This is a genomic window from Yersinia sp. Marseille-Q3913, from assembly GCF_963892745.1.
In the GTDB taxonomy this organism is placed as follows: Bacteria; Pseudomonadota; Gammaproteobacteria; order Enterobacterales; family Enterobacteriaceae; genus Yersinia; species Yersinia bercovieri.
In genome coordinates, this window is the sequence record NZ_CAWQAF010000013.1 from 1 (window position 1) to 57,671 (window position 57,671).

The window sequence follows — 57,671 nt, forward strand, 5'->3', positions numbered from 1 at the left end:
CATAAAAAACTGCACCTTACTTTGTTGAGTGTCCAACATTTGGGGTGCAGTTCACGATGGGGTCTGGCTTTTTTAATGGGTGCTACCCGGCATTACGCTATTTTATATTTATTGTGGATATTATTTGATCTGCATTCTGGAAATCTCCTGCCCGCCATCCCATTATGAATCATCAATTTTGGCAGATAATTGGATAGAGCCTTATGGAACAGCTGAAAGCTGAATTGAGTGTCGTGCTTGGGGAGTCAGTTACCCGCCTTGAACGCATCAGCGATCAGCCCTATGCCCATCTGTATGCAATGTATAATCAGCAGGGGCAGGCTATCCCATTATTGGCGAAAAGCTATGTTTGTCAGGGGATTGCCCAGCAAGAGGCCTATAAGTTGTCAATGTTGGCCCGGGAGGGGGATATCCGTTTGCCGACGGTGTACGGCTTAGTCATGACCCATCAATCGCCCTATAAAGAAATTCTGCTGATGGAACGTCTACGTGGCGTTTCGGTAGAAGCACCGACGCGGACCGGCGACCGCTGGAGTGCCTTGATGGATCAAATCGTTGAAGGTGTGTTGGCGTGGCATCGGATTGATAGCCATGGCTGTGTCGGCAATGTAGATAGCACGCAGGAAAATGATTGGTTCAGTTGGTATCAGCAGCGAGTTGAAGTGCTGTGGGCCAGTTTGTCGAATATGAACTCGCCGCTAATGAGTTTAGAGGACCGCGCGATACTTTATCGTGCCAGAGCCTCACTGAGGTCACTTTTTGCCGATTTTGACGACAGCTCGGTGCTGGTTCACGGCAATCTTACTCTGCGCAGTATGCTCAAAGATGCGCGCAGTGACCAGTTGCTGGCGATGCTCAACCCCGGCCCGATGTTGTGGGCGCCACGTGAGTATGACTTATTCCGCCTTAGCGAAGAGGGGATGCCGAGCCAACTGCTCTACCGCTACCTCAGTAAAGCCCCCGTATCTGAATCCTTCGTTGCCCGCCGTTGGCTCTATACGCTTTGGGAACTCGTCTCGCGCTTTATTCATACCGGCAGCTTAGATCGCGCTCTGTTTGATAACGCAGCGCGACAACTTTTACCTTGGCTAAATTAGCGGTCTTGAGCACTGCTGCTATTTTCATCACCCTTATCGCCACTTAATTTTTGCCACATTAGTCCCATCGTCTCATACCAGGCGCGCTCGGTATGACCCAAATAGAGTGCCGCCGGAATGGTGCGTTCCCAGCTATGCAATGGCGTGGTAATGGCCAACTGATTAGCTGGAGCTGGGATAGGGTGCAACCCAATGGCGGTAAAAAACTTAATTGCACGTGGTAGATGGCTGGCGGAGGTCACCAGTAAAAACGGTTTATCCCCCACCAAGGTAGCCACCGCCGCCGCCTCTTCGACAGTATCTTTCGGTTGCTCTAACGTCACAATATCTGTCGCCGGGACACCTAAACTTTCTGCCACCTGTGCTGCAGTTTTCGCGCTGCTTTGATTGTTGGGCGCACTGCCGCCAGTAAACACCATTTTCGCATGAGGATGGGCGCGATAAAGCCTGACTCCCTCAGTGACTCTTGGCAAACTATTCGCAAATAAATTGGCACTGGGTGGCCAATTCGGATTAAACGTGTAGCCGCCACCAAGGACAACAATGTAATCTACCGGGTCGTTTCCCTGATAAGTGGCGTACTGTTTTTCCAGTGGCAATAGCAGGCGATCCGCGACAGGTTGTAGGCTAATAAGCAATAATAGCAGCCAACTCAATGTAAAAAGTGTTTTGCCACTTTTCTGCCAGCGAGTGAACCACAATAAGATTAATGCCAGTCCCATAATCAGAAGTAGAAAAGGCAGTGGCATTAATAAGCCGCCAACAAATTTTTTTAAGGTAAAAAGCATAAAAATAGGGACCTTTTGACTGAAAAAACGACATTTGATGAGGATTACTGGTCAAGAAGATTTATTCTAAGTCAGGCTGTGCCAAAATAGCAGGTTGGAAGGCACTCTTTTTACTGTGACTATCGATTTACTCGTCTCTATCAACGCTGTAAATCAATAGTTATAGATATACCTAAAGTCATTGGCGGAGCAGTTGTCCATGCAGGATCGTAATTTCGATGATATTGCTGAAAAATTCTCCCGCAATATCTACGGTACGACGAAGGGAATGATTCGTCAGGCGGTGGTTTGGCAAGATATTACCGAGTTGTTAGCGCAGTTGCCGCAATGGCCGCTACGGATTTTAGATGCCGGAGGCGGCGAAGGGCATATGGCTTGCCAACTGGCGGCATTAGGTCATCAGGTTCTATTATGTGACCTCTCGGCTGAGATGATCCAGCGCGCCAAAGCCGCAGCTCAGGAAAAAGGTGTGAGCCACAACATGCAATTTGTACAAAGTGCGGCTCAAGATATCACCCAACATTTAGAACAGCCGGTTGATCTGATATTGTTCCATGCGGTTTTAGAATGGATTGCAGAGCCACAAGAAGTTCTGCAAATACTTTCTAATGCGTTAAAGCCAGGTGGCGCGCTCTCATTGATGTTTTTCAATGCCAATGGGTTGGTAATGCGCAATGCAGTATTAGGTAATTTTCAGTTGGCGATCCCGGGTCTAAAAAGGCGTCGGCAGCGCTCGCTGTCACCGCAATACCCTTTAGATCCGCCGACGGTATATGGTTGGCTTGAGCAAATGGGTTTATCCATTAGCGGCAAGACGGGAGTCCGGGTGTTTCACGATTACATGAAAAATAAACAGCAACAAGTCGATGAGTTTGCTGAATTATTGGCGTTGGAACAGCGCTATTGCCGGCAGGAGCCCTTTATCAGCTTGGGGCGCTACGTGCATGTTATGGCGTTTAAGCCGAATCTGAAGGACCCATTATGAGTGAATTTTCCCAGACAGTACCCGAACTGGTCGCCTGGGCGCGAAAAAATGATTTTTCGATTACTCTGCCAACGGAGCGTCTGGCCTTTCTTATGGCTATCGCCACTTTAAATGGTGAGCGGCTGGACGGTGAAATGAGCGAAGGGGAGTTGATCGATGCATTTCGTCACGTCAGCAAAGGTTTTGAACAGACCTCCGAAACTGTGGCGGTGCGGGCCAATAATGCCATCAATGACATGGTGCGCCAGCGGTTACTGAACCGATTTACCAGTGAAATGGCTGACGGCAATGCTATTTACCGTCTGACGCCATTGGGCATTGGTATCACCGATTATTATATTCGTCAGCGCGAATTCTCTACTCTGCGGCTGTCAATGCAGCTGTCCATCGTGGCGCAAGAGCTACTGCGGGCGGCAGAAGCGGCAGAAGAGGGCGGTGATGAATTCCACTGGCACCGCAATGTCTTTGCGCCGTTAAAATATTCAGTGGCTGAAATTTTCGACAGTATTGATATGACGCAGCGCTTGATGGACGAACAGCAACATAGCGTAAAGGAAGATATCGCCGCGCTGTTGAATCAGGATTGGCGCGCGGCAATTGCCAGTTGCGAAATGTTGCTGTCAGAAACCTCAGGTACACTCCGTGAGTTGCAAGATACGCTGGAAGCGGCAGGTGATAAGCTTCAGGCAAATTTATTGCGTATTCAGGAAGCCACCATCGGCAATGCCGGGTTGGATTTGGTCGATAAGTTAGTCTTTGATCTGCAAAGTAAACTTGACCGTATTATCAGTTGGGGTCAACAGGCGATTGACCTGTGGATCGGTTATGACCGCCACGTGCACAAGTTTATCCGTACTGCGATTGATATGGATAAAAATCGGGTATTCGCCCAACGACTGCGCCAATCGGTACAGAACTATTTTGATAGCCCTTGGGCCCTCACCTACGCCAACGCGGATCGCTTGCTGGATATGCGTGATGAAGAGCTGACGTTACGCAGCGAAGAGGTTACAGGGGAGCTGCCGCCGGATCTGGAGTTTGAAGAGTTCAATGAGATCCGTGAGCAGTTAGCCGCCATGATTGAGCAGGCGTTGCTGGTGTATCAGCAGCAAAAAATGCCGCTCAATTTGGGGGAAGTGATGCGCGACTACCTCGCGCAATATCCGCGTGCTCGTCATTTCGACGTGGCTCGTATCCTGGTCGACCAGGCAGTTCGCCTTGGTGTGGCCGAAGCCGATTTCTCAGGGTTACCTGCCGAATGGCTGGCAATCAATGATTACGGAGCCAAGGTGCAGGCACATGTCATCAACAAATATTGAAGTAGTAATGCCAGTTAAGCTGGCTCAGGCATTAGCCAACTCACTGTTCCCCGCGCTGGATAGCCAGTTGCGTGCGGGTCGTCATATTGGCATTGATGAGCTGGATAACCATGCTTTTCTGATGGATTTTCAGGAGCAACTGGAAGAGTTCTATACCCGCTATAACGTGGAGTTAATCCGCGCACCAGAAGGTTTCTTCTATCTGCGTCCCCGCTCTACCACCCTTATTCCGCGCTCGGTGCTATCTGAGCTGGATATGATGGTGGGTAAGATCCTGTGTTATCTCTATCTCAGCCCAGAACGTCTGGCCCATGAGGGGATCTTTGCGCAGCAAGAGTTGTACGAAGAGCTATTGAGTCTGGCCGATGAGAGCAAATTGCTGAAGTTTGTTAACCAGCGCTCGACCGGCTCGGATCTGGATAAGCAGAAATTGCAGGAAAAAGTACGAACGTCCCTTAACCGACTGCGTCGGCTGGGCATGATCTACTTTATGGGCAATGACAGCAGCAAGTTTCGTATCACTGAGGCGGTGTTCCGCTTTGGTGCTGATGTGCGCAGCGGCGATGACCCACGTGAAGCCCAGTTACGCATGATCCGTGATGGCGAGGCCATGGCGGTGGAAAACAGTCTGTCACTCCATGATGAAAGCGATGAAACTGATATCACCATGGGCAATACAACGGACAGTGCAGAGGATGAACAGGAATGATTGAACGCGGTAAATTTCGCTCACTGACCTTGGTTAACTGGAACGGTTTCTTTGCCCGAACATTCGATCTTGATGAATTAGTCACCACGTTATCTGGCGGTAATGGGGCCGGTAAATCGACCGCCATGGCCGCTTTTGTCACCGCATTGATTCCTGACCTGACGCTGCTGCACTTTCGTAACACCACCGAAGCCGGTGCCACCAGTGGTTCCCGCGATAAAGGCTTACACGGTAAGTTGCGCGCCGGGGTCTGTTATTCAACCCTGGATGTCGTCAACTCTCGCCATCAGCGGATAGTGGTTGGTGTGCGCTTACAACAAGTCGCAGGGCGTGACCGTAAAGTTGATATCAAGCCCTTCACCATTCAGGGGCTGCCGACCGCTATCCAGCCAACGCAGATCCTGACCGAAGTGGTGGGCGAGCGTCAGGCACGTGTACTCTCATTACCAGAGCTAAAAGAGCGCGTCGAAGAGATGGAAGGGGTGCAGTTTAAGCAATTTAACTCCATCACTGATTACCACTCCCTGATGTTCGATTTGGGGGTGATCCCCAAGCGCTTGCGCTCTTCTGCTGACCGCAGCAAATTCTATCGTTTGATTGAAGCCTCCTTGTACGGCGGTATCTCCAGCGCCATCACCCGCTCACTGCGCGATTACTTATTGCCAGAAAACAGCGGGGTGCGTAAAGCCTTCCAAGACATGGAAGCCGCGCTGCGTGAGAACCGGATGACGCTGGAAGCTATTCGCGTGACTCAGTCTGACCGCGACCTGTTTAAGCATCTGATCTCAGAGGCAACCTCCTACGTTGCCGCCGACTATATGCGCCATGCCAATGAGCGGCGCATTCACCTCGATGGGGCGCTGGTCTTGCGCCGTGACCTACTCGCCAGCCGCAAACAACTGGTGACTGAGCAGTATCGCCATGTGGAGATGTCCCGCGAGTTAGCCGAGCAAAGTGGTGCAGAATCGGATCTCGAGACTGACTATCAGGCGGCCAGTGATCACCTGAGTTTGGTGCAAACCGCGATGCGCCAGCAGGAAAAAATCGAACGTTATCAGGGCGATTTGGAAGAGCTGACCTATCGGTTGGAAGAACAAAGTGAGGTCGTCGGCGAGGCTGGCGAGCAGCAGGCCGATAACGAAGCCCGCGCCGAAGCCGCCGAGCTGGAAGTGGATGAGCTGAAAAGTCAGTTGGCCGATTACCAGCAAGCACTGGACGTTCAGCAGACCCGTGCCATCCAATACCAGCAAGCGCTGCAAGCACTGGAACGCGCGCGCGTGCTGTGCCAACTCCCTGAGTTAACAGCGGATAATGCCGAAGAGTGGCTGGAAACCTTCCAGGCCAAAGAGCAGGAAGCGACCGAATCCTTGCTGCAACTTGAGCAAAAACTGAGCGTTGCTGATGCCGCTCACAGCCAATTTGAGCAGGCGTATCAACTGGTGGTGAACATTGCCGGTCAGGTCAGCCGCAGTGAAGCCTGGCAAACCGCCCGTGAACTACTCCGCGACTGGCCATCTCAGCAACATTTGGCTGAAAGGGTGCAGCCATTGCGTATGCGCTTGTCCGAATTGGAGCAGCGCTTACGCGCCCAGCAGGACGCCGAGCGCTTGTTGCAGGAGTTCTGCAAACGTCAAGGGCAGGTTTATCAGCCAGAAGAGCTGGAAGAGTTGCAGCGCGAGCTGGAGTCGCAGGTTGAAGAGCTCTCCCTGAGTGTCAGTGATGCCGGTGAACGGCGCATGGAGATGCGTCAGGAACTGGAGCAACTGAAGCTAAAAATTCAGGAGTTGACCGCACGCGCCCCGGTTTGGCTGGCAGCACAAGATGCCCTGAGCCAACTCAGCGAGCAGAGCGGCGAGGCACTGGAAGATAGCCGTCAAGTCACTGAACACATGCAACAGTTACTGGAGCGTGAGCGCGAGACCACGGTTGAGCGTGATGAAGTGGCGGCAAGTAAGCGGGCGATTGATGCGCAAATCGAGCGGTTGAGCCAGCCGAGTGGCGCTGAAGATGCGCGTATGATTGCGCTGGCCGAGCGTTTTGGTGGTGTGCTGTTATCCGAGATTTATGACGACGTCACTCTCGACGACGCCCCTTACTTCTCCGCGCTTTATGGCCCATCACGCCACGGTATCGTGGTACCGGATTTATCATTGGTGCGCGATCAACTGATCGGTCTGGAAGAGTGCCCGGAAGATCTCTATCTCATCGAAGGGGACCCGCAGTCATTTGATGACAGCGTATTTGCTGTCGAAGAGCATGACAAAGCGGTGGTGGTGAAAATCGCTGATCGCCAGTGGCGCTACTCTCGTTACCCAGAAGTGCCGCTATTTGGTCGCGCCGCCCGTGAAAATCGGTTGGAAGCGCTGTATCAAGAGCGCGACAGTTTGGCTGAGCGCTACGCCACCTTGTCATTTGATGTGCAAAAAACGCAGCGTTTACATCAGGCATTCAGCCGCTTTATTGGTTCCCATCTGGCGGTGGCGTTTGATGCCGATCCGGAAGCTGAAATTCGTTTGCTGAATACCCGTCGCGGTGAAATCGAACGCGCACTGAATGCACATGAAGATCAAAACCAGCAGCAGCGCCAGCAGTTTGCACAAGCCAAAGAGGGGATCTCGGCCCTTAACCGATTGATTCCACTGGTTTCACTGCTACTGGATGATACCTTGACCGATAGGGTTGAAGAGATAGCCGAAGAGTTGGCAGAAGCACAGGAAGCGGCCCGTCATATCCAAAAACATGGCGCGGCTCTGACCAAACTTGAACCGCTGTTGGCGGTGTTGCAAAGTGACCCGCAGCAGCACGAGCAGTTGCAGGAAAACTATGCTTTGGCCCAGAACAGCCAGCGCCAGGCGAAGCAGCAAGCTTTCGCCCTGACCGAGGTGGTTCAACGGCGTACGCACTTTAGCTATACCGACTCTGCGGGCATGTTGACGGAAAACTCGGATCTTAACGATAAGTTGCGTCAGCGCTTAGAACAGGCTGAAGCGGAACGTACCCGTGCTCGTGAGCAGTTACGCCAATATCAGGCGCAGTTTACCCAGTACAACCAAGTTTTGGCTTCGCTAAAAAGTTCTTACGACGCCAAGCGTGAGATGCTGAAAGAGCTGAGTCAGGAGCTGGTGGATATTGGTGTTCAGGCCGATGCGGATGCAGAAGCTCGCGCCCGCACCCGCCGAGATGAGTTGCATGCCGCACTGAGCACTAACCGCTCGCGACGTAATCAGTTGGAGAAACAGATCACCTTCTGTGAAGCCGAGATGGACAGCTTGCAGAAGAAACTGCGCAAGCTGGAGCGCGATTATTATCAGATTCGCGAGCAAGTGGTCAATGCCAAAGCGGGTTGGTGTGCGGTGATGCGGATGGTGAAAGATAATGGCGTTGAGCGCCGCTTGCATCGCCGTGAACTCGCCTATATGGATGGTGACGAGCTGCGGTCAATGTCGGATAAGGCGCTGGGGGCATTGCGTCTGGCGGTTGCCGATAACGAACATCTACGTGACGTGCTGCGTTTGTCAGAAGATCCAAAACGGCCTGAACGTAAAATCCAGTTCTATATCGCGGTGTATCAACATCTGCGTGAGCGCATTCGTCAGGATATTATCCGTACTGATGATCCCGTCGAAGCCATTGAGCAAATGGAGATTGAGCTGGGCCGCTTGACGGAAGAGCTGACGGCGCGTGAGCAGAAATTAGCCATCAGTTCTAAAAGTGTGGCAAATATCATCCGTAAAACCATTCAGCGCGAACAGAACCGTATTCGTATGCTGAACCAGGGTTTACAAGCGGTCTCATTTGGTCAGGTGAAGAGTGTGCGGCTGAATGTTAATGTGCGTGAAGCTCACTCTACCTTGCTCGATGTCCTGTCCGAGCAGCAAGAGCAGCATCAGGATCTGTTCAACAGCAACCGTCTGACCTTCTCGGAAGCGCTGGCAAAACTGTATCAGCGCCTGAACCCACAGATGGATATGGGGCAGCGGCTGCCACAGACCATTGGTGAGGAGTTGCTGGATTACCGTAACTATCTGGAGCTGGAGGTCGAAGTTTACCGTGGTGCGGATGGTTGGTTACGTGCAGAGAGTGGTGCATTATCAACCGGTGAAGCTATCGGGACCGGTATGTCTATTCTGGTGATGGTGGTGCAGAGCTGGGAAGAAGAATCACGCCGTTTACGTGGTAAAGATATTTCTCCTTGTCGTTTGCTGTTCCTTGATGAAGCGGCGCGTCTGGATGCGAAATCTATCGCGACATTATTTGAGTTGTGTGAGCGATTGGAAATGCAATTAATTATTGCGGCACCAGAAAATATCAGCCCAGAAAAAGGGACAACCTATAAGCTGGTTCGAAAAGTCTTCCAAAATCATGAGCATGTACATGTGGTTGGTTTACGTGGCTTTGCGAATGAAATACCGACATTGCCTGTTGAGCCACTGCATGGCGGTTAATTATTACTCACATAAAACGCAACAATAATTAATCCTATTAAATAGCCGCGTAAAAACGGCTATTTTTATTTCTGCCACATCTTCGGGTGATATTTTATAAGTGCAGAAAATCTGTTAGCGTAATGTAATGGTTAAAATTATAGCGTTGGCTACTCACAAGGGCATTTCAGTTTGTATAATCATATTAATGCCCAAAATTTTGAGAGAGCGACGAATACCGTAGTGACGTCAGTAATTCGGGTGAGAGAGTGCAGCTAACACCACTGCAATGCCAAGGAAGAAGGGTAACGACAAACTATGACGTATTTAGCTAAGCAGCATACCGGGGGCATAGAATGTCGATAGGGAAACGAAGTCCACAACGTGCATTAACGCTATATTGCGCTTTAATTTGTAGCCTGATGCCACTATTGACCACAGCGGCACCGATCACCGCAATAGACTCATCTTCAGTGTTGTCGACGAGCAGTCAGGCTATCCCGGCGACATCAAATATGTCGGTGGCACAAAGCCGTTCACAGTTATTAGCAATATTGCCTAAAACGATCACGCCTTTTTATGCGTCTGATCTGGCACTTTTATATGCTGGAAATGCGATGCAACCTATGTGGCAGGATAAAGTTGCCACCCAGCGCTTTCAGCAACAATTGGCTGAAGTGGCGCTCTCCGGTATTCAACCGCAATTTATGCAGTGGGTAAAATGGCTGAGTGATCCTGACATTACCGGCATGGCCCGTGATGTTATTTTATCTGATGCCATGTTGGGGTATTTGCACTTTATCTCAGGTGTGAGTGCCAACGGCAGCGTTTGGTTGTATAGCAATGTGCCCTACAAGATGGCGATGCCACCCGCCACCGCGCTAAATCGCTGGAAGCAGGCAGTACAAGAGGGGAACACCGCGACTTATCTGGCGTCATTGACCCCTCAGCATCCTCAATACGACAAAATGCACAAAGCGCTGAAACAGATGTTGGCTGACCGGCGCCCTTGGCCACAGCTCTCTAATGGCCCGAGCTTACGACCGGGGCAGCTCAGTGATGATATTCCGGTGCTGCGTCAAATTCTCGATCGAACCGGCATGTTGCACCCTGTGGCCGCGACGCCGGTAAAAGCCCCAGAGGTTATCCCTGTTGATAATCCTACGATTGCCGCAGTCAATGATGATCTCTCTGTTGATGAAGAGAAGAACCGCGCTCAGGCGCACAGTCTGGTAGTCAGCCCATCAGCGGCACCTGTCGCTGATGTTCCGGTCACCGGAGGCGCTCTCACGCCGCCATCCGCACCGCTAACGACTACCGCTACACTTACCGACAATGTCTACACGCCTGAGTTAGTGGAGGCCGTCAAACGTTTTCAGCTGTGGCATGGATTGAGTGATGATGGGGTGATTGGCGCGCGTACCCGCGAGTGGTTAAATGTTTCACCACAAACGCGGGCTACCTTATTGGCATTAAATATTCAGCGCTTACGTATTTTGCCGGGGCGGGTTGATAACGGCATCATGGTTAACATTCCAAACTATTCACTGAATTATTATAAGAATGGTGCAGAAGTGCTCTCATCCCGAGTGATTGTTGGCCGTCCAAGCCGCAAAACACCGCTAATGAGCAGCGCGTTAAATAATGTGGTCGTCAATCCACCGTGGAACGTACCGACCTCTCTGGTACGCCAGGATATCGTGCCAAAAGCACGCTATGACGCGGGTTATTTCCAACGTCACGGTTATACCGTGCTGTCTGGGTGGAGTAATGAAGCTGAAGTCGTTGACCCATCAATGATCGATTGGAGCATGATTTCACCTAATAACTTCCCTTATCGTTTGCGTCAGGCCCCTGGTGCCAGTAATTCATTAGGGCGATTCAAATTCAATATGCCAAGCTCTGATGCTATTTATTTGCATGATACGCCGAACCATGGACTGTTCCAGAAGGATATCCGTGCGTTAAGTTCTGGCTGTGTGAGGGTGAATAAAGCCTCTGATTTAGCCAATATGCTATTGCAGGATGCGGGTTGGAATGATACGCGGGTTTCATCGACCCTGAAGCAGGGCGATACCACCTATGTCAACATCCGCCAACGTGTTCCGGTGCAATTGTATTACCTAACGGCATGGGTTGCTGATGACGGTAAGCCACAATTTAGAACAGATATTTACAATTATGATAAAACGGTGAGATCCGGTGCACAAATCTCACCGCAAGCTGAACTTTTGCTGCAATAAATGCAGTAAAACTCAATAACTAATGGTCTTAATATCGGGTTATCGTCGGGGGGCCTAAACCAAGGCTCCCTTTAACCGGACATCAACGCACAGTGAATGCGGGCCGAATGCGGGTTGACTGGTTTTCCATAGACGGTTATGGTTCGGAGCGGCACATTTAGTGCTTTCTTTTGACATTATTGCCGGGTATTAACAGAGATCATGGATAAAATTGATAATTATCGCCGCAAGTGGCTAACATTAGGCGGGGTGGCGCTGGGTATGTCGCTACTACCGGTGCAAGCATTCGCTACGCTTTCAACTCCTCGCCCACGTATCTTGACCCTGAATAATTTGAATACAGGCGAGTCCATAAAAGCAGAGTTTTTTGATGGTCGGAGCTATAACAAAGACGAACTCTCCCGCTTAAATCATCTATTCCGCGATTATCGGGCCAATAAAGTAAAAACCATCGACCCACGCCTGTTTGATCAGCTATATCGCCTACAAGGTCTTCTCGGTACAACTAAACCGGTGCAGCTTATTTCCGGTTACCGCTCCCTTGATACCAATAATGAACTGCGTGAACGCAGCCGAGGTGTGGCTAAGCACAGCTTCCACACCCAAGGAAAAGCGATGGATTTTCATATTGAAGGCATTCAACTGAGCAATATCCGCAAAGCGGCATTAAAAATGCGCGCAGGTGGTGTAGGATATTACCCTCGCAGTAACTTTGTGCATATTGATACTGGGCCGACCAGAACCTGGTAACGCGAATTTTTATGCCAATGCATTGAACGTTGCATTGGGGGTGGAGCTTATGAAATATCAAATTATTCCAGTGACGGCCTTTAGCCAGAACTGCACCTTAATCTGGTGCGAAGCAACGGGGCAGGCTGCATTGGTCGATCCCGGCGGTGATGCAGACAAAATCATTGCTGAAGTGGCACGCCAAGGGGTCAACGTGAACCAGATTTTGCTGACTCACGGCCATCTGGACCATGTAGGAGCAGCTGCTGAGTTAGCTGCACATTTTGATATCCCTATCTATGGCCCTGAGAAAGAAGATATTTTTTGGTTGGAAGGGTTACCCGCCCAGAGCCGAATGTTTGGGCTAGATGAGTGTGAAACTTTTACCCCAACTCGTTGGCTGGAAGAGGGTGATAAAGTCACCGTCGGCGAAATAGAGTTGTCAGTCCTGCATTGCCCTGGTCATACGCCGGGGCATATTGTCTTCATTGATCAGCAAGGTCTCTTGGCGCTAGTGGGTGATGTTATCTTTAATGGCGGGGTTGGGCGCAGTGATTTTCCGCGTGGTGATCACCAGCAACTGATCAACTCCATTCGGACTAAATTGCTGCCATTGGGCGATGATATGACCTTTATCCCCGGCCATGGCCCAATGTCTACACTAGGACATGAGCGGCAGACCAATCCATTTATACGTGAAGAACCTGCTATTTGGTGATGACAATCATTTAGTCGCGTTATAAAAGTACGCAACCACAAGGAAGGCACCATTAGGTGCTTTTTTGCATTATATTTAATAAGCAAACAATGTGCTTTGTGAGCCAATCATCGGCTATTTATTTGTGCTGTTATCATAATAATGATATCCATTAGATGAGCACCATCTTTACGATATTAACGGGGCATAATGTCCAGATAGCAGCCACTAACTAGCAATAATTGATATTGACGCGGCACGATCATACTGCCGTTTTAAGTTCGTCATAATACGGGCGTCTTCCAATGGGATCCACTATGCCATTTCGTCGTTTCAGACTGAATAAGTTCCTGTCCCGGCTTGGTTTTTCTTGCATGGTATTTTTACTGTTTCTATTGCTGGGTGCCGTTGTGATTTATGGCCAAACCAAAGCAAATATGCATCAGGATGCAGAAACCAAACTATTACAAGGTAGGGTGCGCTTCGATCAGATATTTAATAACTTGCAACATGCCGCTATCCAGGTCGAAACCGGACTGGGAAAACCTTGCTTGCAAGTTGTACAGAACTTACGGGATCAAGTCGTCATGGTGCCAGATGTTCGCTCTGTCTCTTTTGCTAAGGGTTCGACCATTTATTGCTCCTCAATATACGGCCCGCTTTCGACCCCCTTTGATTTAAGTGTATTTGTTAATGGGCAACTCGAGTTAATGTCGGGTAATGATGTTACACCTGACCGCGCTTTAATGGTGTACCGGCAGGAGCGAGGTGATTACAGTATTTTGGTTGCCGTCGATGGCTATTACCTGCGTAGTATCCTTAATCTGCTGAGTGGTGATATTCAGGTGCAACTGAGAGTTGGTGATCAGTGGATGGACGCGGCAGGTGCAGTATATGCTGGTTACCCTCAGGACTCGGGTGAATTACTCTATTTGGCGTCAGATAAGTTTGCTTATTCGTTAAGCACGACACTTTCTAATCAGCAATATTTGGCCTACGTTTGGCAATATACTCAAGGCAGCCTGATATTTTTCATCTTAATGAGTATTGGGTCAGCTGTACTTGTTTTCTGGTTATCGGGCAGAGCTGCATCACCCACACAGGTATTAAAACAGGCACTAGAAAATCGCGAGTTTATTCCTTATATGCAGCCCATTGTTTCAGGTAAAGAGAAATATTGGATTGGTTGTGAAGTATTAATGCGCTGGCGGCACCCTAGGCAGGGGATGATTCAACCAAATCAATTTATTCCGATGGCCGAGGACAGCGAACTGATTGTGCCAATGACTCGTTCTATTATGCAGCAGGTGAGTGCAAGATTTGCCCCTTATGTAAATCAATTACCGGAAGGTTTCCATTTTGGCTTTAATATTAGCGCCAACCATTGCCGTGATTTGAGCCTATTAGATGACTGCCGTAATTTCATTCAGGCTTTTGGCGGCAATAAAATTAATATTACGCTGGAATTAACCGAGCGCAAATTGATTGTTGCAGATGAGATGACTGACCGATTATTCGCAGAACTCCATGCTCTTGGTGTCTTTATTGCTATCGACGACTTTGGCACTGGGCATTCAAGTCTGAGTTATTTACAGCAGTTTAAAGTTGATTTCTTGAAGATAGACCAAAGTTTTGTCGGCATGATTGGTTCAGATGCGCTCTCGAGCCACATTGTGGAGAACGTTATTGATTTGGCGACTAGACTAGGGTTACAGACGATTGCCGAGGGGGTCGAAAACGACACACAGATGCGCTATTTGCAGGCCCACAATGTTGATTACCTGCAAGGCTATATGTTTGGGCGGCCTATGCCAATGAGCGAATTTGCTAAATATATGTTCCATTAAGAGCGGTTTGATCAGACATATTGAGCAAAATAAAAGGGTACCTGCAAAGGCACCCTTTCTACGGTCAGTCATAGAGCACTAATTAGAGCACAGCGACGATAGCTTCACACAGCGGAGCCATGTTGTCCGGTGTCATACCGGCCACGTTGACTCGACCAGAGTTAACTGCGTAAACAGCAAACTCATTGCGCAGGCGTAGAACTTGTTCTTTGGTCAGGCCACTGAACGAGAACATGCCATTCTGGTTAATGATAAAGCTGAAATCTTGTTTCGCGCCTTTTTCCTGCAACGTATTCACAAACAACTGACGCATACGGTGGATACGCTGGCGCATATCGGTCAGTTCTTGTTCCCAAATCGCGCGCAGTGCTGGGGTGCCCAAAATTGTGGCAACCACAGAGGCACCATGCGCTGGTGGGTTAGAGTAGTTAGCACGGATAACCGCTTTAACCTGACTGAACGCAATATCAGCTACATCGCTGCTTGCTGCAACGACAGTGCAAGCCCCAACACGCTCGTTGTACAGGCCAAAGTTTTTTGAATAAGAGCTGCAAACAATCAACTCTTGATGTGTCGCGGCGAAAATTCGCAGGCCCTGGGCATCTTCTTCCAGCCCTTTGGCAAAGCCCTGATAGGCGAAGTCAAATAGTGGCAACCAACCTTTAGCTACTGACAATTCAGCCAGTTGGCTCCACTGGGCTTCAGTTGGATCGATACCGGTTGGGTTATGGCAGCAGCCATGGAACAGCACGACGTCACCAGCCTGAGCTTCTGATAGGCTATTTAATAGCCCATCGAAGTCCAGCGCATGGTTCGCTGCGTCATAATAAGCATATTCAACCACTTCCAACCCGGCAGCAGCGAAGATATTTTTATGGTTCGGCCAGCTTGGATTACTGACCCAGACACGTTTGGCGCTGGTTTGGTGGGCGATAAAATCAGCAGCGATACGTAACCCGCCAGTTCCACCAGGGGTTTGAGCGGTACGCGCACGCTTATCGGCGATAATGGCGCTCTGGCTACCGAATAACAGTTCCTGAGTGCAACTGGCGAAAGCGGGTAGGCCGCCAATATCCAGATAGTTTTTGGTAACTTCATTTTCCAGCAAATACTGCTCAGCTTTCTTCACGCTAGTGAGCACTGGCGTTTTACCGGTTTCGTCTTTGTAGACGCCGATCCCCAGGTTGATTTTATTAGGGCGGTCATCCGCGCGGAAAATATCGGTCAGACCCAGAATAGGGTCCGCAGGTGCAGCAGTGATTTTTTCAAACATGTCAGAGGCTTCCATGGCTTAGCGTTAAGCAAACAGAACCATCAGGGTAACGCCAGTTGCAACCTTTGCCAACCGTTTGCGATAAAAAGAAATGAATGTTGTGAGGCGGGGGGATTCAGGGTGAAAAATCGGCACAATAGAGCCATTGACAGCGGAATATCCCTATGTTGTCTAAGGATAGAAACAAAAAGGCAGAGCCGAAGCCCTGCCTTTTTTCAACTTATGTCAGCAGATAAACTGCCTGGTTAAGTTTGACTTAGAACTGGTAAACCAAGCCAACACCAACAACGTCGTCTGTCATCAAACCGTTAGCATCGGTGAAGTTGTCTTTATCCAGCAAGTTGATTTTGTAATCAACATAGGTGGTCATGTTTTTGTTGAATGCGTAGTAAGTACCAACAGAAACATATTTCAACAGATCATGGTTGTCATCTGTGTTGTTGTTCAGGTCCTTACCTTTGGACTGAACATAACCCAGTGATGGACGCAGACCGAAGTCGAACTGGTATTGTGCGGTGATTTCAATGTCACGAGTCTTGTTAGCAATAGAATCATTACCAAATGGAGTCATGTTTTGAGTTTCAGCATACATTACAGCCAAGTATACGTTGTTAGCGTCGTATTTAGCACCAACGTTCCATGCCTGAGCTTTATCGCCTTCAGCAACTGTTGCACTAGTCAGGTGGGCACTTTTCTGATCAGCTGTACGGTTTGCAGAAGAGAAACCAGCACCGAAGTTCACGCCGTAACCGATATCATAAGTAGAAGAGATACCGAAACCGTCACCGTTCTGAGTAGTCAGGAAGCCATCACGACCAGTTTCGTTTTTGCCTTGATATTGCAGAGCAAAGTTCAGACCATCAACCAGACCGAAGAAGTTGGTGTTACGGTAAGTTGCCAGACCAGTAGAACGGCCAGTCATATAGTTGTCAGAGTTGGAGATTGAATCACCACCAAACACTGGCAGCATGTCGGTCCATGCGTTAACGTCATAGATTACGCCGTAGTTACGGCCGTAGTCGAATGAACCGAACTCAGCAAATTTCAGACCAGCAAAGCCCAGACGGGTTTTGTTGCCTTTGCCTTCTTGAGCTTCAGCGTTGTTAGCCTGAATGTTATATTCCCACTGGCCGTAACCGGTCAGTTGGCTAGTAATTTGGGTTTCACCTTTGAAGCCGAAACGAACATAAGTTTTGTCACCGTCTTCGCCTTTGGCATCAGAGAACTGGTGACGCGCGTCAACTTTACCGTACAGGTCAAGTTTGTTGCCGTCTTTGTTGTAGATTTCTGCTGCATTAGCTGCGCCAGCTGCTAACAATGCTGGGATTACTACTGCAAGAATATTGCGCTTCATCATTATTATTACCCTCATTGGTTTTATTCGGACACCTGCCACTGCCGCCAATAATTTTTTTGGAACTATTGTTGAGAGTTTGGTGTCGTCTGTGTCTGAACGCAGTGTTCCATTCACAGGCCTTATAATCCAGACCGAAAATGCTACCAATTACCTGAATATGTTTCAGTGGGATACAATGTGTTACTAAATGTATATTTAAGGGAACTTTGTGACTTAGATCTAACTTTAAAAAATGACAAAAGCCAGCTGAGCTGGCTTTTATTTATACAAATAAACATTTTTTTTCGAAATAACGAACTTAGAAGCTGGCATTTCTCGGTGTACGTGGGAATGGAATGACATCCCGAACGTTCTGGACCCCAGTTACATAGGAGATCAAACGCTCAAATCCAAGGCCAAATCCTGAATGCGGTACAGTGCCGTAGCGACGCAGATCACGATACCACCAATAATCTTCTTTATTGAGGCCCATCTCTTCCAGACGCGCGTCCAACACATCTAAGCGCTCTTCACGTTGTGAACCCCCGATGATTTCACCAATTCCCGGCGCCAATACATCCATCGCCGCAACAGTTTTGCCATCTTCGTTCATGCGCATATAGAAAGCTTTAATGTCTTTCGGATAGTTTTTGACCACTACCGGCGCTTTAAAGTGCTTCTCAGCCAAATAGCGCTCATGTTCAGAAGACAAATCAATGCCCCAAGAGACGTCATTCTCAAACTTCTGACCTGATGCTTTTAGGATTTCGATAGCATCGGTGTAGTTAACCTGAGCAAAATCAGAGGTAACAAAGCGTTGCAAGCGATCTAAAGCATCTTTATCTACCCGCTCAGCGAAGAACTTCATATCATCAGCACGTTCGTTCAGTACCGCCTGGAAAACGTATTTCAACATTTTCTCGGCCAAACCGGCGACATCATCCAGTGAGGCAAAGGCAACCTCTGGCTCTACCATCCAGAATTCAGCCAAATGACGACTGGTATTGGAGTTTTCAGCACGGAAAGTTGGGCCGAAAGTGTAAACTTTAGATAACGCACTGGCGTAGGTTTCACCATTTAGCTGACCAGATACAGTCAGGAAGGCCTCTTTACCGAAGAAATCCTCGCTGAAATCAACCGCACCGGTATCAGTGCGCGGCAGATTTTCCAGATCTAAGGTGGAGACACGGAACATTTCACCGGCACCTTCGGTATCTGAAGCGGTGATCAGTGGGGTAGAAACCCAGAAATAGCCATTTTCATCAAAGAAACGGTGGATCGCCTGCGCCAGGGTATGGCGAACACGTGCCACAGCACCAATCAGGTTAGTGCGCGGTCGCAAGTGAGCGACTTCACGCAAATATTCGATACTGTGACGTTTTGCGGCCATCGGGTAGGTATCGGGGTCATCAACCCAACCCACTACTTTGATTGCCGTGGCTTGAATTTCAAAACTCTGGCCTTCACCTGGTGAGGCAACCACTGTCCCGGTGACTTCAACTGAACAACCGGTAGTCAGATGCAGCACTTCATCCTGATAATTAGGCAAAGTATTATTCACGACGGCCTGTAACGGGTCAAAGCAGGAACCGTCATAAACGGCAACGAAGGAGATACCCGCTTTAGAATCTCTCCGGGTACGCACCCAACCGCGTACGGTGACTTCACTGTCAACCGCAGCACGGCCTTGCAGTACGTCGACTACAGGCACTACGCTCATAGATTTCTCTCTTTAATAGTTTTGATATAGAAATAGTTAACAACCCAAGAAAATGGGGATGTTGCTATGTTACTTGCGACAGTGCAGGACACAAGTAGAAATCACCAGTTTAGTGCAACATTTCTGTGCTTATTTTTGAATAGAGGCGGCACAATTCAGGGCTGACTTTAATTAATGGGAACAGGATGGCGGGAAAGCGCGCAAGTCAGGCAAATAGCTGGGCGGTATTCGCGACCCAGCTATATATCAATAAATGCAAAAATCGTTGGTATAGACTAACTGGCTTTCTTGACTAAAGGCAGGGCAAAGGCCTCACGTAACTCATCAACAAAAGCAGGGTCATGACAAATGGTTTTACCAGGACTATCAGAAAGCTTAGCCACTGGTTTGTCGTTGCACTCAATTAGCTTGATAACAATATTGAGTGGCTTAACTCCGGGGATATCGCAAGTTAAACGCGTACCAATACCGAATACCAATTGGATCCGTTGATAGAAGTGGCGGTAGAGTGATAACGCTTTTTCCAGGTCCAGATTATCTGAAAACACCAATGTTTTGCTCATTGGGTCAATACCCAGCTTCTCATAATGGGCGATCGCTTTTTCTCCCCATTCGACCGGATCACCCGAGTCATGGCGTAATCCCTGATAGCGATCGGCGAACGTTTTATCGAAATCGCGTAAGAAAGCGTCCATGGTAATACAGTCGGTCAATGCAACTCCGAGTTGTTCGGGATATTCATCCAACCAGACTTGTAGTGCCACGCGCTGGCTGTTGGCTAGAACTGGGCTTATCTGTTGATGTGCCTGGAACCATTCATGGGCCTGAGTGCCCACCGGCGTTAATGCCAACTTGCGCGCTAAATCATAGTTGCTGGTCCCGACCAGATAAGGGAACTCATCTTTTAAGCTGCTGACGATGGCATGTTGTATTTCGCGCGAAAAACGGCGGCGAGTGCCAAAATCCATTAACTTAAAGTGAGTAATATCAATATCAGCACTTAGCGACTTAAATTGTTGCAGTTTGCTGCGCAGTTGTTGGAGCGCCTGAGTGGTCGAGACATGCACAGAGCGGCGGCGATGGACAATTTCACTGATCACTGCCAGCAGCGGCACTTCCCATAAAATCGTTTCACACCATAAACCGGCAATACGAATCTCTAGCTTACCGCTGTTATCCGATACAGTGACCTGCTCGGGATTAAAGCGAAAAGTGCGCAGCCAATTCAGATAGTCAGCTTGAAAGAAGGGTAAGCCAGAGAGGTAGAGATACTCATCATCGTTCAGCGCTAATTGGCTCATTAATGCTATCTGGTGGCGGATTTCGTCGGCATATTCGCCCAACAGCTCATCACCACGGCAGCGAAATTCAGCGGCAACGGTAATATAGCGATAGCGATGGAACACGGCTTGCTGCATGTGAAGCTTATATGCATCGGTATCAAGCAATGAAGTCAAAATCGGTGAGGCGTCTTGAGTCATGGCGCTATACAGCATCCTCGTAGCAGCATTTCCGTAGTCGGCATAAACGATAAAGTCACGGGAGTATACCGAGATTATCCTGTTATTGAAGCTTCATCACACCATAAATGCTAATCCGAGGTCTAGGTTTAAACGTGCCATTAGCTCTGAATTAGAAATAGCAGAAGGTTATATCCTTTGGCACTCCCACTCACTGATATCACCAAAGGCTGCAACATCGGTATCTCATGCAGGGAAAAACCTCATGAACTGTGGACAATAAAGCCATAGCTGCTCACCAATTGTAAACCTATCATTGACTTGCGAACTGGCTCGAAAAATCCACAATCAATGCCAGATTTTCCCTAATAGCACGGGTTCTCAACTAGGTTTTTCTAACAATTGTGATACATTGAAATGCTATCTGGGTCTGGGGCGAAGTCAATGGCAGCCATGTTCTTCAGCCCAATCAACGATAAATACAGACCTGATAATCATATTCACAGATGACGTCAAAAGGGTTTCTATGACACAACAGCCGCAAGCTAAATACCGTCACGATTATCGTGCGCCGGATTACACCATCACCGATATCGATCTGGACTTCGCACTGGATGCGCAAAAAACGACGGTAACGGCGGTCAGTAAAGTAAAACGTCAGGCAACCGAAGTGACACCGTTGATCTTAAATGGTGAAGATCTCACGTTAATTAGTGTCAGCATTGATGGGCAACTATGGACTCATTATCATCTACAGGATAATTCGCTGGTTATTGAGCAATTACCCGCACATTTCACACTGACAATCGTCAATGATATCCACCCGGCGACAAACAGCGCGCTTGAGGGGCTATATCTTTCTGGTGAAGCGTTATGTACCCAGTGTGAGGCCGAAGGCTTCCGCCATATTACCTATTACTTAGACCGCCCTGATGTGCTGGCCCGTTTTACAACCCGTATTGTTGCTGACAAGTCTCGCTATCCTTATCTGCTTTCTAATGGCAATCGGGTAGGGCAAGGCGAACTGGAAGATGGCCGCCATTGGGTAAAGTGGGAAGACCCATTCCCGAAACCTTGTTATCTGTTTGCGCTGGTTGCCGGTGATTTTGATGTCTTGCGCGATAAGTTCATTACCCGTTCTGGCCGTGAAGTGGCGCTGGAACTTTTTGTTGATCGGGGTAATTTAGATCGAGCAGACTGGGCAATGACCTCACTGAAGAACTCCATGAAATGGGATGAGACCCGCTTTGGTCTGGAATATGACCTCGATATCTATATGATCGTTGCGGTTGATTTCTTCAACATGGGTGCCATGGAGAATAAAGGGTTGAATGTATTCAACTCAAAATATGTTCTGGCAAAAACAGAAACCGCGACAGATAAAGATTATCTTAATATTGAAGCGGTTATTGGTCATGAATATTTCCATAACTGGACCGGCAACCGAGTTACTTGCCGTGATTGGTTCCAGTTAAGTTTGAAAGAGGGGTTAACAGTATTCCGTGATCAAGAGTTTAGCTCTGATTTAGGCTCACGTTCTGTTAATCGCATTGAAAATGTACGCGTCATGCGCGCAGCACAGTTCGCGGAAGACGCCAGCCCAATGGCCCATGCGATTCGCCCAGATAAAGTCATCGAGATGAACAACTTCTATACCCTAACGGTATATGAAAAAGGCTCAGAAGTGATCCGCATGATGCATACCTTGCTAGGTGAACAGCAATTCCAGGCGGGTATGCAGCTCTATTTTGAGCGCCATGATGGCAGTGCGGCGACCTGTGATGATTTCGTCCAGGCAATGGAAGATGCATCTAATGTTGATCTCTCCTTATTCCGCCGCTGGTATAGTCAATCTGGCACCCCAATACTGACGGTACGTGATGATTTTGATGTCGAGAAGCAGCAGTATCATTTGCACGTTAGTCAAAAAACCTTACCAACCGCTGATCAGCCTGAAAAACTGCCATTACATATCCCACTGGATATTGAGCTATATGACAGTAAAGGCAATGTGATCGCGTTGCAAAGAGATGGCTTGCCAGTTCATCATGTGTTGAATGTGACTGAAGCTGAACAGACCTTTACCTTTGATAATGTTGAACATACTCCAATCCCATCCTTGCTGCGTGAATTCTCCGCGCCAGTTAAATTGGACTATAGCTATAGCGATCAGCAGCTCACTTTCCTGATGCAGCATGCGCGCAATGAATTCTCTCGTTGGGATGCGGCGCAAAGTCTGTTGGCAACCTATATCAAGCTTAACGTTGCTAAATATCAGCAGAAACAGCCATTGACTCTACCTGCTCACGTGGCGGATGCCTTCCGCGCGATATTACTTGATGAAAATCTTGATCCTGCATTAGCCGCACAGATCCTGACACTGCCATCAGAAAATGAAATTGCGGAACTGTTTACCACCATTGATCCGCAGGCTATCAGTGCAGTACATGAAGCGATTACACGTTGCCTGGCTCAAACTCTGTCCGATGAGATGTTGGCTGTTTATGTGGCGAATTTAACGCCGGTTTATCGCATTGAACACGGTGATATTGCCAAACGGGCATTGCGCAATACTTGCCTGAGTTATCTGGCATTTGGTGACGAGGAGTTTGCTAACAAGCTGGTCTCTTCACAATATCACCAGGCCGATAATATGACTGATTCGCTGGCAGCAATGGCTGCAGCTGTTGCAGCACAGTTACCTTGCCGCGATGAGCTACTGGCTGCCTTTGATCTACGCTGGAACCACGATGGCTTGGTGATGGATAAATGGTTTGCGCTGCAAGCGACCAGTCCGGCGGCAGATGTTCTGACTCAGGTGCGTGCTTTGCTTAAGCATCCGGCATTTAGCTTGAGCAATCCAAATCGTACTCGTTCATTGGTCGGCAGTTTTGCCTCTGGCAATCCAGCAGCATTTCATGCCAGCGATGGTAGCGGCTATCAATTCCTGGTGGAGATCCTCAGTGATTTGAATACGCGTAACCCGCAGGTTGCGGCACGATTGATTGAGCCTTTGATCCGGCTGAAACGTTATGATGCAGGGCGTCAGGCTCTGATGCGTCAGGCGCTAGAGCAATTGAAAACGTTGGAAAACTTATCCGGTGATCTGTTCGAGAAGATAACCAAGGCGCTGGCTGCATAAGCCTGGCGGTATAGTCTCTGACGTGATAAGAGACGCAGGATAAATAGATGACTGACCATATGAATCACCGGTCAGCCACATTATCTTCCCCATTAAAAAGGGCAGTAATGCCCTGTGAGGTTATTGAAAAAGTGCCTGTGGCGGAGAAAACAGGCAGATCGTAAAGACGCCGTAAATCCATCCCTGGAGGCTCGAGCCGCGCCCTCCCTGGCGCGGACGCTTTACTCCTCTGCCCGTCCTCTCCGTTCCAAATTGAGTCATTGGGGTTCGTCAGCAGTCTGAGAGGGCAGTAATGCCCTCTTTATCTCTAATTACCTGCAAATAATTAACACTTTGTTAGCAAGGTAGTGGCGCTTGCTACTCTTTGCACGGCTTTACTTAGCAAAAGTTTACTTTCCCGAAAGATGAATTTACCATTCCCTCATCTATCCGCATGTTGGAAGTCGGTCAACTAACCGCTGTGAATTGGTGTCGCCACACAAATTGAACGCCAATGGTTGTAGAACGACAGAATTAATACCTACCAATGGTTTGTCACCGGTCGCTCAGGAGATCACATGTACTATCCTCTCGTCAAAAAAGCACTCTTTCAGCTTGATCCAGAACGTGCCCATGAATTCACGTTCCGCCAGTTAAAACGTGTTACCGGTACACCGCTTGAGTTTTTGGTACGCCAATCGGTGCCAACCAAACCGGTAAGCTGCATGGGTCTGTCATTCAAAAACCCATTAGGTTTGGCTGCGGGTCTGGATAAAGACGGTGAGTGTATTGATGCACTAGGCGCAATGGGGTTTGGGTTTATTGAAGTAGGGACAGTGACACCACGACCACAGTCAGGAAATGACAAGCCAAGATTATTCAGGATCGTTGAAGCCGAAGGTTTGATCAACCGGATGGGATTTAATAATCACGGGGTTGATAACTTAATTGAAAACGTCAAAAAATCACATTTTGGCGGTATTTTAGGCATTAATATCGGCAAGAATAAAGATACGCCAGTAGAACAAGGTAAAGAAGATTACTTGATTTGTATGGATAAAATATATCCATATGCTGGATATATTGCGATTAATATTTCTTCACCTAATACACCTGGATTACGATCCTTGCAGTACGGTGAGGCATTAGATGACTTGTTAGCAGCAATTAAAGATAAGCAAACCGAATTACATGCACGACACAATAAGTACGTTCCGGTTGCAGTAAAGATCGCGCCGGATCTTACGGAAGAAGAATTGATCCAAATAGCTGACAGTTTAGTTCGCCATAATATAGATGGTGTTATTGCCACTAATACAACACTCGATCGCTCTCTAATACAAGGATTAGATTATTGCGAACAAGCTGGTGGCTTAAGTGGCCGACCATTACAATTACGCAGCACTGAAGTGATTCGTCGTTTATCGCAAGAGCTGCAAGGGCGTCTACCAATTATTGGTGTCGGTGGAATTGATTCAGTCACGGCCGCTCGGGAAAAAATGGCTGCCGGTGCGTCATTGATTCAAATTTATTCCGGATTTATCTTCCGTGGACCCGGTTTGATTAAGAATATTGTTACTCATATCTAATTATTTATCTTCATTACATGCCGGGGGGTTTATTTATTCCTCCGGCTCGTCTATATTTTACTCCGGTAGATTAAATATACAGCGAAAGCCTTAAATGAATTTAATCCCCCTTGATGGGTAAATACTCAGTTATTGAGTCAATGATGTTGGCAGCATGGCGGGAAGGAAAATATGCGGATTAAACCAGACGATAAATGGCGTTGGTATTTTGATACCGAACATGACCGACTGATGTTGGATTTAGCCAATGGTATGATATTTCGCTCGCGTTTCCCGTCTAAAATGCTCACCCCAGATGCTTTTGATGAATCTGCATTTTGCGTTGACGATGCTGCACTCTATTTTGAATTTGAAGATCAATGCCGCCAAATTAAGTTGAGTAATGAACAACGTTCAGAATTGGTGTTAAATGCACTGGTCGCATTTCGTTACTTAAAACCGTTAATGCCTAAAAGCTGGTATTTTGCTCAACAGGCTAAATCATTTGCGCCGCAAAATGCTGAACTGGCCGTGGTGAAAGTATTAGATAGCGGAGAGGAGGTTCGTTTGTTAGTGGTTGAGTCAGGTGACTCCGCCAGCTTATGCTTATTAGCGCAGTCTCAGGTAGTATTAGCTGGCCGCCAGTTGGTGCTGGGTGATGCGATAAAGATAATGAACGACCGCTTATTGCCACTCGTGATTGAAGAGATTTATACCGCACCAGCTTTCAACCTTGACCGGGCGGTATAATTCTCGGCAGTTTAAAATCGATTGGCTCTATTAGAGGCTTATTTACCACTGAGTGTAATGTCGCCCTTAGGAATACAGCTACAACAAAGAATCGTTCCGTCATTGCTAATGGCACTCTGTTTTAATGGTGCAACTTCGCCATCCACTAAGGTAATTCTACAACTACCACATATCCCCGCTCGGCATGAATAGGGTATACGGATATTCTGTTGTTCCAGTTGCTCCAACAACACCTGCTGATTATTGCCATTAAAGCGGATGCCATTATATTCAATGGATACCGCTTTGGATTGATCTTGTGGTGCATTAACGCTTTCAATGATGATACCTGCGGCGTAAGGCCGTGGTGGTTTGGTTGACAGAATTTCGACTTCATCGCCGACGCGAATAATACCACTGTTTCTGGCCACCATATTCTGACCAAAATCGATATCGCCATTCTCCGCCGTTCGGAATGTCTGCAGTGTCCGCAATGGCTCGCCGGTTGGATGTTTCCGTCCACGCTCAATGCTGACTGTGGTTAATACACAGCGGCTACATGGCTTAACCAGATCAAAGGTAATATCGCCGACACGGATAACTTTCCAACTGTCCTCGGCAAATGCACTCGCACCGGTCACCACTAAATTTGGCCGAAACTGTTCCAGCTTAATACTGCCGGGGCAGCGCTGTTGCAACTCTTTAAAGGATGCTTCGTTGATCAGCAGGTAAGGGAAGCCATCGGCAAAAGAGAGTGGAACTTCTGGCATCGGTTTTACCCGGCGGGTTAATTCCGTTCCAAGCCAGCGCAATTGCACTTCACGCTGAAAATAACCACTGAGCCAGTTGTTGATATCGGCAGGGGCAATCAGCGCTGTAAAATGATTTCCCCAAACTTCAGTCGGTTCGGCATTGGCTAAAAAATCATTAAAGCGGATACTGGCACTCTCACCATCGGGGGCGGTGAGATATAAACCGTCCGACATTAATGCCGGTGTAAACATCACCATCTTTGGATTTTGACGCGCAGTAATAAAAGTGCCATCCGGCTCAGTAATCATGAATACGCGGTCAAAGGCCAATCCGCTGCTGCTGACTTGAGCATGAGAAAGCTGTAAACCGCGCATGGATTTGACTGGATGAACATAGAGTCGGGAGAGGGTAATCACCATTGCCTCCGTGCGTGTATAAAATTTAGAGGGAGCAACTTTATGACAAGCTGCTGGGATTAGCTATAATGCGCAACAATTTTCTTTTTGGTGATAGTGCGATATGAACTCTCTGTTTGCCAGCACGGCGCGTGGACTGGAAGAACTGTTAAAAAGCGAACTCGAAGCGCTGGGCGCTCACGACTGTAAAATAGTACAGGGTGGGGTACATTTTCAGGGCGACGATCGACTCATGTACCAAAGCTTGCTGTGGAGCCGGCTGGCTTCGCGCATCCTGTTACCGCTTAATGAATTTAAAGTTTACAGTGATTTGGACTTGTACCTTGGGGTGCAGGCGATTGATTGGCCGTCAATCTTTGGTTTAGATAAAACATTTGCCGTGCACTTTAGCGGAGTGAATGACGAAATCCGCAACAGTCAGTATGGTGCGCTGAAAGTCAAAGATGCCATTGTGGATAGCTTTACCCGCAAGTTGGATCAGCGCCCGACAGTGGCCAAGCAGCAGCCGGATATCCGCGTTAATGTTTTTCTGCAAAGGGATATGGCCAGTGTGGCACTTGATCTCAGTGGCGAAGGTCTGCATCAGCGCGGCTACCGTGACCTGACCGGTCAGGCTCCGCTGAAAGAGAATCTGGCTGCAGCAATCATTCAGCGTTCTGGCTGGCAGCCGGGTACGCCAATGGTCGATCCCATGTGTGGGTCCGGCACCTTGCTGATTGAAGCCGCCATGATGGCATCTGATCGTGCACCGGGCCTGCATCGGTCACATTGGGGGTTCACTGGCTGGAGCGCGTTTAACGAAGATCTCTGGCGCGAATTGACCACCGAAGCGCAAGTTCGTGCGCGCACCGGTTTACAAGAGACGACCTCCCGTTTCTTCGGTTCCGATATTGATCGTCGGGTGATTGAGATGGCACGAGCCAATGCCCGTCGTGCCGGGGTATCAGAGCTGATTACCTTTAATGCCAACGACGTCAGTAAGCTGGTGAATCCATTGCCAGAAGGGCCTGTGGGCACGGTTATCAGTAACCCGCCTTACGGTGAGCGGCTGGAGAGTGAGCCGGCATTGATTGCGCTGCATAATATGCTCGGCCGCATCATGAAAACCGCATTCGGTGGCTGGCGCTTGTCACTGTTCAGTGCTTCGCCAGAACTGCTGAGCTGCTTGCAATTACGCGCAGATCGCGAATTTAAAGCTAAAAATGGCCCACTTGATTGTGTGCAGAAAAACTACCAATTAGCCGCCAATCCGCAGGGCGCGGGTGGTTTACAGGTGGCAGAGGATTACGCCAACCGTCTGCGTAAGAACGTGAAAAAACTGGATAAGTGGGCCAAACAGCAGGGTATCGAATGTTACCGGCTGTATGATGCCGATTTACCCGATTACAACGTCGCCGTCGATCGCTATGGCAGCAAAGTTGTGGTGCAGGAGTATGCGCCGCCGAAAACCATTGATGCACAAAAAGCGCGTCAGCGCCTGTTTGATGTGATTAATGCCACTCTCGCGGTGCTGGATTTACCATCCAATCAGCTGGTGTTGAAAACCCGTGAACGTCAGAAGGGCAAAAATCAATACGAAAAATTGGCACAAAAAGGTGAGTTCCTGCTGGTGAGTGAGTATAACGCCAAGCTATGGGTTAACCTGACCGATTACCTCGATACTGGCCTGTTCCTTGATCACCGCATTGCTCGCCAGATGCTGGGCAAAATGAGTCAGGGCAAAGATTTCCTGAATCTGTTTGCCTATACCGGCACGGCAAGTGTCCATGCCGGTCTGGGCGGTGCGCGTAGTACCACCACGGTAGATATGTCGCGTACCTATCTGGAGTGGGCTGAGAAGAATCTGCGGGCGAATGGCTTAACGGGCCAGCAGCACCGTTTGATTCAAGCCGATTGTCTCTCTTGGCTGAGTAATACCGATGAGCAATTCGATGTGATCTTCATCGATCCACCGACGTTCTCCAACTCCAAGCGCATGGAGACAACCTTTGATGTTCAGCGCGATCATTTGGTGCTGATGAAAGAACTTAAACGGTTACTGCGCCGTCAGGGGACAATCATGTTCTCTAACAATAAGCGTGGTTTCCAGATGGATTTGGCCGGGATAGAAGCGTTAGGGCTGGAAGCGAAAGAGATAACAGCGCAGACACAATCTGAAGACTTTGCCCGTAATCGTCAAATTCACAACTGCTGGCTGGTGACTCACCGCCGCGAGGAAAAGTAAAAACTATGTCGTTAATTAGCATGTCCGGTGCCTGGCTCTCCTTCAGCGATGCGCCTCTATTAGATAATACTGAATTGCATATTGAGGCAAACGAGCGCGTTTGTCTGGTGGGCCGCAATGGCGCGGGTAAATCCACCTTGTTGAAAATTCTAAGCAAAGAAGTTCCGCTGGATGATGGCCGTATCATTTATGAGCAGGACTTGATTGTGGCGCGTCTGCAACAAGATCCTCCGCGCAATGTGGCCGGTACGGTGTTTGATTTTGTGGCGGAAGGTGTGCAGGAGCAAGCCGAGCATCTGAAAGCTTATCATGCCACGCTGCACGATGTAGAGCTTGATCCAAGCGAGAAGAATCTGAATCGCCTGGCCGCGCTACAGGAAATTCTTGACCATCAGGGTCTGTGGCAGTTAGATAGTCGCATTCAGGAAGTGCTGGTTCAGTTGGGGCTATCGGCCGATGCTGAACTCTCATCACTGTCGGGTGGTTGGTTGCGTAAAGCGGCATTAGGTCGCGCACTGGTGAGCTCACCAAAAGTGCTGTTGCTGGATGAACCGACCAACCATTTAGATATTGAAACCATCAACTGGCTGGAAGGTTTCCTGAAAGACTTCCAGGGCAGCATCGTGTTTATCTCCCATGACCGCTCCTTTATCCGCGCAATGGCGACACGTATTGTCGATCTTGATCGCGGTAAATTGGTGTCATGGCCGGGTAACTATGAGCTGTATCTTGCCAGCAAAGAAGAAGCACTGCGGGTTGAAGAGCTGCAAAATGCAGAGTTTGACCGCAAACTGGCGCAAGAAGAGGTGTGGATCCGCCAGGGTATCAAAGCGCGACGCACCCGTAATGAGGGCCGTGTTCGCGCCTTGAAAGCATTACGGATGGAGCGTTCGGCGCGCCGTGAAGTGATGGGCACTGCCAAGATGCAAGTGGAAGAGACGGTGCGCTCAGGCAAAATCGTCTTTGAGCTGGAAAATGTCAATTATCAAGTTGATGGCAAAGTGCTGGTGAGAGATTTTACTGCGCAAGTACAGCGTGGCGACAAAATTGCCTTGGTCGGCCCGAACGGTTGCGGTAAAACCACCTTGCTGAAACTGATGCTCGGTCAGCTTAAAGCGGACAGCGGCAAAGTGCATTGCGGCACCAAACTGGAAGTGGCCTATTTTGACCAGCACCGCGCAGAGCTTGATCCAGAGCGCACGGTGATGGATAACCTGGCCGAAGGTAAGCAAGAGGTGATGGTCAATGGCCGTTCCCGCCATGTATTGGGCTATCTGCAAGACTTCCTGTTCCACCCGAAACGTGCCATGACGCCAGTAAAAGCTCTGTCTGGTGGTGAGCGTAACCGCCTGTTATTGGCTAAATTATTCCTTAAGCCAAGTAACTTGTTGATCCTCGATGAACCGACCAATGACCTGGATGTGGAAACACTGGAGCTGTTGGAAGAGATGGTTGATAGCTATCAGGGCACGGTATTGTTGGTGAGCCATGATCGTCAATTCGTTGATAACTCGGTGACTGAATGCTGGATCTTTGAAGGTAATGGCCAAATAAGCAGCTTTGTGGGCGGTTATTATGATGCTCACCAACAGCGTGCTGAGGCAAAACCTATTCGTCAGGTGGCGGCTAAGGTGGAAGAGACCAAAGCTGTCGCACCGGCAAAAAGCAGTGCAGTGACAGCCAAACGACCGGGTAAGCTGAGTTATAACTTGCAGCGCGAGCTGGATCAGTTACCGCAGCAGCTAGAAAAGCTGGAAAATGAGATCAGTGGCTTACAGGCTCAGGTTAGTCACTCAAATTTCTTCTCCCGTCCGCATGAAGAGACACAACAGGTCTTGAAAGCATTAGCCGATGCCGAACAGGCGTTAGAAGTCGCGTTTAGTCGTTGGGAAGAGCTGGAAGCTCAGAAAAATGGCTAAAAACGCATAATCACCGCTCTATCAGCTGACACAATAGCCCACTTTATAATGATATTGTGTCTATTGTTATATTACGCATCTTGATAGAACGGTGTTCAGCTATGCCCTTCAATGATGAAGGGCATATATAGCCGTAAGGAATGAGATATTGTGTTCTATTATTCAGCCTGAGCACGGCGAGCACTCCGGGCAGTCAGGGAATGTGATCCTGTGCCGGCAGTGCGACATGTCAGTGGCCTTACCCTCCCTGCCTTATGGCACCAAAGCGGTATGTCCGCGCTGTAAGACCACACTGACCGCCCGGTGGGACGAGCCACGTAAGCGCCCGGTTGGTTATGCTATCAGCGCACTGTTTATGCTGTTGCTGGCGAATATGTTCCCCTTCGTTAAAATGCGTGTCGCGGGGATCACCAGCGAAATCACCCTGATCCAAATACCCAAAGTGATGTTGGCGGATAACTATGCCAGCATGGCAACGTTATTTATGGTACTGGTGCAGTTGATACCCGCCTTCTGTATGGTGGCAATTATTCTGCTTTGCCTGCGGGTTCGTATGCCCAACCGCTGGAAGGCGTTGATAGCAAAAGCGTTATTCCAATTTAAAACCTGGTGCATGGTGGAGATCTTCCTCGCCGGTGTGCTGGTAAGTTTTGTCAAACTGATGGCCTATGGCGAAATTGGCATTGGCAGCAGTTTTATCCCCTATTGCCTATTCTGTTTGTTACAAGTGCGCGCTTTCCAATGTGTCGACCGCCATTGGATGTGGCAGGATATTGCGCCGGCACCTGCGTTACCCCATCCATTGATTGCCGGCCGTACCGGTTTGCGCCAAGGGCTGCGCTCCTGCTCCTGCTGTACCGCCATTTTGCCGCAATCTCAGGTGCAATGCCCCCGTTGCCATACGCACGGTTACGTCCGTCGCCGCAACAGTTTGCAGTGGACCATGGCACTGCTTATTACTTCAATCCTGCTCTATATCCCCGCCAATCTGCTACCGATCATGATAACTGAAAGCTTGGGGAACCAAATGGGTTCCACCATTATGTCCGGGGTGATTTTCCTGTGGAGCGAAGGCTCCTATCCAGTGGCGCTGGTGATTTTTATTGCCAGTATTATGGTGCCATCACTAAAAATGCTGGCGATCGGCTGGCTGTGCTGGGATGCGAAAGGCAAGGGCAATACTGATACCGAACGAATGCATTTTATTTATGAAATCGTCGAGTTTGTTGGCCGCTGGTCAATGATAGACGTCTTTGTTATTGCAGTGCTCTCATCATTAGTCCGTATCGGACAACTGATGAGTATCTACCCGGCGATTGGGGCGCTACTGTTCGCAATGGTAGTGATCCTGACCATGTTTGCTGCATTAACGTTCGATCCGCGTTTAACCTGGGATCGAATAGGTGACACAACCCAAAAGGAGCCGCAAGGTGACGGACAATAATCCCAGCCAGCATGTGGCGGAAATTGAAAAAATCAAGCGGTGGTCCCCGGTGTGGATCATCCCAATTATCACTGCGCTGATTGGTGCATGGATACTGTTTTATCACTTTAGCCATCAAGGGCCTCAGGTGGTCATGACCACACTGAATGCAGAGGGTATTGAGGCGGGTAAAACAAAAATAAAGAGCCGTAGTGTGGATGTCGGCATCGTTGAGCAGGTCACGTTAAGTGAAGATCTCAACCATGTGATCGTGCAGGCGCGGCTGAATTCAGGTATGAGTACCCTGTTACACGCCGATACCGTGTTCTGGGTGGTCAAGCCACAGATTGGGCGCGAGGGTATTTCTGGCCTTGGGACACTGCTTTCTGGTGCTTACATTGAGCTGCAACCCGGCAGCAAAGGTAGATCATTAGATGAGTTCACCTTACTGGACTCTCCTCCGCTGGCCTCACCCGATGCGAAAGGGCTGCGCATCACACTGGATAGCGAACAAGCAGGGCAGTTGAATGCTGGCGACCCGGTGTTGTTCCGTGGCTATCGCGTCGGTTCGGTGGAGACCAGCACTTTTGATGCTAAATCACGCCTGATGCGCTATCAGCTATTTATTGGCGCGCCTTATGATAGCCTGGTCACCACCAATGTCCGTTTTTGGAAGGACAGTGGTGTCGCCGTTGACCTCTCCTCGCAGGGGATGCGAGTCGAAATGGCATCGCTAGCCACCTTGTTCAGTGGCGGTGTGAGCTTTGATGTCCCTGATGGTTTAGAACTGGGCAAGCCAATCACGGCAGATAAGCCCGAGTTTAAGCTGTTTGATAACCGCAGCAGCATCCAAAACTCACTCTATACGGAACATGAAGACTTCTTGCTGTTCTTCTCCGATTCAGTCCGTGGTTTGCAGTCGGGTGCGCCAGTAGAGTTCCGCGGGATCCGCGTGGGCACTGTCGGGGATGTTCCATTCTTCACCGATGGGATGAGGCAGCGCCTGGATAATGATTTCCGCATTCCGGTGCTTATTCGTATTGAACCGGGCCGTTTCCGCAAAGATTTAGGCCCGGATGCCAATTTCGAACAGCTACTGAAAACCGCCAAACAGCGCGGCCTGCGGGCTTCATTGAAATCGGGTAACTTGTTGACCGGTGCACTGTTTATTGATCTGGATTTCTACTCTGATGCCAAACCGTGGAAAGGGCCGTTGGAAGTGGCGGGTTATCCATTGCTGCCAACAGTCAGTGGCGGTTTAGCGCAGATGCAGCAAAAAGTGATGCAAACACTGGATAAGATTAATAATCTTCCGCTAGATCCAATGCTGAATGAGGTCACAAAAACGCTGGTTGAGAGTCAGAGAACCATGCGTGAGACGCAGAAAACCCTGGAGTCGCTGACGGCCATTACCGCCAGCCCGGCGATGAAAGATCTGCCACAAGATCTGCAAAAAACCTTGAATGAGTTGAATCGCAGCATGAAAGGCTTCCAGCCTGGTTCTCCGGCCTACAATAAAATGGTCGGCGATATGCAGCGGTTAGATCAGGTCTTGCGTGAGTTACAGCCGGTATTGCGGACGCTGAATGAGAAGAGTAACGCGCTGGTATTTGAAGCGGCAGGAAGTCAGGACCCTCAGCCTAAGAAGGCCAAAAAATGATGAAATGGATGGCAGTTATCGCCGCGCTGTTACTCAGCGCTTGCAGCAGCGAACCCAGCAAAACTTATTATCAGTTACCGGCAATGAGTGCGCCTGCTACCGCCAGTAGCAGCGTGGCATCAAGGCAACTGTGGATTGAGCATGTTGGTGTCGCTGATTATCTCGCTGCGACAGGGGTGGTCTATCAAACCAACGATGTGCAATATGTGATTGCGACCAACAACCTATGGGCCAGCCCGCTGGATCAACAGTTGCAGCAAACTTTGGTCACCAATCTGAGTAATGCACTGCCGGGTTGGTTGGTCTCTTCCCAGCCGTTGGATAGTGATCAGGATGTCCTCAATGTGACCGTCACTGGGTTCCATGGGCGTTATGATGGCCGTGCCATCATCCGTGGTGTCTGGATCCTGAAACATCAGGGGCAACTGATTAAGCAGTCATTCGATTTGGAGCTAAAGCAGAGCGAAGATGGTTATGATGCCCTGATCCGCACCTTGGCTGCGGGCTGGCAGCAAGAAGCCGGGACGATTGCCGCTCAGTTGCAGCGGGTTAAATAATATATTGTTCTAAAACAATCTAATCCTCTTTCATTGGTAATAATAAAATTGCTATGAAAGAGGATTCTCATTAAATATCAATTCATTAGCTTCAACCACCCTAAATCAATCACTTAGCGTATTCTGCGTGCATAGCTCACAAATGTGACATTGGCGTGAATTTTGCGCATTGCTTTTCTGTTTCTTAAGGACTATCACTTAACTGTGATTGCACATAAAGTGGTCACTGTTTTCTTTCCACCAGACCGAAAGATGAGGGAAACGAGGCATGAAGAGACAGAAAAGAGATCGCCTGGAAAGGGCGTTGTCACGTGGGTATCAGGCAGGTATTTCAGGGCGTTCGAGGGAAATTTGTCCCTATCAAGCTTTAGACGCTAGATCACATTGGTTAGGAGGTTGGCGACAAGCCATGGAGGACAGGGCTGTGACCGCTTAAGCGGCTCTCTGTCAGACTAAGGGATAACCTCCGCTTTATGCGCATATTGCGGAGGTTGTTAATTAGCCCTTGTACTTAATGATGCCGTGTTGTTGGCTACTCTAATTATCCCACCCAGCGTTTCAGCAAGATACTGGCGTTGACTCCGCCAAAACCAAAACCATTTGAAAGCGCATAGGTCATCTCATGTGGCAGAGCTTTACCCGCCACGATATTCAGCCCCTTAGCCGCAGGATCCAGATTTTCCAGATTCAGCGTGGCGGGAACGATTTGGTCGCGCAATGCCAACACGGTGAAAATGGTTTCCAGCCCACCAGCTGCACCCAGCAAATGGCCAGTGGCCGATTTGGTTGATGTTATCGCTAGCGTATCGCCCTCACCAAACAGATGCTTAATGGCATTGATTTCGCCAAGATCACCTACTGGTGTTGAGGTCGCATGAGCATTTAGATGCTGAACCTGTTCCGGTGAAATCCCAGCCTGGCGCAAAGCAATCTTCATCGCACGATAAGCACCGTCGCCATCTTCAGCACCAGAGGTCATGTGATAGGCATCGGCACTAGTACCATAGCCGACAATCTCAGCCAAAGGTTGCGCACCACGGGCCAGTGCATGTTCCAACTCCTCGATAACCAGCAAACCGGCCCCTTCGCCCATCACAAAACCATCGCGTGCACTATCAAAAGGGCGCGAGGCTTTTTCAGGGGCCTCATTTGAGCCGGTTGATAATGCACGTGCTGCGGCAAAGCCAGCCAAACTGACTTTATCAATCGCGGCCTCAGCGCCACCACACAAGGCAACATCAGCTTCATCGTTGCGGATCATCCGCACGGCATCACCGATAGCTTGCACACCTGCGGCGCAGGCAGTGACGGGCGCACCAATCGGGCCTTTAAAGTGATGCTTAATCGAGACGTGACCTGCGGCCAGATTCACCAAAAATGAAGGCACAGTGAAAGGGGATAGCCGTTTTGGTCCACGACTGTCGGTGGTGCGCACGGCATGGGCGATAGCGGGGAAACCGCCAATACCCGAACCAATAATAGTGGCGGTGCGCTCCTGTTTCTCTACGTCATCCGCTTGCCAGCCCGCATGAGCAATGGCTTCATCCGCTGCGGCCATAGCAAATTCAATAAAGCGATCCATCTTCTTTTGATCTTTTGGTGCGACAGCTTTATCAGGATCGAAACCTGCTACGGGGTCGGCCGCGAGAGTTGGGACTTGCCCGCCAATTTTGGCCGGTAAATCGCCGACAATCTCATCGGGCAGCACACGGATCCCCGATTGCCCGGCCAGCAGACGTTGCCAAACAGTTTCGCTACCACAGCCTAATGGGGAGACCACACCCATTCCTGTAATTACTACACGGCGCGTATTCATCATTTTTCCTTTTGAAGCTCAATTGAGTGGGGGGGCTGCCTGGCATCGTCTGACTGCTTGCTATGCATCAGTGCCAACCGTTGATTAATTATATCGCTCCTGACGGAGCCTGCCGCAAGAGTGACATCTTGCGTACGAATAGGTTGCCCTGAGTGTCTGTCGAGCAATATTGGCTCGATAGGTGTGCCAGTGCGGCGATCCACAAGGACCACTTTGGGGCCTTCTGGCGCAAAATGTTGATTACCCCAGTGAAACAAGGCAGCAATGACGGGGAAGAAATCGTTGCCACGCTCAGTCAATAAATACTCATAGCGGGCGGGGCGGGGATTATAGAGCCGCTTTTCAAAGATGCCGCTCTCCACCAGATATTTTAAGCGGCGAGTGAGGATGGTTGGTGATAGCTGCAAACTTTGCTGAAATTCATCAAATCGCGTTAACCCTTGAAAGGCATCACGAATGATCAATATGCTCCACCACTCTCCTACTCGCTCAAGAGAGCGGGCCACCGGACAGGGCATATCTTCAAAACGGGTTCTTTGCATACCACTCTCACTGGGTTACGGTGGATTTGGCTGGCCCATGACCTGAAAATTAACAGGTCGTCTTGTGACTACATTTATTGTAGTCACTGAGGTAAAAAAAATGCCGCTGGGCATCAAAATAGTGAGTTATCAGCATAACAGTGCGGGGGATGTTACGATCCCCCACACAAGGAGAGCAGATAAAATACTAGAAAGCGTTGGTGTCTTTAAACAAACCCACTTTCAAGTCGGTGGCGGTGTAAATCACTTTGCCATCAACTAATACTTCACCGTCCGCAACGCCCATGATCAATTTACGCATGATAATACGTTTAAAATTAATACGATACGTCACTTTTTTAGCATCAGGCAGTACCTGCCCGGTGAATTTAACTTCACCCACACCCAGAGCACGACCTTTCCCTTCGCCGCCCAACCAGCCAAGATAGAAACCAACCAACTGCCACATGGCATCAAGGCCCAGGCAACCAGGCATTACTGGGTCACCGATAAAGTGGCAACCGAAGAACCATAGGTCCGGATTGATATCCAGTTCCGCTTCCACATAACCTTTACCATAGGTGCCGCCGTCTTCTGTCATTTTGACGACACGGTCCATCATTAGCATATTGCCTGCTGGCAATGGTGGCCCGCCAGCGCCAAACAGTTCGCCACGGCCTGATGCTTCAAGGTCTTCTTTTGTATAGGATTCGCGTTTATCTACCATGTTCTCAGTAAGCCTTATTTTAGTGAAGTGCGCAGAATAGCGTACAGCTGTACGCTGAACAAGTCCGATCAGCCCTGGTTGAACCAGTTTAGCCAACGTAATGGCCATGGCCAACGACGCCTGTCCAGCGGATTTACCTGCGAGATTCGCTCTTGAATTATACCCAACAGACTCGGTTGTTGCTCATCGGCATAAACCACGCCCGTTAATATCGGTAGTGCTTCAGCCACCGTATCAACTGCCCACAGGTGGAATTGACCATTTTGCACGGCTTCAATCACCGCCTGATTAAGGCATAAATGACGGACGTTGGTGGAGGGTAAAATCACCCCCTGAGTGCCCGTTAGCCCACGGCGCTGGCAAGCCTCGAAGAAACCTTCGATCTTTTCATTCACGCCGCCAATAGGCTGCACGTTACCAAACTGGTCAACAGAACCTGTCACGGCAATTTGTTGGTTGATTGGCTGCTGCGAGAGCGCACTGATCAACGCGCAAAGTTCAGCGAGTGATGCACTGTCGCCATCCACTTCACCATAAGATTGCTCAAAAACAATGGAAGCGGAGAACGGCAGCGGCTGATCGAGATCCAGTTCTGAATGCAAGAATGCCTGCATAATCATCATGCCTTTAGCATGGATATTGCCACCCAGTTCAGCTTTACGCTCAACATCAACAAACTCGCCATCACCTAAGTGAACAACACAGCTGATACGCGCCGGCTCGCCAAAGGCATAAGGGTGGCCTGGATATTCCAGCACCGACAGGCCGTTAATCTGGCCGACAACTTGCCCTTCAGTATCCACCAGAATTTGGCCTAGCTCTATCTCATCCTGCATCCGCTCTGCGAGGTAGCTATGCCGCCAATCGCGGGCATTCAGTGCCGTTTCCAGCGCGTTGGCGGTAATGGTGTCCTCTTCGGCATACAGCGCAGCTTCCGCTAGCTGATGGGTTAGCCATTGTGGGCACAGTGGCAGGCTGCCTTGGTCACCGCTGTAACGTATCGCCTGGCGAAACAGTACCGGCCAGGCATCGGCAGATAGGGGTGGCAGCTGCTTTTGCTGCAATAGCGCATTGATATAGCCGCACCATAAAGTCATGCCATCAATATCGACCAGTGGCAGCTCGACTTCAAACTCACCATAAATAGCCAATTCGCCCAGTTCAGGTTCCATGTCATGGAAATCGCCAAGACCGAGACGGTCACCAACCAGAATCAGGCGCAGATCCAACGGCATAGAGGGAATCTGTACCGGCAGAGGGCGGGTTTCATCAGGAGAGAGCCAGTCAAAACGTTGTTGGGCAATCATCTGCTTTAGGCGCAGCCACATTAATGGTTGCGCCTGTAGAGCACGTACCGACAGGATCAAGATGCCGCCATTAGCCTGATGAACCAAGCCGGGTTGCAGACTGATTTGATCTTTATGCCATCTAACACAACCAAACAGTTGCTCTGGCTCGACCCACTCTTGATAGAGGCAGCGTGACTGTGCCGCAAACAGCTCGTCACCACGTTGCGCTGGCTGCCAGGTGACTTGGTGACCATGTATCAGATAATCGCCACCAAACAGGGCTGAAGCCTCAGGTTGCAGCTCTTTAACCGCCTGCGCAATTAGTGCCAGATACTCAGTGCTCTCTTGAGCTTTGATCAGCATGAAACGTGGTTGAGACAGTGGATGACAAAATAGCGTCATGCCATTTTCTAACCGGGGCTGAATCACGGCAAAAGGAACAGGCTCCAATTGGGAGGCAGTAGCGAATAACGCTTCATATGGCGTTGTGTTCGGCAGCAGCGACTGCCATTCAAGTCGGTTATTGGTCAAAGTAATAGATGCAATCGTCAAAAAGGGAAAGGGCGATTATACAAGAATAAAGCAGGCTGCATACACGTAGAGTGGCAGTTGGTGGCAAGGAGTAAGACATCGGAAGCATTCCGTACAAAAAACAATCTATTCATGTGCTTTTAGTAGGGTGAAATTCTGTGTAAAGCTGTTATGCTTGATTTAAGTTACGCGGTCACTAAAGAGCTCACGATGAAATATCAACAACTGGAAAATTTGGAAAGTGGTTGGAAATGGGCGTATTTGGTAAAAAAACACCGTGAAGGTGAAGCCATTACCCGACATATCGAAAACAGTGCAGCTACGGAGGCCGTAGAGCAACTGATTAAACTGGAAAGTGAGCCAGTGAAAGTGTTGGAGTGGATTGATGCACATATGAACCAGCAACTGACGACGCGGATGAAGCAGACAATTCGCGCCAGACGCAAGCGGCATTTCAATGCAGAGCATCAACATACCCGCAAAAAATCAATCGATTTGGAGTTTTTGGTCTGGCAACGTTTGGCAGCCCTTGCCCGGCGTCGTGGTAATACGCTTTCGGAGACAGTGGTTCAGTTGATTGAAGATGCTGAGCGCAAAGAGAAATATGCCCACCAGATGTTCTCTTTGAAACAGGATTTGCAGGATATTCTTGGTAAAGAGAGTTAATCTGTTTGATATTCAGAATGTTAGATTACTCCGGGTACACCATAAAAAAGAGTCTGTGACCTGGTTATGCTTAATCTCATGACAAAAAAAACCCCGCATTGCGGGGTTTTTTACGAAAGCTGTAAACTTAAGCCTGTGGCTGAGTTACAACTTCTTTGTAGCCTTTAACTTCGATCTCTACGCGACGATCTGGTGCCAGACATTCGATCAGTGCAGCACGTGGTTTCACGTTAGCACAGGTGTTACCTGTAACTGGGTTCGCTTGGCCTTCACCGCGAGCGGTGATTTTGTCAGCAGGGATACCTTTAGAAACCAGGTAATCACGCACGCTGTCAGCACGACGCTGAGACAGAGCTAAGTTAGGAGCTGGTTGACCGATACGGTCAGCAAAGCCCAGAACCACTACAGAACCATCTTTAGGATCGATAGAACTCAGCTGAGAATACAGTTGGTCCAGAGCTTGCTGGCCTTCTGGTTTCAGAGTTGACTTGTTGAAAGCGAACAGCACGTCAGATTTCAGTGTGAAACGCTTAGTGTCAACAACTGGCGCTGGAGCTGGAGCTGGCGCTACTGGCGCAACTACATCATCCTGACCGAAACGGTAAGATACACCTACGCTCAGCATGCCATTGTCTGGACGAGCACCAACGGTAGCACGGTCACCGATGTTGTTAACCCATTGGTATTCCATACGGGTTGCCCAGTTTTTGGTCCAAGCGTATTCAGCACCCAGAGCAACCAATGGAGAAACACCGGTGTCGTGGCCACTAGTACGAGCGCCATCGAAAGAACCGGTAGCATCTGCACGCCAAACCATACCACCCAGACGAGTGTAAACGTCCAGATCTTGTGCAACAGGGTAACTCAGTTTAGCAGCTAACTGGACGCCTTGTGCTTTGAAAGCACCGTTGTTGGTGTCGCCTTTGTAAGGCATACGGCCAAGCCAGTCGTATCCCATTTCAAAGCCCAGGTACTGGTTTGCTTGGTAACCCAAGAACGCACCAGCACCAATTTGGTCTTTATGAGTTGGGCCGTCATTTTGAATGATGGAACCAGAATCTTGGTACTGGGACCAGCCCAGTTTACCACCGGTGTACCAGGTGTTATCTTTTGGTGCGGCTTGCGCTACTGTAGCGAAACCTGCCAGTGCCACTGCTAATGCGATAGCTGTCTTTTTCATTTTACGCCTCGTTATCATCCAAATAGGCAATGAGCTTTAAAAAGCCAAGCCCTTGGTTAAAATTCTTCGTTAAGATTTTAACGCTCCCGTTAATCACGTTGCCAGTATGATTTGGCATTTTAGAGCAACCTTAGCGATGTAAAGTCTACAACGTGGCGAGAAAGTTACAAGTGTGATGTAATAAACGGCCTGAAAAAAAAGCGAAATAGTACATAATCTTTAACGATTTAGTGGTAAAAAGCAGCTTTTTCTATGAGACATTTTCTGCTGCAAGCCGCATTCCGACTCGCTTTATGTCAGTTTCACAGGAGTAAGCGCTAAATATTGTAATAATTCATGGGATAAATCCTAAATTCACTTAATGATACAAAGAAGAATGAATTTTTAACGTTGCGCACTGTCCTTGACCCGTTTTTGTGTCATTCAAAGGGTGCATAACAAACCCATAAGCATTTCCTAACTTTGCTGCTAAACGTAAACGGATACGATCATTGTCTGATAGCTCCGGTAGCCAGCCAAGCACAACACTATAATTCCCCGTCAATAATGCTTTTTCCATCGCATCAACAGTTGACAATGGATTGATTTGTCTTAGCTGAACAACCTTATGCGCTGGTAAACCTGATTGCTGTAACCAGATACGACTCAATTTCTGTTGCGGTGTTAACCATAAGAGCCACCGAGATTGCTTACCAAGCTGTTGTAATAAAGGAAGTAATAGCTGGGTTACCGCAGGCTGGTCTTCACTGTACACAAGTTCACTGATAAGGCCACTATCTGTTGGAGCATCAACTCTTTGTACGGAATCGCGGGTAACAAGAGAATGATAATTAGCATGATAAGGTTTTAGTGATTGAGTACGCATAATGAACCTCGCCTGTAGTGTGCTGTATGCATATACAGTAGTCACTGTTTGTTCGAAGATCAACTAAATTTTTACAAGACGCTTCGCATAATTGCGAAGTAATCCCGTGCAAATTCATTTTGTATTTGGCTAGGTAATCCATTTTGCGTATTTTCTAATTAGTTGTTCCTCTTACAATTATTGCAACTGAATAGGGACGTTAGTTCGGATTTTTACTAAAGGAGTAGTCATGGAAAACGCATCAGAAAACAAAATCATGCAGGCACGGAATTGCTTTGATTTTTTAGGCCAGATCACGGTTCGCTCACAGTTTGGCGGCTATGGCCTATTAGCTAATGGGATTATGTTTGCGGTGGTTTCTGAGGGGGAACTGTATTTACGTGCCAATGATCAGGTTGAGGGGCTATTTCGCGCCAGGGGGATGAGAAACCTTGTTTATGCTAAACGTGGGGTGCCTATTTTGCTGCGCTATTATTGGGTAGATGCTTTTTTATGGGGTGATGAACGCACGCTGCGTAATTTTGCGGAGCGGGCTTATCAGGAGGCCAAAACTGAGGTTTTAAGCAAAAAAGGCCCCACAGTCAGACTGAAAGATTTACCCAATCTTAGCGCCAGCCTTGAGCGGCTATTATGGAAAGTCGGCATTAAGAATGCAGCGGAGTTGCGACTTGAGGGCGCTAAGCGCTGTTATTTGAAATTACGTGCGGTACGGCACTCGCTTGGGATAAATATTTTGTTGTCGCTGGCGGGGGCTATCAGTGGCTATCACTATGCTGCATTGCCCTTGATGATACGTATTGAGCTAATTGAATGGTTTGAGACACACGTCAGCGCAGTATATGAAACAGCATAACCACGGGCAACTGAGGATAGCCCGTGGGTTAACTAACGAGTCTGGCTGATTTGCTTATTCAGTTCACTGAGTTCAGGTAACAGCTCCAGCAGTAAACCAATCTGCTGTAAAACCAATTGGTCTTTACTCTCTGGCTCAGGATTACACTCTTGCAGTCGGGTAGATAAGCCCGCTAATACCTGTGCCATTTTCGAACTGTCTGATTGCTCTTGCTCAAGAGTGCCCTCGACATAACAAATAGCATCGTTAAGTAAATTCAGTGTGGCGGTATTGGTCAGTTTCTCGCGATGAGCGCCCAGCGCAGAGATATAACTGAGCATGGTGTGGTTCAGGCAGAGTAAACGGAATGCCGCCTCTTGAGTTTCGTTATCGTTCTTGGGCTCTGCTGACATATTTGAAATGACGGAGGCTAACTCGGCATCACTATTATGGGCATCACGGCGCGCTATGCGATAGGGCAGACTGTTATCTTTGCCCTGATAGTATTGCACCAGAATGGCATCCAGATAGCGGCAGTTCGCATTAAGTGTTTTGTGGACCACCGCTGGAAGTTGGCGGAACTTCCAGTCAGGCCAGATAAAACTCACGGCGACCCAGGCAATAGCGCATCCCAGTAAAGTGTCGAATACTCGTGGTGCAGCAACCTCAAACCCTTCGCCTAATAGGTTAAAACATAACAAAACCAGCAGGGTAATAAACATCGTGGCGTGAGCATACTGAACATTTCGGAAGGCAAAAAAGAGCACCCCGGTAATCACAATCAGAATTAACTGCCCCTCAATAGATGGCACGAAATAGAGGATAGGCAAACCGATAAGTATGCCGGCTAGAGTACCGATGATGCGCAGTGCAAGGCGGCGGCGTGTAGCATTATAGTTGGGCTGGCAGACAAAAAGGCTGGTTAGTAAGATCCAATAGCCGTGGCGCATGCCGGTAAACTGAATAAATGCATAGCCGACACAGAGCACGACAGACATGCGTACTGCGTGGCGAAAGAGTGCCGATTTTGGGGTCAGATGGCGGCTGATGCGCAGCTTGATATCACTCCAACCCGTGAGGCGATCGTCAGATAAACGGCTTTCTGGCTGTGGGCTTTCGGCGAGTACCTGCTCTGATTCAATCCCAGCCAGTTGAGCATCAATCGCCCGCAAGTTTTTCAGCAAATGGGAAAGCGCTTTAACTTGCTGCACATTTTCGTTTTGAGCCAGCTCTCTGGCCAGTGCTGCATCTAAAAAAGTAAAGGCGCGCTCGAAGCGGGGATCATGCTGATACTTTTGTCTCATCAAGATGGATTGCGAAAGTTGCATACAGGCTCTGGCTTGCATACTTAATAACCGCTGAAAGCGGAAGAGCACATCACTATAGCGGAATTTCTCCCGCAGCGTCTGATATTGGACATGCGACGAACTGGCACGTTCATGGATATCTTGCGCAACAAAATAGTAGTGCAGGGTGCGCCGAGTCCCACGCTGGCCCCGGTCACCTTTTAGCCGCGTCACCAGCGAGGCTTTGGTTTGATTCAAGGTTGCGACTAAAGTGCCGTTCGCCATCGCCACATTGATAATGGGTTGATCGACCCCAGGTTCAATATCGGGATCAAACAGATTGGCTTTGGCTTCCAGATAGTGAGCAAGCTGCTGATAACAACGGGCCAAATTATCCTGTAAGGGGCGGATAGGGAAAATAAGATGCCCGCACAAGGTCAGTAGGTTGTACCAAACAGCACCCAGTATTAGTAACAGTGGCTGCTGATACCAAATATGGTACATCGAGGTGCCGAGCATGGTGTAGATGGCGATTAATAATGCGCCAAAAGCAATGGTTGCGTAGCGTTGGCCTAAGGCACCCAGCAGAATGAAACCACAGGTTGAGAAGGTCAGGCCAAGGGCAAAGAACCAGGGATAAGGAAATAAAAGCTCAATGGAGGATGATGCGACAAAAAAACAGATCAGTGTAATGAATAGGTTACGTAACCGCCCGGTCAGGCGGTCATCAAGGTCAGTCAGTGCTGCGGCAACGACACCGAGGGTCAGCGGAATGGTCAGTTTAGGTTGATCAATCCACCATGGAACCGCTGTTACTCCCGCCAACGCGATAAAGATACGGACATGATAAAGCAGGCTACTATTGTAGACATAACGGCGTAAAGCAGTGACGAAAGTGAGCACAAAAAACCTCTAAAACTGATATTCAGCGTTGCTGATACTGGCGTTGAGCGTTGGCTATTCTTGCCTGCTGCGCCATTTCGACTGAAACGACACGGCGACCCACCGGCCATAGTGCGATAGCAGCAATCTTAAAATTGGCAATCCCCACTGGGATCCCGATGATGGTTATACACTGCACAATACCGGTGACGATATGTGATAAGCAGAGCCACCAGCCAAATAAGACAAACCAGACAATATTTAATAAAGAACCCCCTGCGGTTAGCAGAGCATTACTTTTTTCTGGGTGTAATTCATTGACATGGATCGCCTCATTACCATAAGGGAGAAATGATAACTTGGTAATTTCCCAGCAAGAGCGGGTTAATGGTAAGGTGAAAATCAGAATGACGCTGACGACTGTGGCTAATAGCCAGCCCAACGTGGTGAAAAAACCACCTAAAACAAAATTAAGAATGTTCAGTACAGTACGCATAGTGATTAATCTGCCTAGCTGAATATAAAAACCGCAATGCGGGTGAGTGATCACGTCGACTAACCATTATATACGGATGGCACGGGTAAGTTTCCTTCTTCAACTATCGGATACCTGTTGTTTAAACTCAATTATTTTATTTACACTCCATTATGTTATTTCAATTCACTTAATACGAGTTATGGCGCGCAGATATGGAACTTAAAGCGACATCTTTTGGCAAGCATCTGGCTCAGCACCCCTATAATCGGGTTCGCTTGCTAAATGCGGGCATCGAAGTATGCGGTGATAAACATCAATACCTGATCCCGTTTAACCAGTTGGTTAACATTCAATGTAAGCGCGGTATTGTTTGGGGCGAGATGGAATTTGAATTGCCAAATCAGCAGGTTGTGCGTTTGCATGGCACTGAATGGCAGGAGACCCAACGTTTTTATCATTACTTACTGGGCATCTGGCAGCAATGGAGTGAGGAGATGAGCCTGGTTTGTGTTGAGGTTTTGCATAAACAAGTCGAATCAATTAAGCGGATTGAACAGCAGGATAAATGGTTTAAACGTAGCGAATTAGGTCAGGTACAAGACGCTATTCGTGAGGCTTTCGCGGCGTTACCTATGCCCGAACAGCGGTTAATGGCGTTTGACTCTTGCCGTGCAGATTATGAGCTTTGTATGGGCTGGTTGCAGCAAGGTAGCCGCAGTGTAGAGCGCCGTAATCAACAATGGACTAACCGAATGCTGGAGGAACATCAAGATTTCTTCCAGAGTGTTGAAAGCTCGCCACTGAATGAATCGCAGAGTCGTGCGGTGGTCAACGGTGAGGATTCGGTGCTGGTACTGGCAGGTGCGGGCAGTGGTAAAACGTCGGTGCTGGTGGCCCGTGCGGGCTGGTTATTACGTCGTAATGAAGCACTACCTGAGCAGATCTTGCTGCTGGCGTTTGGCCGTCAGGCGGCTGACGAAATGAATAGCCGCATCAAGCAGCGGTTAGCGGTGGATGATATTCAGGCCAAAACCTTCCATGTGCTTGCATTGCAGATTATCCAGCAAGGTAGCCGTAAGACCCCCGCTATCAGTAAATTGGAATCTGACAGCAAAGCCAGAAGATCGCTGCTGATTCAGCATTGGCAGCAACAGTGCAGCGAGAAGAAAGCGCAGGCTAAAGGGTGGCGTGAGTGGCTAACCAATGAGTTGGAATGGGAAGTCAATGAAGGTGATTTTTGGCAGGATAAACGGCTCGCGGCGCGGCTGGCAGGGCGACTTGAGCGCTGGTTAGGACTGATGCGGATGCATGGCGGCAGTCAGGCCGAAATGATTGAGCAGGCTGATGAGGAAGTGCGCGATCTCTTCCAGAAACGTATACGTCTAATGGCACCCTTACTGAAAGCATGGAAAACAGCACTGAAAGAGGAGGGGGCCGTCGATTTCTCCGGACTTATCCATCAGGCGGTAAATTTGCTGGAGAAAGGGCGGTTTGTCAGCCCGTGGAAACACATTTTAGTCGATGAGTTTCAGGATATCTCACCGCAGCGGGCCATGCTACTGACAGCACTGCGTAAGCAAAATAAGCAAACTTGCCTATTTGCAGTCGGTGATGATTGGCAGGCAATTTACCGGTTCAGCGGCGCAGAGCTATCTCTCACAACGGCGTTTAGTCAGAACTTTGGCGAGGGCGCTGAATGTGCACTGGATACAACCTATCGTTTTAATGATCGCATCGGTGAGATTGCTAACCGGTTTATTCAGCAAAATCCCTATCAATTGAAAAAACCACTGAATAGCTTAAGTAAAGGCAATAAAAAGTCGATGATGATTCTACCGAGCGAACAACTTGAGACATTGCTGGATAAGCTAAGTGGTTTTGTTAAGGATGACGAGCGCATCCTGATTTTGGCGCGTTATCATCATCTGCGACCCGATATTTTGTCAAAGGCGGCAACACGGTGGCCAAAGTTAGTCATTGATTTTATGACGATCCATGCCAGTAAAGGGCAACAGGCTGATTATGTGATTATTGCTGGTTTACATCAGGGGAGTGATGGTTTTCCTGCCGTGGCACGGGAGTCAATTTTGGAAGATGTGCTGCTACCGGCACCGGAGGATTTCCCTGATGCAGAAGAGCGGCGCTTGCTTTATGTCGCCATGACCCGAGCAAAACATCAAGTATGGCTGCTGCAAGACACGGCAAAACCCTCTGTTTTTATTCATCAACTGAGCGAATTAGGTGTCCCGGTTCAGCGCAAACCCTAGCTAAAATGCAGCCCGATGGATTATCACCGGGCTACATGATTATTTCAGGCGTTGCTTCAAATAGTGATCATAATCAGGGATAGCGATGGTGACTTCACCGCTGAACAAAGCTGAGCCAATTAAGAAGTCTGCGGTCGAGCGGTTAGTGGCCACAGGGATATTCCAAACCGTCGCCAGGCGCAGCAGGGCTTTTACATCTGGATCATGGGGAACTGCATTGAGCGGGTCCCAGAAGAAAATCAGGATATCGATTTTTTTCTCAGATATCAGTGCGCCCACTTCCTGATCACCCCCCATTGGGCCACTAAGCAAACAGTGGACATCAATCCCTGTGGCGTTTTGAACCAGATTGCCGGTGGTGCCGGTGGCATAAAGTTCGTGCTGTGCCAAAAGATCTCGGTTTTCCATGACCCACTCAAGCAGTGATTTTTTACAGTGGTCATGGGAAACAAGGGCAATATGCTTACGTGCCGCAATAGTGCGGGTGGTGAGTTCCATCAAAATATCCTTCAATAAGAGCCAGCGGTTTGCTGACAGATTACTGAAATGGCTATTTTGTGCATAGCGTTAACGCAAAGAAATGCGAAGAGACCAGCATAACCTGATATTGAAGAGCAACCTAAACTGATCTCACTACTTAGCGGGTGGTTTTTTTGCCCATAGCAGGAAGCGCTGTTGCGTTTCGGCATCAGCTTGCAGGAACCAATATTGCAGCATCTGTTCAGCGACATTCTCACCTTGCAGACGGGTGGTTTTCTGCGTTGCATTTGTACCTGCAACCGCAATGGTGGTCCCCGGCACGGCACTTACTGGTGACGGCGGTATTGTGGCAAATGATGGAACGGAAGCGCTGTATTGCCCGACGTTATAGGTTGCCATCGCGGTTTCAAGTGTTGTCGCAGTGTTGAGGTTCTCTTCGTGCAGCACATCGTGGCGCACCGACAGCGGGCGTCCATTGTCGCCAATTAGCTGAAACGTGGGGTTTTTAGAGAACTTATTCCCATCTCGTTCAGTATCGATAGTGGGTAGTTTGATGGCAACTGAGCGGATATTGCGGGTATTAAACACCACCACCAGTGGCGGAGATGCATACAATATTTTCGGATCTGTCGGCAGCGGTTTTGCCACTTTGAACAGGATTTGATGCTGGCCGCTGTTTAGCTCCAAACTATCGGCCCCCTTTAGCAAGGATCCCGACATATTTTTCCCATCGACCACCAACAGGTCAATTTCCGGTGCAAGTTTTAAGGTCGTGGCTAACGCTGAAGCACTACAGCAAACGGCCAAAATCCCTGCGACCACCAGACCAAATTTCATGTGTTGCTCCTGAAGGTGATACCCACTTACATTGTCAGACAGGCAAGATTATGTGTCAAAGTCTTTCCGTGCGCCCACACTTATTTACTTTCTGAAATATTCAGTATAAATGTGTCATTTTTATCCTAATGAATTCTAAAGATAAAAGAGGCAATCTAACAGTTATTAGTGCTATATCTATTAAATGAAATCAATTAGATCGGTTTTATTCTCGATTTTCCACATGATGTACACTTAGACGTCGCCTAATATTTATCATTCCACCTAAATGCAAATGGATAGAAATATTCTTTTAGCGCATCAGAGGAGCTGAAAAATGCACGATAAAGAGATTGCTGACACTCTCCAGCAGGTAAAAACAGTTGCGCTAGTCGGGGCAAGTGATAACCCATCGCGTCCCAGCTATGGTGTTATGGCTTATCTGCTACAGCAGGGGTATCAGGTTACCCCTGTCAGCCCGAAACTAGCTGGAAAAACGTTACTGGGGCAGCAGGTATACGCTGAACTGGCGGATATTCCTCATGCCATTGATATGGTGGATGTCTTCCGCAACACCGAAGCTGCATATGGCGTAGCACAGGAGGCGATAGCCATCGGTGCCAAAGTGCTATGGCTGCAAATCGGTGTGATTAATGAGTTGGCGGCAACATTGGCGGCGGATGCGGGGCTAAAGGTGGTTATGGATCGCTGCCCGAAAATTGAAATACCTCGGCTGGGCTTAGAAAAAGAGTAATATTCGCGCCCGCATTGGGGCAAATTCCCGCCATAAAAAGCCCGGCAGGGCGCCGGGTTTTATTGATATGTATTGGGACTGAGATGTCTTGAGACTCAGTTTCGTAGACGTGGGGCCTGTAATTGATGGCGAATGGACGCCGCCAGTTCATCCAACGACGGCTGCTCTGGGTGAGCATCCACATCTTCATAAGTCAGCTGTGCTTCAGCGAGATAAGTATGTACTGGTTGCCCCTCATCATCCTCAATGACCACGTGATACCAAGGTGATGAGCGCAAAGTATCATTGTTTGCAACTTCATCAGGTTCAGGTGGCTCAAGAGAATATTCAGGATCGATATCAATTATCACACCCAAATAGCCGTGCAGGCTGTGGCGGACCTGTTGCCCAATACCAAATTTGCTGGCGATCATGATAACCTCCTGAGAAACATTACCCTGCCTTCTATATGAGGGCGCTGTGGGGTATTTCAAGTCACACTATCCGACAAGCGAAGCCTTTTAGGTACAAACCTTCCGGATATGTTGCAATCACCGGATGATCTGCGGCCTGACGGAACTGCTCTATAAATTGTATATCATTGCCTGCATCTAACGCGGCATCAGCCAAAATTTTCTGGAATAAATCTGTTGGCATTAATCCTGAGCAGGAGAAGCTTAATAAGATCCCGCCGGGACGCAATAGCTGTATCGCTAACATGTTGATGTCTTTATAACCACGACAGGCGCTCGCCAGTTGGCTCTTATTTTCCACAAATTTTGGTGGATCCATAATGATCATGTCAAACTTCTCCCCCTGTGCGCGATAATTGCGCAGCAGTTGGAACACATCATCACGGACGAACTCGGCTTTGCTCATATCCAACTGATTCAGTTCAATATTCTGCTTTGCGATATCCAGCACTGATTGCGAAGTATCAACACTGATAACTTGTTGGCAATTGCCCATTAGCGCGGCGACAGCAAAAGCCCCGGTATAGGAGAAGCAGTTCAGAACGCGGCGGTCATCGGCGTAACGACGTGCGGCCAGGCGGCTATCGCGCTGATCCAAATAAAAACCTGTTTTATGACCTTGCTGAATATCAACCAACAACTGCATACCGTTTTCGCTGATTGGCAACAGAGCCGGAGGCATGTCGCCGCAAACTGTCCCTTGGGTCAGTGGTAAGCCCTCTTTTTTACGCACCGAAACATCAGAGCGGTCGTAAATAGAGCATTCCGGGTAGCATTGCTGCAACGCGCTGACCAGTGCAGCCCGCTGATATTCGGCACCGGCAGATAGCAACTGCAATACCAGGAAATTCTGGAAGCGGTCAATGGTGATACCCGGCAGGCCATCAGATTCACCGGCAATCAGACGGTAGCCATTCAAGCCATCCCGCTGTGCCAGCCAATCCCGCCAGCTCTGTGCTTGCTGTAGGCGGCGGACAAAGAATTCGCGGTCTATCACTTCATCTTGTTGGAAGGTCCAGACGCGTGCCACAATTTGTGATTCAGGAGAGTAAGCACCGCGGGCCAGCCATTTACCTTGGCTATCAAGAATATCGATAGTTTGACCGGGAAGGGCATCGCCTTCAAGGCGCAGAACGGCTCCAGAGAAAATCCATGGATGGCGACGAAGTAAGGACTTTTCACGTCCTTTGGCAAGAATCAGGCGTAAGGTCATAATTAAGTGGCTGCCAGCTAGCTAAAAAAGAGCGGTATTGTCGGAGTATGAGCCGGAAAATGCAAATTATCACGTTGATGAGGGGTTGATATGGCAAAAATATGCACGGCTGCCTATGTTTACGGCATCGTCCAGGGGGTCGGTTTTCGCTATAGCACACAACGTCAGGCGCAGAAACTGGGGGTGACGGGTTATGCCAGAAATTGTGATGACGGCAGTGTGGAGGTGCTGGCTTACGGTGAGCAACAGGCAGTAGATAGCCTGATGGCGTGGATTAAGCAGGGGGGGCCACGTGGGGCGCGAGTAGATCGCTTGCTGACCGAACCTCATCCGGCCACGCCCTTTACAACATTTGATATTCGCTATTAATTCGCCAGTCGGCGGGTGCCATGGCGGCAATGGTGCCGCCTGTTAAATGCATTTTACGGGTTTGGGTAAACCTGCAATTTTCGTCGCTTGCTTTGCTGGCCCTTTGGGGAATAAACGATAGAGATATCGACTATTACCTCTCTCTTCGCCATATTTCTGTGCCATGGCTTTAACCAGCATACGGATGGCGGGAGAGGTATTGAATTCCTGATAAAAAGCGCGCACAAAACGCACCACTTCCCAGTGAGGATCTGTCAGCGTGATGCCCTCCTGTTCAGCCAAAATCGCGGCTAAAGCTTCGCTCCAGTCGGCGCTGTTTTTCAGATAACCCTGCGCGTCGGTCTCAATACTCCGACCTTCAAACTCCAACATATCACCTCGGTGATTAACTCAATGAAATGGCCGCTAATTTAGCAAATATTTGCCCACAGCCCAAAGAAATCTCTGTATTCACCTGCAAAGGGCGGCAGTACGAGATAAAAGTGCGGGTTGTTGCGCAGCGAATCATCAGTCATGACGATTAATTCATCACTCGATATTCAGATGACGGTTTTTTGGCCGATTAACCACAAACAAGCTTTACAAGCGGCAGTGCTCTGTTTATAGTTCGGTCCGTTGCGGAGGGGTGGCCGAGTGGCTGAAGGCAACGGTCTTGAAAACCGTCGACGGGTAACCGTTCGAGAGTTCGAATCTCTCCTCCTCCGCCATCATTTCTCTATTCTCCTGTTCTATCAATACCCTCTTATCTTAATCCCAAGTTGCTAACTGCTATCGTTAACCAGAGTGACTCTATATTGATTGATCCCACCCACGGTGCTTAATCCGAGGCGGTTTAGCTGATTGCTGATGTTATCTCTCGGGGGAAGTATCGTCGGGCGAGTGCCAGCTTTGATGTTTCGGTGAGTCTGGGGCTTATATTCGATGGCAATAATGCAGATGTAAACATTATTGCCACCCTCACAGCTGCTTTCTATTTTCTATTTCAGCTATTTCAGCTATTTCAGCTATTTCAGCTCCTGAACCTGTTTGTTTAATTGCCATGACAGCAGTGGCGTAAATGCTTGCCACCGATTAAAGGTTTTTTCCTGTTCATCGTCCATTGGCTGAGCGGCACCCAGTAATAGCCCCTGTTTATCAGCCCAGGGATGGAACTCTCCTTTGCCCGCTAAAGTGAAACTCCCTTGCTCAGTGATCAACAGTTCAGGGTTGTAACCCTGACACCAGAGCGCATCCGGCTTTTCAGACAGTAAGTCGCAACCGGTCCGGTAATAGGGAGCTTCTGACAGGCTGAGTTGATACAAGGTCGGCCAGATATCTTTATGGCTGCCCACGCGGGATGCATCAAAATGGCGGTTCTGACGATAGCCCTGAGGGACATAAAGATAGAGCGGAACTGCGCGGCTAAGGGCCAGCTCTCTGCTGTCAGGATAGCTGATACCACGGATATTATGGTCACCGGTCGCGGCAATAATCGTGTGTTCACCTAATGGCTGCTTTTTTACCCAACTAATAAATTGCCCTAGCTGATCATTGGTGTAACGCAGGGTATGGAATACCTCATCCAACTGCTTACCGCTAGCCAGATTGCTCAGCCGCAGTTTTTCCGCATCAGACAATTTGATATCGGTCTTCGCATAACTGTTAGGCGCTTTGAATGGCGGATGATGGGTGGTCGACATTGACATGATCAGAACGTGCTCACCCACTTTGTCGGCTTGGGCTAAACGCTCTTCGATGTAGCGGAACATAAATTCATCAGGTACACCCCAGGTGCTGGCTTCGGCTTCCGGATAGCGTTTTTTCAAACCGTTTTGTTCAACAAATTCACTGACGCCTAAGTGAGGCAGGAACTGATTCAGATTGCGCCAGGAGCCGTTACCTGAAGTGACGAAAATGATTTTATAGCCGTTAGCCAGAAAAGGCTTAAACATATTACTAGAAAAATCAGTATGTTGAGCGCAAGACTGGCTAATGTTACTGTTTGGGCTGCGGACAAAGAAGCGGCTTAGGCTATCAATAGTGCCATTCCCTTCGGAGATAAAACGACTAAAGCGCCAGTCAGTTTGCCAGTGCTGTTTGAGTGCGCCGAATAGGTCACGATCCGGGCGGTCATACTCTTCAAGGTGATACCCCATACTCTCCATAACGGCGAAAACAACGTTAGGTGGGGATTTTTTCGCGATAGGGTTAGGGAGCGTTTTCGCCATAAATGGCTTGAAACTCGCCTCGGTTGGCTGAGCTAAAAACTGACTAAGCAGCTCTTCCCCCTGCTGGCTGCTGGCTGGAGGGAAGTTGCTATATTCACGATGGGCTTTAACCGCCCAGGTCAGGGCCATTGGGCCACTCGGCGTCAGCATATTCAATAAGTTAACATCTGAAACCTGGGCATCTGACTGTCGAAGCGGGAAGGTCCCCAGAGAGCCGCGGGTGCCGATAAAACTGACGGCCAGAATAATCAGCGTTGAAATGGCGGCCACGGCGATACAACTGCGTTGTTCCGGCCAACTGCTAATTTTTTGCTGCCAGCGGCGACAAATCCACAAAATTGCGACCACAAACAGCGTTAGGTAAATTACGCTGCGAATAACCGGATAGTCACTCCACAGGGTTTTTAGCACCGCGACAGTATCATCTTCCGCCAGCCCGAAAATAAAAATATCAATCGGTCGCTGATAGGTCGCGTAATAGAAAATGTTTCCCACGGTGAGTATGGTGACGAGAGTGCCAAGCAGGGTGGCAAACCAGGGCCAAAAACGCTGCCAGAGGTGAAAGCTGGTTTTATTGAGCGCCAGCAGACCCGCAATTAATAAGCAGGGAACAAACATCAAGCTGGCGATACGCACATCAAACAGCCCGCCGATGAAAAACATACGCTGTACGTCAGTTGATAAGCCGGCCAGTGACTGGGGGTCACCATAATCTGTTAGCAGATAAACTCGTCCTGCGAGCTGGATAGTTACAGCCAGTATCCATGGGAGCAACAGCGCAATAAAAGCGTGCTTAAATCTGTAAAACCACATAATCCTTTTCCTGTGAGTTTCCAAAGGCAACAACATTTCAAAGTCATCAGAAATACCTTCGGCCCTGTCGCGTTAAATTCACGTCGACTATCCGAGCACAGGGTATCGGCAGGAGAGGGGGAAACATTAATAATTAAGCAAAAGCAATATGTTACGATATTTGCCTCACATCATTTGTTGTGAGTATTAATGCAGAAAAGCGTATCTATTTTGTTAATTAATCGTATTAAATCAGACTACTGATAAATCCCGATGACTCGATTTGGAACGGAGAGGACGGGTGGAAGAGTAAAGCGTCCGCGCCAGGGAGGCTTTTTTTTCAAAGGGCAGACGGCGTCTTTACGATCTACCTGCACTCTCCGCAACAGACACTTTGTCAATAACCTCATTAAATCGATCAACACCATTCACTATCACCCCCACGATGACCAATATTACCCGGCCTACCTATAAAGAGGTATTTCATTGACTTTTATGTAAAAAATGCTCGATAGGCACTTTTTATTTGAGCTGCTTCATAAAAGTGAATACCCATACAAAAATTGTTTGATCTAAAACAAGCATTCTCACTACTACAAATAATTTGCCGCAAAACCTCCTTAATATCGCCTTACCCCAGTGGGTGATATCGGCCATTGACTATCTCTTGGCTGAGCATTTTTCATCCTGTGCGGGGTTAAAAATAAAAATAACTATCTGGTGCGGGCAGTGATATCGCCCGGGATGGGAAAACACACTGGAGTACATATTGTGAGCAAATTGATAAGACAGATGTCGGTAGGGATATTGGCTTTTTTGGCAATAGGGGGCGTGTTCTCTCTGTCGGCTGCCCCCACGTCGCCGATTGAGGCCCGCAACGATAAATTCGCCGAGCAGCATGTTGATCAGTTCACCTCATGGCTAAAAACCAAAGAGAGTGGGCCGCGTGAAGATGTACTGGCGGATGACCCCAATTTGGTCATTCTCTGGGCGGGCTATCCCTTCGCGAAAGATTATAACAAACCCCGTGGGCACTATTATGCCGTGACCGATGTGCGGGAAACATTGCGCACCGCCGCGCCGAAAACCGCAGAAGATGGCCCATTACCCATGGCTTGTTGGAGTTGTAAGAGTCCGGATGTCGCCCGCTTGATCAATGAGCAGGGCGAAGAGGGCTACTTCAAGGGAACATGGGCCAGAGGCGGGCCGGAAGTGGTCAATCAGTTGGGTTGTGCCGATTGCCATGATACCGCCTCGGCCGATTTTGCCGCTGGCAAACCCGCATTGGTGCTCTCTCGCCCCTATACTGAACGCGCGCTGCAATCCATCAATAAGCCGTTCGCGCACGCCAGCCGTCTGGATCAACAATCCATGGTGTGCAGTCAATGCCACGTTGAGTATCACTTCGCGGGTAAAGATAAAACGGTAAAACTGCCATGGGATCAAGGCACCGATGTGGAGTCAATGGAGAAATATTATGATGAAATTGCTTTCTCTGATTGGGTTCATCCGCTGTCGAAAACCCCAATGCTCAAAGCGCAGCATCCTGAGTATGAAACCTGGCGTGCGGGGATCCATGGCAAGAATAATGTCAGCTGTATCGATTGTCACATGCCGAAAATCCAAAATGCGGCGGGCAAAGTCTACACCGATCATCAGATCCGCAATCCCTTCGATAGCTTTGAAAGCACCTGCGTTAACTGCCATACCCAAGACAAAAAAACCTTGCAAGATATTGTCGCTGAACGCAAAGCCAGCATTCAGGAGCTGAAGCTGAATGTTGAGAAGCAGCTGGTTCATGCCCATTACGAGGCGAAAGCCGCGTGGGATGCGGGGGCGACTGAGCAAGAGATGAAGCCTATTTTGCAAGATATCCGTCATGCCCAGTGGCGTTGGGATTATGCCATCGCCTCCCACGGCATTCATATGCATGCCCCGGATATTGGCCTGAAAGTGCTGGGTGGCGCGTTGAATAAAGCCGCCGATGCCCGCACTAAGCTGGCGCGTCTGCTGGCGACCAAAGGGATTAGCCACGAAATTGTGCTGCCGGATATCTCGACCAAACTCAATGCGCAAAAAGCACTGGGGATGGATATGGATAAGCTGAACCGGGAGAAGCAGGAGTTTCTGCAACAAGTGGTGCCAGCCTGGGATGATCAAGCCAGAAAAGCGGGCCGTTTGAGCCAGTAAGCGGCGTTCCGGTGGGCGAAACCCGCTCACCGGCTCTCTTCCAGGGACCAACTGACCCCAG

Annotated in this window: 44 protein-coding genes and 1 tRNA gene; 25 read left to right on the plus strand and 20 right to left on the minus strand. The window is 48.9% G+C overall.

Features of this window, described 5'->3' with window-relative positions; translation table 11 throughout:
- The first annotated feature begins 203 nt into the window (after positions 1-203).
- Positions 204-1,097 (plus strand): YcbJ family phosphotransferase, encoded by an 894-nt coding sequence (locus AACW11_RS07345; RefSeq protein WP_212586292.1) that lies wholly within the window; start codon positions 204-206, stop codon positions 1,095-1,097.
- Here AACW11_RS07345 and elyC read toward each other — a convergent pair.
- On the minus strand, positions 1,094-1,885 hold the full coding sequence (gene elyC / locus AACW11_RS07350) for an envelope biogenesis factor ElyC (RefSeq protein WP_212586293.1): 792 nt from the start codon (positions 1,883-1,885) through the stop codon (positions 1,094-1,096). The two genes, AACW11_RS07345 and elyC, sit on opposite strands and share 4 nt — an antisense overlap.
- A 199-nt stretch (positions 1,886-2,084) precedes the next feature.
- Between elyC and cmoM the strand changes: the two genes are divergently transcribed.
- The 8 genes from cmoM to AACW11_RS07390 all read left to right on the plus strand — a co-directional run bounded on the left by cmoM (position 2,085) and on the right by AACW11_RS07390 (position 14,838).
- Positions 2,085-2,870, plus strand: coding sequence for a tRNA uridine 5-oxyacetic acid(34) methyltransferase CmoM (gene cmoM, locus AACW11_RS07355; protein ID WP_212586294.1), 786 nt, complete (start codon positions 2,085-2,087; stop codon positions 2,868-2,870).
- On the plus strand, positions 2,867-4,189 hold the full coding sequence (gene mukF / locus AACW11_RS07360) for a chromosome partition protein MukF (protein WP_212586295.1): 1,323 nt from the start codon (positions 2,867-2,869) through the stop codon (positions 4,187-4,189). The genes cmoM and mukF overlap by 4 nt, the downstream gene beginning before the upstream one ends.
- Positions 4,170-4,898: a chromosome partition protein MukE gene (mukE, locus tag AACW11_RS07365; protein ID WP_049601407.1), complete on the plus strand. Its 729-nt coding sequence runs from the start codon at positions 4,170-4,172 to the stop codon at positions 4,896-4,898. The genes mukF and mukE overlap by 20 nt, the downstream gene beginning before the upstream one ends.
- Entirely contained in the window at positions 4,895-9,343 is a 4,449-nt protein-coding gene (gene mukB / locus AACW11_RS07370; RefSeq protein WP_212586296.1) for a chromosome partition protein MukB, read from the plus strand. Before mukE ends, mukB begins: the two co-directional genes overlap by 4 nt.
- A 335-nt stretch (positions 9,344-9,678) precedes the next feature.
- Positions 9,679-11,565: a L,D-transpeptidase gene (gene ldtD, locus AACW11_RS07375; RefSeq protein WP_212586297.1), complete on the plus strand. Its 1,887-nt coding sequence runs from the start codon at positions 9,679-9,681 to the stop codon at positions 11,563-11,565.
- A 201-nt stretch (positions 11,566-11,766) separates the two neighbouring features.
- Positions 11,767-12,315, plus strand: a complete 549-nt coding sequence (locus tag AACW11_RS07380; RefSeq protein ID WP_212586298.1) for a YcbK family protein — start codon at positions 11,767-11,769, stop codon at positions 12,313-12,315.
- A 49-nt stretch (positions 12,316-12,364) separates the two neighbouring features.
- Complete coding sequence (locus tag AACW11_RS07385) at positions 12,365-13,012, plus strand: MBL fold metallo-hydrolase (RefSeq protein ID WP_212586299.1); 648 nt, start codon at positions 12,365-12,367, stop codon at positions 13,010-13,012.
- A 296-nt stretch (positions 13,013-13,308) separates the two neighbouring features.
- The gene (locus tag AACW11_RS07390) at positions 13,309-14,838 is read left to right on the plus strand and encodes an EAL domain-containing protein (protein ID WP_212586300.1); all 1,530 of its coding nucleotides are present in this window, start codon (positions 13,309-13,311) and stop codon (positions 14,836-14,838) included.
- A gap of 82 nt (positions 14,839-14,920) precedes the next feature.
- Here the strand turns inward: AACW11_RS07390 and AACW11_RS07395 are convergent, their stop codons facing one another.
- The 4 genes from AACW11_RS07395 to pncB form a co-directional block, all read right to left on the minus strand.
- A complete protein-coding gene (locus AACW11_RS07395) occupies positions 14,921-16,111 on the minus strand; it encodes an amino acid aminotransferase (protein ID WP_212586301.1) in 1,191 nt (396 codons plus the stop codon).
- A 256-nt stretch (positions 16,112-16,367) separates the two neighbouring features.
- Positions 16,368-17,465: a porin OmpF gene (ompF, locus tag AACW11_RS07400; protein WP_212586342.1), complete on the minus strand. Its 1,098-nt coding sequence runs from the start codon at positions 17,463-17,465 to the stop codon at positions 16,368-16,370.
- 301 nt (positions 17,466-17,766) lie between these two features.
- A complete protein-coding gene (asnS, locus tag AACW11_RS07405) occupies positions 17,767-19,167 on the minus strand; it encodes an asparagine--tRNA ligase (RefSeq protein WP_004873772.1) in 1,401 nt (466 codons plus the stop codon).
- Positions 19,168-19,442: 275 nt separating this feature from the next.
- Entirely contained in the window at positions 19,443-20,648 is a 1,206-nt protein-coding gene (pncB, locus tag AACW11_RS07410) for a nicotinate phosphoribosyltransferase (protein WP_212586302.1), read from the minus strand.
- 505 nt (positions 20,649-21,153) lie between these two features.
- Here pncB and pepN point away from each other — a divergent pair.
- From pepN to AACW11_RS07425, 3 genes are all read left to right on the plus strand, one after another.
- On the plus strand, positions 21,154-23,769 hold the full coding sequence (pepN, locus tag AACW11_RS07415) for an aminopeptidase N (RefSeq protein ID WP_212586303.1): 2,616 nt from the start codon (positions 21,154-21,156) through the stop codon (positions 23,767-23,769).
- A gap of 557 nt (positions 23,770-24,326) precedes the next feature.
- A complete protein-coding gene (gene pyrD, locus AACW11_RS07420; protein WP_054872801.1) occupies positions 24,327-25,337 on the plus strand; it encodes a quinone-dependent dihydroorotate dehydrogenase in 1,011 nt (336 codons plus the stop codon).
- A gap of 171 nt (positions 25,338-25,508) precedes the next feature.
- A complete protein-coding gene (locus tag AACW11_RS07425; protein ID WP_032898811.1) occupies positions 25,509-26,066 on the plus strand; it encodes a cell division protein ZapC in 558 nt (185 codons plus the stop codon).
- Between the two features lie 38 nt (positions 26,067-26,104).
- Here the strand turns inward: AACW11_RS07425 and AACW11_RS07430 are convergent, their stop codons facing one another.
- Positions 26,105-27,217, minus strand: a complete 1,113-nt coding sequence (locus AACW11_RS07430) for a YcbX family protein (protein ID WP_212586304.1) — start codon at positions 27,215-27,217, stop codon at positions 26,105-26,107.
- Positions 27,218-27,317: 100 nt separating this feature from the next.
- On the opposite strand from AACW11_RS07430, the gene rlmKL reads away from it, so the two are divergent.
- The 6 genes from rlmKL (at position 27,318) to rmf (ending at position 35,433) form a co-directional block, all read left to right on the plus strand.
- Complete coding sequence (rlmKL, locus tag AACW11_RS07435; RefSeq protein WP_049601392.1) at positions 27,318-29,438, plus strand: bifunctional 23S rRNA (guanine(2069)-N(7))-methyltransferase RlmK/23S rRNA (guanine(2445)-N(2))-methyltransferase RlmL; 2,121 nt, start codon at positions 27,318-27,320, stop codon at positions 29,436-29,438.
- Positions 29,439-29,443: 5 nt separating this feature from the next.
- A complete protein-coding gene (locus AACW11_RS07440) occupies positions 29,444-31,357 on the plus strand; it encodes an ABC transporter ATP-binding protein (RefSeq protein ID WP_212586305.1) in 1,914 nt (637 codons plus the stop codon).
- A gap of 157 nt (positions 31,358-31,514) precedes the next feature.
- A complete protein-coding gene (gene pqiA / locus AACW11_RS07445; RefSeq protein ID WP_445285806.1) occupies positions 31,515-32,801 on the plus strand; it encodes a membrane integrity-associated transporter subunit PqiA in 1,287 nt (428 codons plus the stop codon).
- Positions 32,788-34,440: an intermembrane transport protein PqiB gene (gene pqiB, locus AACW11_RS07450; protein WP_212586307.1), complete on the plus strand. Its 1,653-nt coding sequence runs from the start codon at positions 32,788-32,790 to the stop codon at positions 34,438-34,440. The genes pqiA and pqiB overlap by 14 nt, the downstream gene beginning before the upstream one ends.
- Positions 34,437-34,997 (plus strand): membrane integrity-associated transporter subunit PqiC, encoded by a 561-nt coding sequence (pqiC, locus tag AACW11_RS07455; RefSeq protein WP_212586308.1) that lies wholly within the window; start codon positions 34,437-34,439, stop codon positions 34,995-34,997. Before pqiB ends, pqiC begins: the two co-directional genes overlap by 4 nt.
- Before the next feature lie 268 nt (positions 34,998-35,265).
- Positions 35,266-35,433 carry a ribosome modulation factor gene (rmf, locus tag AACW11_RS07460; RefSeq protein WP_005170911.1) on the plus strand — a complete coding sequence of 56 codons (168 nt, stop codon included), beginning with the start codon at positions 35,266-35,268 and terminating at the stop codon, positions 35,431-35,433.
- Positions 35,434-35,538: 105 nt separating this feature from the next.
- Here rmf and fabF read toward each other — a convergent pair whose 3' ends face one another.
- From fabF to AACW11_RS07480, 4 genes are all read right to left on the minus strand, one after another.
- Entirely contained in the window at positions 35,539-36,813 is a 1,275-nt protein-coding gene (gene fabF, locus AACW11_RS07465) for a beta-ketoacyl-ACP synthase II (protein ID WP_212586309.1), read from the minus strand.
- Positions 36,813-37,355: a winged helix-turn-helix transcriptional regulator gene (locus AACW11_RS07470; RefSeq protein WP_212586310.1), complete on the minus strand. Its 543-nt coding sequence runs from the start codon at positions 37,353-37,355 to the stop codon at positions 36,813-36,815. The genes fabF and AACW11_RS07470 overlap by 1 nt, the downstream gene beginning before the upstream one ends.
- Before the next feature lie 187 nt (positions 37,356-37,542).
- Positions 37,543-38,061, minus strand: a complete 519-nt coding sequence (gene fabA / locus AACW11_RS07475; RefSeq protein WP_005160035.1) for a bifunctional 3-hydroxydecanoyl-ACP dehydratase/trans-2-decenoyl-ACP isomerase — start codon at positions 38,059-38,061, stop codon at positions 37,543-37,545.
- A 68-nt stretch (positions 38,062-38,129) separates the two neighbouring features.
- Positions 38,130-39,881, minus strand: coding sequence for an AAA family ATPase (locus AACW11_RS07480; protein ID WP_212586311.1), 1,752 nt, complete (start codon positions 39,879-39,881; stop codon positions 38,130-38,132).
- Positions 39,882-40,091: 210 nt separating this feature from the next.
- Here AACW11_RS07480 and matP point away from each other — a divergent pair, with 210 nt between their 5' ends.
- A complete protein-coding gene (matP, locus tag AACW11_RS07485) occupies positions 40,092-40,547 on the plus strand; it encodes a macrodomain Ter protein MatP (protein WP_212586312.1) in 456 nt (151 codons plus the stop codon).
- A 127-nt stretch (positions 40,548-40,674) separates the two neighbouring features.
- On the opposite strand, the gene ompA is transcribed toward matP, so the two are convergent.
- Complete coding sequence (gene ompA / locus AACW11_RS07490) at positions 40,675-41,727, minus strand: porin OmpA (protein ID WP_212586313.1); 1,053 nt, start codon at positions 41,725-41,727, stop codon at positions 40,675-40,677.
- A 358-nt stretch (positions 41,728-42,085) separates the two neighbouring features.
- Positions 42,086-42,592: an SOS-induced cell division inhibitor SulA gene (gene sulA / locus AACW11_RS07495; protein ID WP_212586314.1), complete on the minus strand. Its 507-nt coding sequence runs from the start codon at positions 42,590-42,592 to the stop codon at positions 42,086-42,088.
- Positions 42,593-42,821: 229 nt separating this feature from the next.
- On the opposite strand from sulA, the gene AACW11_RS07500 reads away from it, so the two are divergent.
- A complete protein-coding gene (locus tag AACW11_RS07500) occupies positions 42,822-43,445 on the plus strand; it encodes a TfoX/Sxy family DNA transformation protein (RefSeq protein WP_212586315.1) in 624 nt (207 codons plus the stop codon).
- Positions 43,446-43,477: 32 nt separating this feature from the next.
- On the opposite strand, the gene yccS is transcribed toward AACW11_RS07500, so the two are convergent.
- Both yccS and AACW11_RS07510 read right to left on the minus strand, forming a co-directional pair.
- Positions 43,478-45,613 carry a YccS family putative transporter gene (gene yccS / locus AACW11_RS07505; RefSeq protein WP_212586316.1) on the minus strand — a complete coding sequence of 712 codons (2,136 nt, stop codon included), beginning with the start codon at positions 45,611-45,613 and terminating at the stop codon, positions 43,478-43,480.
- A gap of 22 nt (positions 45,614-45,635) precedes the next feature.
- Positions 45,636-46,088: a YccF domain-containing protein gene (locus tag AACW11_RS07510; protein WP_212586317.1), complete on the minus strand. Its 453-nt coding sequence runs from the start codon at positions 46,086-46,088 to the stop codon at positions 45,636-45,638.
- Positions 46,089-46,282: 194 nt separating this feature from the next.
- Between AACW11_RS07510 and helD the strand changes: the two genes are divergently transcribed.
- Positions 46,283-48,337, plus strand: coding sequence for a DNA helicase IV (gene helD, locus AACW11_RS07515; RefSeq protein ID WP_212586318.1), 2,055 nt, complete (start codon positions 46,283-46,285; stop codon positions 48,335-48,337).
- Positions 48,338-48,376: 39 nt separating this feature from the next.
- Here the strand turns inward: helD and AACW11_RS07520 are convergent, their stop codons facing one another.
- Both AACW11_RS07520 and AACW11_RS07525 read right to left on the minus strand, forming a co-directional pair.
- Positions 48,377-48,835: a methylglyoxal synthase gene (locus AACW11_RS07520; protein ID WP_004873794.1), complete on the minus strand. Its 459-nt coding sequence runs from the start codon at positions 48,833-48,835 to the stop codon at positions 48,377-48,379.
- A 135-nt stretch (positions 48,836-48,970) separates the two neighbouring features.
- On the minus strand, positions 48,971-49,654 hold the full coding sequence (locus AACW11_RS07525; protein ID WP_212586319.1) for a DUF2057 family protein: 684 nt from the start codon (positions 49,652-49,654) through the stop codon (positions 48,971-48,973).
- Between the two features lie 316 nt (positions 49,655-49,970).
- On the opposite strand from AACW11_RS07525, the gene AACW11_RS07530 reads away from it, so the two are divergent.
- Positions 49,971-50,387: a CoA-binding protein gene (locus AACW11_RS07530; RefSeq protein WP_212586320.1), complete on the plus strand. Its 417-nt coding sequence runs from the start codon at positions 49,971-49,973 to the stop codon at positions 50,385-50,387.
- 95 nt (positions 50,388-50,482) lie between these two features.
- Here AACW11_RS07530 and hspQ read toward each other — a convergent pair whose 3' ends face one another.
- Together hspQ and rlmI are read right to left on the minus strand one after the other, a co-directional pair.
- Positions 50,483-50,800, minus strand: coding sequence for a heat shock protein HspQ (gene hspQ, locus AACW11_RS07535; RefSeq protein WP_212586321.1), 318 nt, complete (start codon positions 50,798-50,800; stop codon positions 50,483-50,485).
- Positions 50,801-50,861: 61 nt separating this feature from the next.
- The gene (gene rlmI, locus AACW11_RS07540) at positions 50,862-52,052 is read right to left on the minus strand and encodes a 23S rRNA (cytosine(1962)-C(5))-methyltransferase RlmI (RefSeq protein WP_212586322.1); all 1,191 of its coding nucleotides are present in this window, start codon (positions 52,050-52,052) and stop codon (positions 50,862-50,864) included.
- Positions 52,053-52,142: 90 nt separating this feature from the next.
- Between rlmI and yccX the strand changes: the two genes are divergently transcribed.
- Complete coding sequence (gene yccX, locus AACW11_RS07545) at positions 52,143-52,421, plus strand: acylphosphatase (RefSeq protein WP_212586323.1); 279 nt, start codon at positions 52,143-52,145, stop codon at positions 52,419-52,421.
- Between the two features lie 42 nt (positions 52,422-52,463).
- Here the strand turns inward: yccX and tusE are convergent, their stop codons facing one another.
- A complete protein-coding gene (gene tusE / locus AACW11_RS07550; protein ID WP_005279802.1) occupies positions 52,464-52,793 on the minus strand; it encodes a sulfurtransferase TusE in 330 nt (109 codons plus the stop codon).
- 247 nt (positions 52,794-53,040) lie between these two features.
- Here tusE and AACW11_RS07555 point away from each other — a divergent pair.
- Positions 53,041-53,128, plus strand: a tRNA-Ser gene (locus AACW11_RS07555).
- A 297-nt stretch (positions 53,129-53,425) separates the two neighbouring features.
- Here the strand turns inward: AACW11_RS07555 and AACW11_RS07560 are convergent.
- Positions 53,426-55,441: an LTA synthase family protein gene (locus tag AACW11_RS07560; RefSeq protein WP_212586324.1), complete on the minus strand. Its 2,016-nt coding sequence runs from the start codon at positions 55,439-55,441 to the stop codon at positions 53,426-53,428.
- 771 nt (positions 55,442-56,212) lie between these two features.
- On the opposite strand from AACW11_RS07560, the gene nrfA reads away from it, so the two are divergent.
- On the plus strand, positions 56,213-57,610 hold the full coding sequence (gene nrfA, locus AACW11_RS07565; protein ID WP_212586343.1) for an ammonia-forming nitrite reductase cytochrome c552 subunit: 1,398 nt from the start codon (positions 56,213-56,215) through the stop codon (positions 57,608-57,610).
- Positions 57,611-57,671: the final 61 nt, after the last annotated feature.

Excerpts from the sequence above, each read along its gene's own strand:
- nrfA (WP_212586343.1), top strand. The coding sequence starts at position 56,213 with ATGTCGGTAGGGATATTGGCTTTTTTGGCAATAGGGGGCGTGTTCTCT.
- AACW11_RS07345 (WP_212586292.1), top strand. The coding sequence starts at position 204 with ATGGAACAGCTGAAAGCTGAATTGAGTGTCGTGCTTGGGGAGTCAGTT.
- mukE (WP_049601407.1), top strand. The coding sequence starts at position 4,170 with ATGTCATCAACAAATATTGAAGTAGTAATGCCAGTTAAGCTGGCTCAG.
- AACW11_RS07560 (WP_212586324.1), bottom strand. The coding sequence starts at position 55,441 with ATGTGGTTTTACAGATTTAAGCACGCTTTTATTGCGCTGTTGCTCCCA.
- rlmKL (WP_049601392.1), top strand. The coding sequence starts at position 27,318 with ATGAACTCTCTGTTTGCCAGCACGGCGCGTGGACTGGAAGAACTGTTA.
- AACW11_RS07470 (WP_212586310.1), bottom strand. The coding sequence starts at position 37,355 with ATGCAAAGAACCCGTTTTGAAGATATGCCCTGTCCGGTGGCCCGCTCT.
- mukF (WP_212586295.1), top strand. The coding sequence starts at position 2,867 with ATGAGTGAATTTTCCCAGACAGTACCCGAACTGGTCGCCTGGGCGCGA.
- ompF (WP_212586342.1), bottom strand. The coding sequence starts at position 17,465 with ATGAAGCGCAATATTCTTGCAGTAGTAATCCCAGCATTGTTAGCAGCT.
- AACW11_RS07440 (WP_212586305.1), top strand. The coding sequence starts at position 29,444 with ATGTCGTTAATTAGCATGTCCGGTGCCTGGCTCTCCTTCAGCGATGCG.
- AACW11_RS07430 (WP_212586304.1), bottom strand. The coding sequence starts at position 27,217 with ATGGTGATTACCCTCTCCCGACTCTATGTTCATCCAGTCAAATCCATG.
- AACW11_RS07395 (WP_212586301.1), bottom strand. The coding sequence starts at position 16,111 with ATGTTTGAAAAAATCACTGCTGCACCTGCGGACCCTATTCTGGGTCTG.
- AACW11_RS07500 (WP_212586315.1), top strand. The coding sequence starts at position 42,822 with ATGGAAAACGCATCAGAAAACAAAATCATGCAGGCACGGAATTGCTTT.
- fabA (WP_005160035.1), bottom strand. The coding sequence starts at position 38,061 with ATGGTAGATAAACGCGAATCCTATACAAAAGAAGACCTTGAAGCATCA.
- AACW11_RS07525 (WP_212586319.1), bottom strand. The coding sequence starts at position 49,654 with ATGAAATTTGGTCTGGTGGTCGCAGGGATTTTGGCCGTTTGCTGTAGT.
- mukB (WP_212586296.1), top strand. The coding sequence starts at position 4,895 with ATGATTGAACGCGGTAAATTTCGCTCACTGACCTTGGTTAACTGGAAC.
- elyC (WP_212586293.1), bottom strand. The coding sequence starts at position 1,885 with ATGCTTTTTACCTTAAAAAAATTTGTTGGCGGCTTATTAATGCCACTG.
- cmoM (WP_212586294.1), top strand. The coding sequence starts at position 2,085 with ATGCAGGATCGTAATTTCGATGATATTGCTGAAAAATTCTCCCGCAAT.
- AACW11_RS07380 (WP_212586298.1), top strand. The coding sequence starts at position 11,767 with ATGGATAAAATTGATAATTATCGCCGCAAGTGGCTAACATTAGGCGGG.
- AACW11_RS07530 (WP_212586320.1), top strand. The coding sequence starts at position 49,971 with ATGCACGATAAAGAGATTGCTGACACTCTCCAGCAGGTAAAAACAGTT.
- ompA (WP_212586313.1), bottom strand. The coding sequence starts at position 41,727 with ATGAAAAAGACAGCTATCGCATTAGCAGTGGCACTGGCAGGTTTCGCT.
- rmf (WP_005170911.1), top strand. The coding sequence starts at position 35,266 with ATGAAGAGACAGAAAAGAGATCGCCTGGAAAGGGCGTTGTCACGTGGG.
- ldtD (WP_212586297.1), top strand. The coding sequence starts at position 9,679 with ATGTCGATAGGGAAACGAAGTCCACAACGTGCATTAACGCTATATTGC.
- fabF (WP_212586309.1), bottom strand. The coding sequence starts at position 36,813 with ATGAATACGCGCCGTGTAGTAATTACAGGAATGGGTGTGGTCTCCCCA.
- AACW11_RS07425 (WP_032898811.1), top strand. The coding sequence starts at position 25,509 with ATGCGGATTAAACCAGACGATAAATGGCGTTGGTATTTTGATACCGAA.
- AACW11_RS07390 (WP_212586300.1), top strand. The coding sequence starts at position 13,309 with ATGCCATTTCGTCGTTTCAGACTGAATAAGTTCCTGTCCCGGCTTGGT.
- rlmI (WP_212586322.1), bottom strand. The coding sequence starts at position 52,052 with ATGACCTTACGCCTGATTCTTGCCAAAGGACGTGAAAAGTCCTTACTT.
- AACW11_RS07520 (WP_004873794.1), bottom strand. The coding sequence starts at position 48,835 with ATGGAACTCACCACCCGCACTATTGCGGCACGTAAGCATATTGCCCTT.
- tusE (WP_005279802.1), bottom strand. The coding sequence starts at position 52,793 with ATGTTGGAGTTTGAAGGTCGGAGTATTGAGACCGACGCGCAGGGTTAT.
- helD (WP_212586318.1), top strand. The coding sequence starts at position 46,283 with ATGGAACTTAAAGCGACATCTTTTGGCAAGCATCTGGCTCAGCACCCC.
- hspQ (WP_212586321.1), bottom strand. The coding sequence starts at position 50,800 with ATGATCGCCAGCAAATTTGGTATTGGGCAACAGGTCCGCCACAGCCTG.
- pncB (WP_212586302.1), bottom strand. The coding sequence starts at position 20,648 with ATGACTCAAGACGCCTCACCGATTTTGACTTCATTGCTTGATACCGAT.
- pyrD (WP_054872801.1), top strand. The coding sequence starts at position 24,327 with ATGTACTATCCTCTCGTCAAAAAAGCACTCTTTCAGCTTGATCCAGAA.
- matP (WP_212586312.1), top strand. The coding sequence starts at position 40,092 with ATGAAATATCAACAACTGGAAAATTTGGAAAGTGGTTGGAAATGGGCG.
- yccX (WP_212586323.1), top strand. The coding sequence starts at position 52,143 with ATGGCAAAAATATGCACGGCTGCCTATGTTTACGGCATCGTCCAGGGG.
- pepN (WP_212586303.1), top strand. The coding sequence starts at position 21,154 with ATGACACAACAGCCGCAAGCTAAATACCGTCACGATTATCGTGCGCCG.
- sulA (WP_212586314.1), bottom strand. The coding sequence starts at position 42,592 with ATGCGTACTCAATCACTAAAACCTTATCATGCTAATTATCATTCTCTT.
- AACW11_RS07385 (WP_212586299.1), top strand. The coding sequence starts at position 12,365 with ATGAAATATCAAATTATTCCAGTGACGGCCTTTAGCCAGAACTGCACC.
- AACW11_RS07510 (WP_212586317.1), bottom strand. The coding sequence starts at position 46,088 with ATGCGTACTGTACTGAACATTCTTAATTTTGTTTTAGGTGGTTTTTTC.
- asnS (WP_004873772.1), bottom strand. The coding sequence starts at position 19,167 with ATGAGCGTAGTGCCTGTAGTCGACGTACTGCAAGGCCGTGCTGCGGTT.
- pqiC (WP_212586308.1), top strand. The coding sequence starts at position 34,437 with ATGATGAAATGGATGGCAGTTATCGCCGCGCTGTTACTCAGCGCTTGC.